Consider the following 57,671-nt stretch of genomic DNA (forward strand, 5'->3'; position numbering starts at 1 on the left):
ACGGCCAAAGAACGGGTACTCTCAAAAAAAGGCTGATCCAGATTACCGCCCAGAGTGAATAGAACACCGTTTCACGTTTTAAGAACTTAAACCCAACTAAAATCAAAATACCGTTTAAAACAATATTGGTTAATGCTGGCGGAATTCTAAACGTATAGTATCCAATAGCTGTTAAACCAGTCACTCCGCCCTCACCGATCCGATTAGGAATCAAAAAATAGTTGATTGCCAAAGCATAGATCAACGCACCGAGAATAATTTGAATGCTGTTTTTAACGACCGATTTCAATTAAAACTCTCCCCACTCATCTTTACCATACACTCTACGCTATAAAGATTATTCAAATCAACCTTGTTTCAAAGATAATTATTTCTAAGCCGAAGAATGTTTCATGTGAAACAATTAAGTTGCCCGCACTAACTGAGAGGGTTGCAAACGAACGTGATACAATGGACTAGTAATCAAATTAAAGGGAGTGTTTGCATGACTAAACGAATCAAGGGTTCTTGCACCACAATGTTAGTGGGCAAAAAAGCCTCAATTGATGGTTCCACTATTATTGCAAGAAACGAGGATGGCGCTGGGCCATTAAACCCACAGAAGTTTGTCGTCGTTAACCCTGAAGACCAACCTCGGCATTACAAATCAGTTTTGAGCCAGGTTGAGATCGACTTGCCTGATGATCCACTGCGTTACACATCAACGCCTGATGCTACCGATGGCCATGGTACCTGGGCCGCGGCTGGTATCAACAGCGCTAACGTTGCCATGACGGCTACTGAAACCATCACCTCTAATTCACGAATTTTAGGTGTTGATCCATTAGTTGAAAACGGTATCGGTGAAGAAGACATCACCACACTGACCTTACCTTACAGCCACTCTGCTCGAGAAGGCGTTCAACGTTTAGGCAGCTTGCTGGAAAAGTATGGTACGTATGAAATGAACGCCATGGCTTTCTCTGATAAAGATGAAGTTTGGTACTTTGAATCCATTGGTGGCCATCACTGGGCAGCCATCCGCATCCCCGACGATGCCTATGTCATCGCGCCTAACCGGTTAAACATTGATCAATTTAATTTCAACTCCGATAGTACGTTATGTTCTAAAGACCTGTCTCACATGATCCAACAATATCACATGAATCCTGATAAAGACCAGGTCAATCTACGTCACATCTTCGGCAGTGCTACTATCAAAGACACTCGGTATAACAATCCACGTGCTTGGTATGGTCAAAAATACTTCAACCCAGAATTTGATACCACTCCAATCGATCAAGACCTACCGTTCATTTGCCACACGGATAAGAAGATCTCCATCGAAGATATGAAATTCGTACTCAGTTCACACTATCAAAATACGCCATACGATCCTTATGGTACTGGTACTGAAGCTCAGAAAAAGCAGTTCCGGCCAATTGGAATCAACCGGAATCAAGAACTGCATATTCTACAAATTCGGAATAATGTTCCGGACGAAATTGCTGGTATTCACTGGTTAGCATTCGGTCCAAATACCTTTAATTCTGTAGTACCCTTCTACGCGAATGTAACTGATACGCCAGAAGCCTACAAAAACACAACGGGTAACTGTGACCCAACCAATATGTACTGGTTGCCAAACGTTTTAGCTTTGATTGGTGATAATGACTTCGCACTTTATGAAGACCAAGAAAACTTATTTGAAGAACACACCGTTGCGCAATGCCGGAACCTTCAAATCAAGGCCGATCAAAAGGCGGTTGCTCAATCAAATCTTCCTGCTTATCTTGAAAAGGTTAATAACCAAATGGCTGACATTGCCAAAACGAATTCAAACACTCTACTTGGCCAAATGTTAGCACTTGGTGAACCACAAATGAAACTGAAATTTCAACTGAATGATTAAGCGAATGCGGTAATTAGAATTCGTTCAATCTAAAAATGAGGTTGTGCCATAAGTCTATATTGGTAAGTATCTCAATTAATTTTTAGCTAGAATTAGTGTTTACTGTACTTTGGAGCTATACGGAAATATAGCCTAATTACGCAACAAAACTCAGATTCCGGCCATTTAACGCAAATAATGCCTATTCCGTTTTTGCGGAATAGGCATTATTTGCGTTAAATTCTGGAATCTACCGAGTTTTGTCGCAGCTTCATTTTTTAGATTGCTTTTAGTACACCTAAATTCTTACCCGAGCTTCTTTGGGTGAAAAATGGCTGACTAAGAAGATAATGGAAACAATTCCTAAAACCATGCAGTACCAACTATACGGTACAATCGAGGCTGCCGATACTTGAGCAATTGCCCCTGCCATCAATAATTGACCTCCATAGGGAATCAGGCCCTGGCCAACACAGGAGAAAACGTCCAAAATACTGGCAGTATACGATTTAGAAATATGATACGTGTCTGACAGATCCTTCGATATCGGTCCGGCAATCATAATGGACACCGTATTATTAGTGGTAATTAAGTCTAACAACAGAATCAAGAAGGCAATGGCAAACTTACCGCCCAACGCACCATTGGCATGTTTAGTGATCTTATTCAGTAACCACTGAATACCGCCCATGTGTGTCATTAAAGCAGCTAGCCCACCAACGACAATGGAAATCAGGGAAATATCCGCCATGGATAGCATCCCCTTATGAATCGAATCTAGTGCACCAATAAAATCAAAGCTACCAGCGCCAATTCCAATCACTGTTGCCGTTACGATTCCCAGAAAAAGGACGATCAACACGTTAATGTTCATAAAGGATAGCGCAATCACCACAATGTACGGTAAAATATTAAGCCAGTGAATGGTCCCAAGACTGCCAACATCCGCATGACCAACGTGAACAGTCATTAGCAGTACGATAGTAATCAAAACTGCGGGAACAACCATGATCGCATTAGTTTTAAATTTATCAAAAATGGTAACGCCTTGCGTTTTAGCTGACACAATGGCGGAACCAGAAATTAATGATAGATCATCACCAAACATGGCGCCACTGACCACCACTCCAGCCATTAGCGGCATACTAATATGGGCCATCTGGGCAATACTAGCGGCAATCGGCATCAACGCTGCCACGGTTCCCATAGAAGTTCCCATGGCGAAACTAAGAATACAGCCAAGAATAAAAACACCGGGAACTAAAAATGATTTGGGTAAATACGTTAACCCAATATCAGTAATCGTTTCTACCGCGTGCATTGACTTCGTTACGTAGTAAAATGCGCCTGCCAACAGAAAAATAATGATCATCAGAATCATCGTTTCCTGTCCCGCACCTTTAAAAAACACGGTTAATTTATCACTAAAAGTATCTTTGCGATTATCGCCTTTCAGCAAAAAAGCCACGATACTCGCCAGCATCATAGCGACCAGTAGCGGCATATTATCAAAGCTGCCGGTGAGAATACCCGAACTAATATAGAGAACAAGGAAGAAAATCAATGGCAGCAAGCCAACGAAATTACCTTTTGGTGACGGTTCATTTGATTTCACAATCAATTCCTACTTTCAAAAAGTTTACTCAAACTATTATAACGGTCCGCTTTTTGAGAAAAATGGGAGATTACTGAGAGTTATCACATTGTTTAGCATAACAAAAGCAGGCTAATATCAGTAGTAACATCTCCTGATAATTAGTCTGCTTTTTATACTGTTGTAAACTTTACGCAGTTTCAGAAACATTAGTCGTAATTTTAGCACGGTTCAGTAACACCGAACTGGTAACAACGGATAATGAACTAAAGGCCATTGCCAAGCCAGCCAGTTCTGGACTGAGCGTTAACCCAATGGCGTAGAACGCACCTGCTGCCACCGGAATACCCAGTACGTTATAAACAAACGCCCAGAATAAATTGAGTTTAATTCTGTTAAAGGTTTTACGACTCATGGCCAAAGCCCGATCTACATCGCGTAAATCATTTTTAACCAGTACGATACCACCCGATTCAATGGCGATGTCCGTCCCAGAACCCATAGCAATACCAACATCCGCGACCGTTAAAGCTGGTGCGTCATTGATGCCGTCACCAACAAAGGCTACCTTGCCTGTCTGTTGCAACATCTTGACGTGATCTGCTTTATCTGCAGGCAAAACATCCGCGATGACAGAATCAATACCGACCTGATCCGCAATCGCTTTTGCCACTCGTTCATTGTCTCCAGTTAACATCACCGTCTTCAACCCTCTTTGTTTCAGAGCAGCGATGGCTTCTTTTGAGGTTGCCTTTGGTGCGTCCTGAATGGCAATCAAACCAATCACTTGATGATCCAAACCGACATAGACAACCGTCTTTGCCGCTGTCTGTAACTTGATAGCTGTCTGTTTTAGATCATCTATCATGTTGTGGTCTGCCAACAATTTATCATTACCAATGAAGGCGGTTTGACCATTTACCGTTGCGGCAACTCCCTTACCCTCAATGGCTTGAAAGTCGGCCGCTGGTGCAACTGTAATGCCCTCACCTTTAGCTTTAGCCAAAACTGCAGCAGCCAAGGGATGTTCCGAATTAGCTTCCAAACTGGCAGCTAATGGTAAAATCTGTGATTGATCACCGACAATGTCCGTTACTTCAGGTTTTCCCATGGTAATTGTGCCAGTCTTATCGAAAACCACCGTGGTAACGTCATTAACCGCTTCAAGGACTTCCCCGTTTTTGATGAGGATACCCATTTTAGCAGAGCGACCCGTCCCAACCATTAGAGCGGTTGGCGTTGCTAAACCTAACGCACATGGGCAGGCAATCACAACAACGGAAACAGCAAAAATCAAAGCGTTAGCAACACTTGCGCCAAGTAATACGTACCAAACCAAAAACGTCAGGATTGAAATAATCAGTACAATTGGCACAAAAATATTCGACACTTGATCCGTTAACTTTTGGATCGGTGCATGGCTATTCTGTGCCTTCCTAACTAATTCAACGATTTGAGACAACATAGTGTCACTGCCTACTTTTTCAGCCTTGAACATGAACGTTCCATTACTGTTCAGCGTTGAACCAATTACCCGGTCACCTGCATGTTTTTCAACGGGCATGCTTTCACCGGTAACCATGGATTCATCGATAGCGGAGCTGCCCTTGGTAATCACACCGTCTACGGCAATCTTTTCACCTGGTTTAACCCGAATCAAATCACCAACTGCCACTTCGCTTAATGGTACTTTAATCAGTTCACCATTTCTCAAAACCGAAGCTTCTTTAGCCTGTAAATTAACTAACTTATCAACGGCATTCGAGGCGTTATTTCGCATCCGCTCTTCGAAAACCTGGCCCAATAGAACAAAGGTAGTCACAAACGCTGCACTTTCAAAAAAGACCGCTTGATGGGTAATCATGGCGTATATGCTGTAAAAATACGCCGTTGCCGTCCCAATAGCTACCAATGTATCCATGTTAGAATGATGCTTTGTGAAAGACGCCCAGGCACTTTGCCAAAACGGACCTGCTGAAACAGCCATGATAATTGTCGTCAGTACTAACATCGTCCATTCACCACCCGGCAGCATCCAGCCAAACGGGTGAAAAATCATTTCTGCTAACATTGGTAACGACAGGATCAACGAGATCCAAAAACGACTTGTAATTGACATCCTTGTTCACCACTTTCCCCAAAACTTTGCGTTTGGTAACTAAGCCTCACTTAATATTGATAATCAATTTACTTAATAATCAATTTGCCATGAAACATATCCATTCCGCAAGCCCACTGGAATTCTCCGGGCTTGCTAGTATCGATGTCAATGGCTTGTTTTTCACCCTTTGGTAACTCGCGGTTGATACCAAAATCGGGGAAAACTACCCGATCCAAACACGTTGATGGATCCCGACGAGTGAAGTTCAAAACTGCAGGAACACCCTTCTTCAAAACCACTTTTTCGGGTGAGTAGCCGCCATTAACGTCCACATCAATCTCCTGGACATCATTAGTAACGTCAGCAGTTTCAGTAGCCACTGCATGCTTACCAAAGAACCACCAAGCGATAAAACCAATCAGTACAAGCCCAACTATTAAGACAAACATTTTAATCATGATAAAAACCTCCAGGATTTTTATTTTTACGTTTACATTTGTAAACCATAACTACATGATAAATGCTTCGTTTACAATTGTCAACCGCAAAAGCCGACCACTTTGCAAAATGCAAAATAGCCGGCTTTACAGTGAATATGTTTAACGATAGGCGCTGATCAATGCTCTAAAACGTGTGCTTTGACCTGATCAACAATCGTCATGATGTGCCTGTCAGATAACTCGTAATGAATGTTTTTACCGTTCCGAGTCCCTTTGACTAAATTTTGCTGTTTCAACAGACTTAATTGATGCGAAACCGTTGACTGATTCAAATCCAACACTTCGGTAAGTTCCGTTACGCTAAGGGTCGATTCAGCTAACGCCAAGATAATGCGTACTCGAGTCACATCGCCCAACGCTTTGAATAGTGCAACCATGTTTTCTAATTCCGATGAGACGGTTAAATGATCTTTTAAGTGTTCTACGATTTCTAAATGTTTAGGATTTTCCATTGAATATTTAACTTCCTTCATAATAGTCATGATTTGGTATTCGGTTAGCTACGAATGCGGTTGCATTTTAGCAGCAGCACGGGTACAATTCACATTAAGATATGCACATATGTTGATATGTATTGAGGTGATAACTATGAAATCAGCAACTGTTCCCACTCGCACCCACAACACGGTACGCGGCTTTCTAAATCATAAAAGCGACTTAATAATGATTGCCAGTTCAACCATTATATTATTAATTGCGGTCAGTTTACCAGCCTCAATCGAAAAAATTCTGCTCTATATTGCTTCTTATGCGATTATTGCTTATCCCGTTATCTGGGAATCACTGACCAATATCATCAGTGGCGAATTTTTCGACGAAAACTTTTTGATGACAGTTGCTACTGTTGGGGCAATTGCACTTGGCGATTACCCCGAAGCCATCGCAGTAATGTTATTCTATGAAGTTGGCGAACTATTTGAAGATATCGCTGTTCAGCAGTCTAAACAGTCCATCTCTGCCCTCTTAAAACTCAAACCAACGACAGCTACAATTTTAACTCCTACAGGTGAAAAAGTTATTACCCCTGAGCAGGTTATTCCCGGTCAAACTATCCGGGTAAGACCCGGCGAAAAGATTGCCCTAGACGGTGAATTAATTCGTGGTCATACCAGCTTAGACACCTCAGCGTTAACCGGCGAATCGCTACCTCGTGACATTCAAAAAGGTGAAACCGTTTTGAGCGGTGCCATTAATCTTACTGGTGTCATCGATATTCGTGTTACCAAACCCTATCAGGAATCAACGGTAGCTCGAATCCTAGACCTCGTCTCAAATGCCGCTCAGCAAAAAACAACAACCGAAAAATTTATCACTCGTTTTGCTAAAATCTATACGCCAATTGTTGTTGGCTTAGCGATTCTTTTAGCCCTTTTCCCGCCCTTACTTCACCTGGGTCCTTGGGCTACTTGGATCAACCGTGCTTTAGTTTTTCTAGTTATCAGTTGCCCCTGCGCACTGGTGATTTCCGTACCACTAAGTTTCTTCGGTGGCATTGGAGCAGCCTCACGACACGGTATTCTAGTTAAAGGCAGTAATTTTCTCGAAGCATTAACACACGTAAATACGATTGCATTTGATAAAACCGGAACTTTAACAAAAGGACATTTCACAGTTAGTGAGATCAACGCGGAAGCGCCTTTCACTAATCAGCAACTGTTAGGCATTGCTGCTGCCGCTGAACAGCACTCTAACCACCCTATCGCCCGTTCCATCATAGCAGCTTATGACGGTGATTTGACTCAATTTAAACTTCATGATATTCAGGAAACGGCAGGTCATGGTATTGAAGCGACAATCAATGATCAGATAGTTGTGGTTGGCAACGCAAAAGCAATATCATTAAATCACATTACCATGCCTGCAACTAACACCAACAGTACTACAGTCTACGTTGCGGTCAATCAAAAATTTGCCGGTAGTATTCAAGTTGCTGATCAGCCTAAACCAGACTCAAAAGCTGCCATTCTGCAGCTCAAACACTTGGGCGTTAAAAACACCGAGCTACTAACCGGTGATAATCAAGGTATTGCAAATCATATTGGTGAACAACTTGGTTTGGATCAGGTTGAGTCCGAGTTATTACCTGCACAAAAAGTTGCCAAAATGACCGCATTGACCCAAGCTGCGCATACATCTCATCACCAAGTTGCCTTCGTTGGCGATGGTATTAACGATACGCCTGTCTTAGCTCGGGCTGACGTGGGAATCGCAATGGGTGGTCTTGGTGCTGATGCCGCCATCGAGGCCGCGGATATTGTCATAATGGATGATAAGCCGTCAAAAGTTGCTACTATTATTCAAATTGCAAAAGCCACCAAGCGAATCGTTTGGGAAAATATTAGCTTTGCTTTGGCCGTTAAAATCATCTTTTTGATTTTGGGTGCATTTGGCATCATTGGCATGTGGGAAGCCGTCTTTGCTGATGTTGGGGTGACCATGATTGCCATCTTGAACGCACTACGTCTTCAAAAACAGTAGTAAAATAGCCTTGAATCAAGACCGATAACCATTATCGAGCCTGATTCAAGGCTATTTTTTACTAAAGGATTAATCGTGCAGCATTGATAAGCAAGGCGATTCCATAACCTAAAACAATTACCCCTGAAATAATATTGATCCACATCAAAATACGCTTAGGTAATCGATTCTTTAAAATACCAACAATAATCGTAATCGAGAAAAACCAAATTGCGGTGGCTAAAATAATACCGCCCAGAAAAGGTAACACCTCACTATTTGTCAGCGTTCCTCGCAGGGCTCCCATGGTGACCCCCGTATCGATAATTGCTTGTGGATTGGCAAAAGCCACGATCCAAGCACTAGCGAAAGCGTCTTTTAATGGTAATTGTGAATCGTCTTTTCCAAGTTCTATCTGGCTAGCAGAACGTAAGATACCAATCCCCATCCAAATCACGATTAAACCACCAAGCAACATAATGATAATTTTAAGCCACAAATAATGACTGATTAACGCACCCATTCCTAAAAAGGCGACGGTGGTTAAGGTTGTGTCCGCTATCCATACAAATAAGCAAATTAATAAAGCACGTCGCATTCGGTTACTCATAGCGCTATTAAAAACAAATAAGTTCTGCATTCCAATTGACGATACAAGCGCAAAACTAATCAACATGCCCCGTAAAACTACTGCCATCATGATTGACTTTCCTCCAATTCACATAGAAAAAGGCACCTATCCTAGCCTTCAACGTTCTGAGAACATTGTATCTGCGACTAGAAGAGCTGCCTATCATGATCACCCGACGATGATCAAGCTATTAGCGATTTAATTAACTTTAATAGCATACGTGACCCCAATTAAAATGTCAAGATTAGGCTATTTACCGAAGTAGGCCGTGTAGAACAGGTAGCCAGATAAGCAAAAAGCCGCAATCGTAATTAAATTTCGTAGTAATTTAACTGGCAGATGACGGATAACAACTGGTCCAACGTAGCCACCAGCAAACATCCCAATCGCGAGAGGAACCGCCATCAACCAATAAACTTTAATGGTAAATGCGTAGATCACAAGTGAAATCACATTGGTAAGCAGTGCCGAGAAGTTCTTAATGGCATTACTGACCACAAAAGGCTTAGTCAAGGTCACAGTGAGAATCGCTAGCATAAAAATACCAGCTGCTGCGCCAAAATAACCAATGTAAATGCCAACTAAAAAAATGGCACTATTTTTTAAAATCCGGACCCATAATTTTGTTGGTTGAGCCGTTTGACTGACCTGTTTCTTTTTACCTGAAACCATCATCATCACTGCAGCTAAGAATATTAAAAACGGCACCACATGCTCGAAACTAGAAGATGGTAAAAAAGCTAAAATCAAGCAACCGATAATACCCCCAGCTGCCGTTAAAAGACCAACATGCCACATAGTTGCATGATTACCTTTTAGCTCTTTAGATGACGATAAGGTAGAACCTAACCCAGTAAAAATCAATGCGGCAGTATTAGTCACATCAGCACTCACTGGTGGAACACCTACACTTAACAATACGGGATAAGATACCAAGGAGGCTAGACCAGCCACTGAACTTAAAAAGCCGGCAATCGCACCAGCTACTATCAGATAAATCGTAATTAAAATTACGTGCAGCATGTGACTTTCCTCCTTAAAAATATTCACTTATCCAGTATAGCGCAGAAACAGCGAGAACGTTGGGCATAAAAAAACGTGTCTCTCAACCTTCAGTGGTTAAGAAACACGCTTTCATCGCTAAATTGACAAAACCACACTTAATTGCGGTCGGATCAAATTTTTCATTTCATCAGTTAGTTGTCGGTTATTTTTAATCAACAATTCGTCATAGATAACTTTTTGAAAAATAGAAACGATTACTCGTGCCAATGGTCGATACTGACCTTTACTTATTGACTGAAGTACTGGTGCCGCTTTTAACTGTTGGGCAATCTCATCGACAAGCCCTTCTAAAATTTGCAACAGCCAGTCGGCCTGATCGTCAGACAACAACATGCGTTCATGAATTGTAATGACAAACGATTGGTAATTTTCTTTATCCTGGAAAACTTGCCAAATATTCTCGAAAATTAACATTAAACGCTGCTCAAGATCCGTCTTCGTAACACAATCGTTGAACGTCATCTGCAATTGATTAACTCGATTAATGATTCCTTGATGAACAATGGTATTCAGTATTTCGTGTTTCCCATGAGGAAAATAATAATACATTAACCCTTCAGCCGTTCCTGCAGCCTGATTAATCATCCGAGTAGTCGTTGCTTCATAGCCATTTTTGGCAAACATTTCCCGGGAAATTTTTAGAATTTTTTCCTTATGTTGGTCACTCTTGGTTTCACTTTTACTCATGATTCAGTCCCCACTTGGTTTTCTGGTATAAAAAAGAGACAGTCCTTTGATTTAACGTGAAAGCTGTCTCTACAATTTTAACTAAACATACCACCCAATTGCTGTCCAAGAAGATAAACATCCAATACGATTAGTACAGCGGTGACGATCCAGGCAACATATTTGATCCAGGCATGGTTAGCAAATTCACCCATGACCTTTTTACTACTAGTAAACATTACTAGTGGGATTACCGCGAATGGTAAAGCAATACTCAAGAATACTTGTGAGAAAGTCAGCAGATCTTCAATCTTAGCCTCATCACCATGATAGATAATGGCAAAAATCAAGACGGGAGTTACGGAAAGTAGACGTGTCACCAATCTTTGCGCCCAAAGTGGAATTCGAAGCCGAATGAAACCTTCCATAATAATCTGTCCAGCTAACGTACCCGTGATTGTGGAACTTTGACCTGACGCCAACAGTGCCACTGCAAACAACATACTTAGCATTGGGCTGGCAATTGCACCAACGATTTGGCTATTACTTAACGCATTGAATAAGTCAACGAAACGACCCAATGAACTGTTAGTACCATAAAACAGTGCCGCACCAAGAATTAATAGTAAACTATTAACGATAAAGGCGATGAATAATTGCAGATTAGAATCAATCGTTGAGAATTTAATGGCTTTAGCAATGTCATTACGATCTGAACGATCAAGTTTACGTGTTTGCGAAATTGACGATCCCAAATACAAATCATGGGGCATAACCGTTGCACCAACGATCCCTAATGACAGGTATAACATGGAATGATTGCTGATAATGTCAGTTGTTGGCACGTACCCACCAATAATGCCTGCAATACTTGGATTAGATAACGCAACCTCATAAGCAAACACTAATAAAATAACCGTCACAAGCGTTGCAACAATGGCTTCAATTTTTCTAAAGCCCAGCTTCATTAATAACAGTAAAATCAAAACATCGGCAGCCGTGATCAAAATACCAACGATCAGAGGGATCCGGAACAGTAGTTTTAATGCGATCCCAGAACCAATGATTTCAGCGATATCGGTTGCCATAATCGCTAATTCAGCGATGATCCATAGAATGATTCCCATACCTTTACTGGTACGTTCACGTGTCAGTTGAGCTAAATCCTTACCCGTAACGATCCCCAGTTTGGCTGACATCGCTTGAAGCAACATAGCAATCAAACTTGAAATCAGAATCACTGCCAGTAGTTTGTACTTGAACTGTGCACCACCAGCAATTGAAGTGATCCAGTTACCAGGATCCATATACCCAACTGCAATCAGAATTCCAGGCCCAGTATACGCCATTAATGTTTTCCAAAAGCCCCCGTTTTTAGGGACTTCAACCGTACCGTTTACTTCATCAAGACTCTTGCCTTCACCGTCAACGCCTTGTACGAAGTTGTGTTTTTCTGTATCCTTCATCATTAAAACCTCTTTTCTATTGACTTAGAAATTCGGTTGGTCAGTGAAATACAAATTTGATATAAAATTAAGCATCTGTGTTTAAGCCCATATCAAGTTATCATTTCTTCTGATCCAAACATTCAAAGTAATCATTTATTATGACTGAGCGCCCGCTCAATTACCAAAACTATATTACCACCATTAATAAAAATTACAAGTAAAAGTTAATCGAGTAAAAGAATTAATTCGGAACCCCTAAAATAAAAAACACCAAGCACAACTGTTTTTACAGTAATGCTTGGTGTTTTATTTTATTCTAAATAATGATGGGTCTTCAGGTATTCTCGTGCAACCACTGAAGCCTTCCGGTGCTTAACGGTCACTTGGTAATTCATATTCTGCATATCAGAAATTGAAATTTTACCACTTAACCGATCCAGCTGTTTAACAATAGCTGGATGCTGCTTGGCAAAGCTCGTTTTCATTAACGGTGCACCCTGATAAGTGGGGAAAAAGCCCTTATCATCTTTGAGCGCAATAAGATGATACTCTTTAATCTGCGGATCAGTCGTATAGCCATCCGTCACATCCACCCGTTTGTTCGCCAATGCTTCATAACGCAGTGACGGTTCCATGGTTTTAGCTGACTTCAGATTGAACCCATACGTTTTTCTGAGCCCGGGATAGCCATTGCTTTCCTGATAAAAATCAGGATCGAACGCACCTGAGAGCTGACCAGCAACTCGCGTCAAATCCGAAATGGTCTTCAAATGATACCGTGTTGCTGTATCCTGTCTAACTGTGACAGCATAGTTATTTTGATAAGCCATGGGTTTCAGATACGTCATCCCAAACTGCTTTTTAACATCATCACGGGCATTTTGGTAAGCAATCTGCGGATTACGATTAACATCTGGGTTGCCCTTGACCAGCGTTTGCAGAATCGTACCAGTAAACTCCGGATAAATGTCAATTTTACCGCTTTGAAGGCCCTTAAAAAGAAAACTCGTGCCGCCAAAGTTTGGCTTTAACGTTACTTTAACCTTCGAATCGTTTTGTTCAATCAAATCCTTATACATGTTGATCAACACTTCGGGTTCGCCACCCAATTTACCAGCAATCGTGACTCTTTCGGTCTGCGGCTTCAATAATTGATGCCCGATAGTGCCACCTAAACCGATGATCACTAACACTAAAGTGCCGATTCCCAGGCGTTTTAACGGCACCTTCGATAATACTTCAATCAACCAATTAGCCAATAAAGCCAAAATAGCTGACAGAACAGCACCCACTAATAGTGCCGTATTATTATTCGTTTGAATTCCCAGCAAAATATAGGTCCCTAAGCCCCCGCCACCGATTAAAGCAGCTAAGGTCGCTGTTCCAATAACTAACACTGTGGCAATTCGGATACCCGATAGAATCATAGGCATCGCCAAAGGCAGTTCAACCTTGAAGAGCTTAAACCTTGGTGTTACCCCAAGGGCATCCGCCGCCTCCAAGAGAACCGGGTCAATGTTTGTGAGTCCTGCATAGGTATTTTGGAAAACGGGCATAATAGCATACAAAACTAGTGCGATAATTGCTGGTACTGTCCCAATTCCAACGAACGGAATTAGGATACCTAAAACCGCCAAACTGGGAATGGTCTGAATGACACCAGTCACTTGTAGAAAGAATTCACCGATTCGACGATGGTTGATCAGCGCTATCGCAAGTGGTATTGCAATCAGAATTGTGATCAACATACTGATCAAGGAAATCGAAATATGTTGCCACAAAGCCTGTAATAAGTCACTGTGGTTCTTATTGATATAACTTATTAATTGACTAATGACTGTCACCCTCCGTTTCAAGCGATGCTAAGTAATCAATTAAATCATGATCAGTTAGCACTTTATCATCCACGATCACCTGATCCATCTGCGATTTTTGAAGGGCGGTTGCCCACTCAAAAATACTTTGACCTTTGACCATTTTAGTACCTGGTTCGTCAGCTTTAGCTGTTCGGCCAAAACCAGCGGCCAAGACCTGTCCTAATAACTGATCAGTTTGCTGTTCATCCGCAAAGAAATTGCTGACAAAAGCGTTGGCTGGTTCTGACAAAATCTCAGTTGGTGTACCTACTTGCTGCAGTTTACCATTATGCACAACCCCAATTCGGTCAGCTAACCGCAACGCTTCATGCATATCGTGGGTTACAAATACAATCGTGCTATCCAAATCCCGGTGAAGATTGATCACAATTTGCTGTAATTGACGCCTCGAAACCGGATCTAAAGCACTGAAAGGCTCATCCATAAGAACTAACCCCGGTTCACAGGCTAAAGCGCGTACAATGCCCACTCGTTGTGCCTCGCCACCGGAAAGTTCACTAGGCATCCGGTCAAGAAAATGATCCGGATCAAGGCCCACTTCAGTCATGAGTTCGGCAATTCTAGTGCGTTTCTTGTCCGCTGGCCACTTTAAATTATCCAGTTGTACACTTGCATTTTCTGCTACGGTCATATTAGGAAATAGCGCACCTGTCTGCAACACATACCCAATTTGGCGTCGCAATTCTTGCACGTTTGCATCTGCCACATCTCTACCATCAATTTTAACCTGACCAGAAGTTGGCACGACTAGCCGGTTAATGGTTTTTAACAGTGTCGTTTTCCCGCTACCAGAAGGCCCGACCAACACAAATAATTCACCATCATTAATGGTGAGATTTAAGTGATCAAGTGCGTGCTGATCTTGATATTCCTTATTTACATTAAGCAGTTCAATCACTAGTATCACCTCGGTTTAACTGTCCATTATTACAGTTACTAATCCTTTACTAGGGAACAAAAAAGAGTCGCCTTTATCAAGCGCCCTTTAAACTAATTTCCCAAACAATTTTTCCACGCCAGCTGGTATCTCTTCAGGAGAAGTTACCAGTGCCGTTGCATTCGAGGCTTTAAGTTCAGCAGTATCGCCAAAACCATACGTCACACCTAAAGTCTTGACCTGATTTTTTCTACCGCCAATCATGTCAGTGTAGCGGTCACCGACCATGACGCTACAAGTTGGTAAAGCGCCACTGGTTTCGATACCATAAGCTAGTATATCCACTTTCTTAATTCGAACTGGGTCCTCTATAGCAGCACCATAGATACCGCTAAAATAATCGTTTAACTGAAATTTATCAATAATTTGCCGTAAAATCGGCTCGGGCTTTGCTGAGGCTATATTTAACTGATAGCCCGCTGTTTTCAGCGTTGTTAACGCTGATTCAATACCAGGATAAATTTCTAAATCAAACAAGCCATGGGATTCATACTCTTCCCTGTATTTTGCGATACTGTCGCTAACCTGCTTCTCTGATAATGACGGGAAAAACTTTGTTAAACTATCAGCGAGTGTCGGCCCAATGAAAAGTCGATACTGCTCATCTGTCAAATGCGGTAGCTGCAATTCATCTACCATCTTTTTAACTGAGTGAATAATACCATGCTCAGAATTAGCAATGGTTCCATCAAAATCAAAGAAAACTTGATTATTCATAGCGTACTCCATTTCTAGTAATCCTGGCGTATAGACTACCGTAATTACGTTTAATCTTCAAGAGGATAGCCCCAAATACTTACTTTTAATTAATAAATTAAGCCGAATCTTCCTAATTCTTAAGCAATCGTCTAACTTGATTCTGTAATTCTGGCACAACTTCGTCTTCAAACCAAGGGTGCTGATGCATCCAGCCATAATTTAGCGGTGAAGGATGCACGATTGGAAAATATTCTGGTAGATAGTCTTTATAATGGGCTACCGTTTCAGTGAGCGTTTTTTGACGTTTTTTTTGCAGATAATACTTTTGTGCATATGCACCAATGAGTAACGTTAACGACACTTTAGGCATCAATTCGAGCACGGGTTGGTGCCATTTCTCAGCAAAACCTTTTCTCGGTGGTAGGTCACCTTGTTTACCTTTTCCCGGGAAATAAAAATCTAAGGGGACCACACCCAACTTTCCAGAATGGTAGAACTCGTCACGACTCATACCCATCCACGCTCTTAGCCGGTCGCCACTAGGATCATCCCAATATGTCATTGAAGCTTGGCCCTTTCGGCTTGGTGCCTGACTAATAATCAGAATCCTTGCTTCAGGTTCCACGTGATACAAAGGCTCAATGCCTTGTCGTGTAAAATCAGCGTTTTGCGGATCCGCCATAATCGCTTGATAAATATCTTCTGCTCGCCCCATCTTCTCACATCCTATTTCTTGATACCCTATTTTAACATGGTAAGCAAATGAGACTTTATATCAATTAATATTGAGAATAATTTACTTGGTTAGTTAATCATCATCCATTTAACCTCACTTTAGACAAAGCTAAATCCCCGTCCTGATAAGCACATACCATCAGAACGAGGATTATTTAGCTTAAATTCTAAAATCTACCAAGTTAATAAAAGTAACCTAAATCACTGGTAACACTCGGATATATAGGTGTCCAGTCAGTGGCTTGTTTAGCGGACGTTTTGTGAGTAATGATTTCCGAAAAGTCGTTAATGAGCTCTTCGGCATTCACTGCTAATACTACGGCACCCACTAACTTTCCAGAAGATTTATCAGTAATTGTCGTTACACGAGCAGTCTTATCTTGCAGACGATTGTAAGTATACCAAGAACCCACCGATTGATTACTAATTGCATACTGCTCTGAATGTTTTTCAGCTTCATCTAATGTAACCCCGACTTGTGCAAGTTCTGGCCCAGCAAACACGATGTGCGGAATGGCTGGGTAATGAATTGGTTCTTCGGTTTCTCCCGCAATCACCGAAACCACATAGCGCCCCTCAATCCCCGAAACGGGTGTTAACTTAGGCACTGATTTAGCAATTGCATCGCCAATCGCATAAATGGATGGAACGCTGGTTCTTAAATGGTCATCAACTTTTACACCTTGGGGTTCAACCGCAACACCAATACCCGGTAAATTAAGTTGATCTAAGTTCGGTCGCCGTCCTGCAGCCGCAAAAATGGCGTTTAGCGTGATAGATCCGCCATTATTAGTAATTACTTCAACCTGCTTATCATCGGCATTTAGCGCCGTAACGTTGGTATTCATGTGGAAATGAATTCCTTTATCAGTCAAAATAGCTTTCAACTGTTCAGTATATTTTTGCGGGAAATTACGGAGCAGCCGATCATTATGCTGGAAAATATGCACTTCGGCGCCCGCTTCTACCGCAATGTTCGCTAATTCAATTGCCACGTAGCCAGCGCCAACGAACCCGATTTTCTTGGGTAAATTGGATAAGTTCAAAAAATCAGTACTTGTCTTAAAGGCTTCTTTTCCAGGAATATCTGGAATTGTTGGCGTAGCGCCGGTAGCAATCACAATATGCGCCCCACTTACTTTTTGATCACCTACGCGCAATGTATGACCATCAATAAATTCCGCAACACCATGTAAATGATCGATGTGCGCATTCTTTAAACCTGCTTCAGTTCCAGTTGGAATTTTTTCCGTGTAACCGCGTTTAAACGCCATCATTTTTGCCCAGTCAACTTTTAGCTCAGCTGACAAACCGCTTCCCTGATAACGAATCACCTGTCTTCTGGCCTCAACTACTCCATAGAGCATCTTCTTGGGGTCACAGCCAAAGTTAGGACAGGTACCACCCCACAGATTACCCTCAATTACCAAAACCTTTTGACTCTTATTTAAGCCATACGCAACCGCCATGCCACCGGGGCCGCCACCAATCACAATCGTATCGTAATCAAACGCCATATTATTAAGCCTCCTGTTTGCGAGTTATCTTTCACTCTTCAACATACTACAAAGTCAGCCATGAAACCAAAAATCTGCCCCCTAATAACGGGTAATACCACTTCTGCACTTATTTACCAAACATTTACACGTTATCCATAAATCTTTACGAAGGATTTATGTTGTATTTACACTCACCCGTTAACATTAACTCTATCAAATAAGATAGGGGTTATTAATATGAGTATTTTTAAAACAAGTTTATTTGCTGCCGGAATCATAGGTCTATCACTTGCAGCTGCCGGCTGTAGTTCTTCAAACGCCACCGGTAGTCACCAAAACGCCAAAACACTGACGGTGGTTTTCCTACCTGGTGATTCAGCTAAAGAGGCTGGACCGGCTAGAACTGCACTAGCAAACGAGATCCACAAAGCAACCGGGAAAAAGGTTGAAGTTAAAACCACTACCGACTACAACGTTGCTATCCAGGCTATTTCATCTGGTAAAGCCCAAATTGCGCTGATGGGGCCGGACAGTTACATCCAGGCGCACAAGCAAAACGCCGCCGTTGAACCGATCCTCACTTACTCTGGTAAATCTGGCACTTTGAAAGATGCCCAATACCACAGTTACATTATGGTCCCTAAAGACAAGGCTAACCAGTACAAAGTAAACGGTAAGTTCAGCTTAGAAAAAATCAAGGGTCAGAAAATGTCATTTGTTTCTAACACATCAACATCTGGTTTTGCCATTCCAGCAGGCGCCATCCAAACCAATTTCAACCTGAAAAATAAGGATGACCTGCAACAAAGTGGTAAATTCTTCTCTAAAGTCCTGTTTGGCGGTTCACACCAAGGCTCAGCCGTTAACTTACTTAAAGGTGATGCTGACGTAGCTGCCTTTGATGATATGGATCTAGTTTCATACGGTAAATTCACAAATGATTCAACTAAAGCAGGTGCAGATTTCAAAATCAATGCCAACGCACCAGCGCCATTTAACAGTGTCCGTGGCAAGGAAAGTATTGCTTTAGCAGCATACCCTGTACAAAACGAACCCATTGCCGTGAACTCAAAAATGCTTAGCAAATCAGATACCAAGAAAATCATCAGTACGTTAACTTCGTCCCGAATTGCTAAGGATAAAAAATTCTTTGCACCATCTAACGCTAAGGTACACAGTTTATTGCCAAAGGATGGTGATACCCAATTCATCGCTATTTCTGACAAATGGTACGCCCCTACTCATAAAGTACTCGGTGAATAGATTACTGGTAAAAGGAGGTTCTAATGTTAACCGTAAAACACTTAGCTAAGAGCTACGATGGCGAAAAGAAGTCATTAACCGATGTTTCATTTAGCGTTCAACCTGGTGAAGTAACCGTCATTATTGGGCCTTCTGGTGCCGGTAAAACAACGATTTTGCGTAGTATTAACCAGCTTATCCGGGACGATGACGGTGAAATCCTGTTTGATAATACTGACATTCGTCAATTGAATAGGGCACAGTTACGCCAAGCTCGTTGCCGAATTGGTATGATTTTTCAGAACTACAACCTGATCGAACCGCTAACGGCGATTGAAAACGTCTTACACGGTTGTTTAGGCACTAAATCTAATCTAGCGGGTATCTTTTCGATTTACCGTAATCGGGAAAAAGAAGAAGCTTTAAAACTATTGGAGAAGGTTGGCCTTGCCGAGTTTGCCTATCAGCAATGCCGTAACCTTAGTGGTGGTCAAAAACAACGGGTCGGCATCGCTCGAGCGTTAATGCAACAGCCAAAAATCATTCTGTGTGATGAACCGATTGCATCCCTAGATCCTAAATCAACTATCACTGTCATGGATATTCTTAGAGATCTGGCGACTAACGATGGCATCTCAGTTTTAATCAACCTCCACCAAGTTGATATCGCCCGAAGTTACGCGGATCACGTCATTGGCATCAATAATGGTCAAGTCGTATTCGACGATCGGATTCAAGCACTTTCAGATACTGCTATTGCTAGCATATACCAAAAGGATGCTAACTCTGAAGGGAGTGTCGTTCATGAATTCTGATGTACAGCAAGTTACCAATTTCTTCAACACCAAGCGTTTACGGCTGTCCATCATACTGGTTATTTTTGGACTTGCTTACATTGGTGCCTCGATTGGCCTTGGCTTTCAAACACAATCGTTATTAAACGTTCAAGCTGGCATTGCTTGGTTAATTCACAACTTTATCCCCAACGAAGCCTCACAGGGTTACTGGAATGAGATTATCCAACAGCTATTTCGAACGTTTATAGTAGCAGTCGCTTCAACGACCTGTGCCGCCGTGGTATCCCTATTTTTAGCGATTATCGGTGCCCAGACACTGACACCAGCAATTACCGTTAGCTGGGTCATTCGGTGCCTCTCATCGCTGCTACGAAATATCCCCATTGTTGCTTGGGCGATGATTTTACTCTTTTCGTTTAAGCAAAATGATCTCACTGGCTTTTTGGCCCTATTTTTCATGACTTTGGGGTTTCTGACCCGTGCTTTTATGGAAACCATCGAAGATTTTGGGACTGAAAAGATTCAGGCGTTACAGGCAACTGGTGCCACTTATCTGCAAGTGATTTTTCAAGGGCTCTTACCAGAAATCGCCGTTGCGCTTATGACTTGGATCCTTTATATGATTGAAAACAACGTTCGAGACGCTACGCTAGTTGGCTTGCTTACGGGAACTGGCATTGGCTTCATCTTCAACCTTTACTTCAAAAGTCTAAGGTACGGGGCTGCTGGATTAGTTGTCCTCTCAGTCATTATTTTAGTCGTTGCAGTTGAGCTAATCTCCAATTTAATCGGGAGGTTGTTATCGTGATTAAACCGGAAAATCAAATTTCAATACCAACACGGCAACCAGCCGGACCAAGACTGTCAATTCCCTTACGTTTTCGAGACCGACGCCGAGTAACAATTCTGATGACGCTAATTGTGTTGGCGTATATCACATTGGCGACATTGCCAACTATGATTCCTAGCCACTTCAAATTAGGTACCGCACTAACAAGTTTTGCTGAAAATATCAAAATCATGTTTTGGCAACCACACCTTGCTAATACCACCTTTATCACGCTTTTAGGCGCACTGGGTCAAAGTATCCTATTGGCATTCTTAACCACGTTAATTGGCTCGGTGCTGGCTTTTTTCTTTGCTCTTGCCAGTACTAGACGGTTAGCTCCCACCTACTTAGTCTTAGGTATTCAAAGTCTGATGGCCGTTATTCGTGCCATTCCAACTGTCCTTTGGGTCTTGATCTATAGCGTTGTCTTTGGTCTAGGAGCCAACGCAGCAGTCGTAGGTATTACCTTTCACAGCGTTGCTTATCTGACAAAAGTCTACGCGGATAGCATGGACGAACTTTCTCCTGGCATTATCGAAACCATGCAAGCAATGGGACTTAAAAAGAGCGCTATTATCCGTCAAGCAATTATCCCCTACATGATGCCAAGTTACCTTAGCTGGACGTTTATCCGCTTTGAAATCAACTTTGCTGACGCTATTGCTGTTGGGGCAGCAGCGGGTGCTGGCGGGATTGGTTATCAGCTTTTCATGTCAAGCAGCTTCTATTTTAATTTCCATGAAGTGGGTGTCATGGTTTATATGATTTTGGCCTTTGCATTAGTACTTGAAATTATTTCCTACCGCTTGCGTACCGCCACTAATTAGTAACTATTCAACCCTAATTCAAACTGGAGGATTTCCTTATGATTGAAGCCATCGTATTAGATTGGGCCGGGACGACTGTCGATTATGGCAGTCGCGCCCCCATCATTGCCTTTAAAAACGCCTTCGCTCACTTCGGCATTGGCCTGAGCGAAGAAACTATCCGCCAAGATGTTGGTCTGGATAAACTGACCCATGTCCGTAAAATTCTGCAGATTCCTGAAATCGCAAACTCTTGGGAAACTCGTCAGCCAACCATCCCACTAACAAAAGCAACGGCAGAAATTTACGCTCAGTTTCAAATTGAAATTAACAAAGTACTGGCGGAAACTGCACAATTGAAGCCTGGAATGACGGACTTGATTAAGTTTGCCAACACTCACCATATTCAACTAGCGACAACGACCGGCTATACACAAGTAATGCTGAACCAAATTTTACCTTTAGCCGCACAACAGGGGTACACACCCACATATAACATCACTTCTGAGCAAACCAATCACGTCGGCCGCCCTAAACCTGACATGGTGGCACTCGCTATGCAGAAGATGCACATCTCTGACCCCTCTCACGTCATTAAAGTTGGTGATACTGTCAATGATATTTTAGAGGGCAAAAACGCGGGAACAATTTCAATTGGGGTTGTTGACGGTGGTAATTTAATTGGCTTACCAAAACAAGCATTTGACCAGCTAAACATTGAACAGCGTGACCGTTACCGTGCTAAAGCCGCTGCAATTCTTAAAGAGGCGGGTGCTGACGAAATCATTAATAACATCGCTGATTTAATTCCTCTGATTGAATCGATTGATGATCAACAGCACGAGATGCCATTACTACTAACACCCGGCCCACTCACAACTAGCTTTACAGTGAAAGAAACCATGTTAGTTGACCATGGGACTTGGGATGATGACTACAAGGAACTGACACAATGGGTTCGTCGTGAGTTAGTCACTCTCGGTCATGCTTCAAACGAGGAATACACAGCCGTCCTGATGCAAGGCAGCGGTAGCTTTGGTGTCGAGGCCGCTATTGGTACAGCGATTCCGAAAAGGGATGCCACGTTACTTATCGCTGCCAATGGCGCATATGGCGAACGAATGATTGAGATTGCTGATTATTTAGCAATTCCACACGTCGATCTCCACGTACCTGAGGATCAGGCAGTGACCCTGGGCGCAGTGGAAAAAGCGTTAACAGCACACCCAGAAGTGACCCACTTTGCAATGGTTCATTGCGAAACGACTACGGGCATTTTAAACCCGATCGAAACCATCATCCCGGCATTAACCGATAACGGCATCATCACCCTAGTTGATGCCATGTCTAGTTTTGGCGGTGTCCCAATCGACCTTGCACAGCTTCAAGTCGATTACCTGATCACCAGTTCAAATAAATGTGTTCAAGGTGTCCCCGGCTTCAGTGTAGTATTGGCCAAGAAAAACACTTTACAGGCTACTAAAGACAATGCTCGCTCGCTAGCACTAGATCTCTACGCACAATACCAGACCTTTGAAGAGCATGACGGTAAGTGGCGCTTTACTTCCCCAACCCACGTTGTCTACGCCTTTGCCGAAGCACTCCGTGAACTTGAACAAGAAGGCGGTGTTACTGCTCGAACTCACCGCTACCAAGCCAACGAGACCTTGCTACGTGAAGGTATGCAGGATCTTGGTTATGAATTAGTCATTGATGAAACCGTTCAGTCACCAATTATCACATCGTTTAAGTACCCAACAGTTGATTTTAACTTCCAAGCATTTTATGAATATTTAAAAAACCGTGGCTTTATTATTTATCCCGGTAAGGTTTCAAAGTGCGATAGTTTTAGAATCGGTAATATTGGTGAAGTTTCGGCTGATGATATTAATCGACTGTTGAATCTGATTAAAACTTACACTAAAAAAGAATTACAATTATCAGTTAATGATTAATACCATGTAGCTAATATGGGTTAAGAATATCCGAATTCAACAGGTATGCCTAATTGATAAAAACACCACCAATCTTAATTGAAAATTGGTGGTGTTTTTGAGTTTATTCAGACTTCTGACAGCTTAAGCGCACAATGCCGATGATTGATTTTTGTGAAATTAACTCAGACAAAATAAATGATAATTCTTTTAACTTGGAAAAAAATTCAAAAAAATATTGTGGGGTATACCAATTTGCTAATTTCTAACTTATAGTAACCATACCAAAAATACTAAACGTTGACTTGTGAACGTGACTTGTTTGGTGACGCTTTATGTGACTAAATTAACATGATTTTACTCATCTCCAAGTAACTATAATTGCTATCCTATCCAAATTATGAAATCGCTTTAAAAACTAATTTACAGGCAATGTAAACGTTTGTGTTTTTTTGATAAACGTATACAATTGGGATTGTCAAAAAGCTATTATTAATACGTTAGGAGAGATTATTGTGCGTGTACGTCATTTAAGTACTTTCTTTATTTTCACATTCGGCGCACTGGGTGGACTCTTATTTGGCTTTGATACTGGTATTATTTCAGGTGCTTCATCCCTGATTGAAGCCAATTTCAGCCTAAACATTGAACAGACTGGTTTTATTACTTCATCCGTTCTAATTGGTTCCTCAGTAGGTGCTTTGTCAATTGGTTCTTTATCAGATAAGTTTGGCCGGAAACGGCTCTTACTTTTTGCTTCTATCCTCTTCTTACTTGGTTCAGGATTATCAATGACCGCTTCAGGATTTGTTTCAATGGTTGTTGCCCGGATCATCTTAGGGTTTGCCGTTGGTTCTGCCTCAGCATTAACACCAGCTTACTTAGCTGAACTTGCCGATGCACCTCACCGTGGTTCACTTGGGACTATGTTCCAATTGATGGTTACGGCTGGTATCCTGTTAGCTTACGTCTCAAACTTAGGTTTCTTGGGACATAACTTGTTAGGTATCCGTGACTGGCGGTGGATGTTAGGATCAGCTTTGATTCCCGCACTTTGTTTGTTCTTCGGTTCAATCATCCTACCAGAATCGCCAAGATATTTGGTTGAAAAAGGTAAGATCGATGAAGCTCGCGAAGTCTTACACGACTTACGTGCTAAGACCAACGAAGATCCCGACAAGGAATTAGCTGACATTCAAGCCGTTGCTAATCAGCCTAAAGGCGGCATTAAGGAATTATTCACCTTTGCCCGTCCAGCTGTTGGTGTTGCCATTGGTTTAATGCTCCTACAACAATTAGTCGGTATTAACTCAGTTATTTACTTCTTACCACAAGTCTTTATTAAAGGATTTGGTTTCCCCGATGGTGACGCGATTTGGGTTTCCGTTGGTATTGGGATCGTCAACTTCGTCTTCACGGTTGTCGCATATAAGATCATGGACAAGTTTAACCGGAAGACTATCTTGCTTTTCGGTTCAATCGTCATGACAATTTCAATTTTCATCTTAGCATTCATGAACTTCACTATGAGCGTTAAGGCTGTCGCCGTACCAACAATGATTTTAATTGCCCTCTATATTATCGGTTTCGCGATTTCATGGGGCCCTGTTTGCTGGTTGATGCTAGGCGAAATCTTCCCATTGAACGTTCGTGGAATTGGTAATTCAATCGGTTCAGCTGCTAACTGGATTGGTAACTTCATCGTTTCACAATTCTTCTTGGTATTGTTGAACTACTTCCACAACAACGTTGGTGGCCCATTCTTAGTCTTTGGTTTCTTCGCCATCGTTTCAATCTTCTTCGTTATCTACGCGGTTCCAGAAACCCGTGGTAAGACACTTGAAGAGATCGAAATGGAAATGCGTCATAAAGAAGCCGATAAACAAGCTAAAAAAGCTGCAAAGGACGCTACAAACTAGCTATCCATCAACTTGAACTAAAAATGCGAGTGTGTGACAAAACTCGGTAGATTCTAGAATTTAACGTAAATGACCCCCATTCCGATGTACTTTGTCGGGATGGGGGTTATTTGCGCTAAATGGCAAGAATCTGAGTTTTGGCGCATGATTAGGCTATATCGACGCATTGAATCAAAGTACCATCATGACTAATCTCAGCTAAAAATTAGATTGAAATACTTACCAACATAAACTTATGGCACAACCTCGTATTTTTTTGACTCATAAATAAATTGCCCATTCACATCTCTTAGATGGAAACTGCGCTATAAATCTGATACTATATAGGAACTGATTCTCATTTCCCGATTTCGACAACAAAAAAGTGAGGTACTAACTTGTTAACTGTAACCAATGTGTCCATGAGTTTCTCGGACCGCAAACTGTATGATGACGTTAATTTAAAGTTTACTCCCGGCAACTGTTACGGCATTATTGGTGCTAACGGAGCCGGCAAGTCAACTTTTCTTAAAATTTTGGAGGGTCAACTAGCTCCCACTACTGGGAATGTTTCATTGGGCCCTAACGAACGAATGAGTAGTTTAAAACAAGATCACTTTGCTTTTGACGATCAAACGGTGTTAAACACCGTCCTTCAAGGTCATGAACATCTCTATCAAGTGATGACCGAAAAAGACGCTCTGTATGCTAAACCCGATTTTAGCGATGCAGACGGCATCAAAGCCGCCGAACTTGAAGGCGAATTTGCTGAAATGGACGGCTGGAACGCTGAAAGTGATGCCAGTCAATTACTGCAATCAATGGGCATCCCAGAGGACCAACATCAAACGTTAATGAAAGATTTGCCAGAGAGCGAAAAAATCAAAGTTTTACTGGCTCAAGCCCTGTTTGGTAAACCAGATGTGCTGCTATTAGACGAACCTACTAACGGTTTGGATCCCATGACAATTAGCTGGCTGGAAAACTTTCTTGCTGACTATGAAAACACCGTCTTAGTCGTCAGCCATGACCGTCACTTCTTAAACAGTGTATGTACACATATGTGCGACGTTGATTTTGGCAAAATTCAGCTCTTCGTTGGTAACTATGATTTCTGGCTGCAAAGTTCAGAACTTGCCTTAAAACTGCGTAATCAAGCTAACTCTAAAAAAGAAGAACAAATCAAACAACTACAAGACTTTATTGCTCGTTTCTCAGCCAATGCTTCAAAGTCTAAACAAGCCACTTCCCGGAAAAAGCAACTCGATAAGATCACGCTGGATGATATCAAACCCAGCTCGCGTAAGTACCCGTTCATCAAATTTACACCTGAACGCGAACTTGGCAATGATTTTCTGCGAGTTGAAAACGTCAGTAAGACTATCGACGGCCACCAAATCTTAGAGAACGTCAACTTTCTTCTCCGTCCTGGTGATAAGGCAGCCTTGATTTCCCGTTCTGACGTGACAACCAGCGTGCTGATGCAATTACTAGCAGGCACCTTAGAACCTGATACTGGTTCAATTACATGGGGTGTTACAACTAATCGTGCTTATATGCCAAAGGACTTGAACCCAGAGTTTAGTAACGATAAGCTAAATATCTTAGAATGGCTTCGTCAATACGCCAGCAAAGAAGAAAGCGACAACACCTTCTTACGTGGCTTCCTTGGCCAAATGCTGTTCAAAGGTGACGAAGTTCTGAAAGAAGTCCCCGTTCTTTCTGGGGGCGAAAAAGTCCGTAGTTACCTCTCTAAATTGATGCTGAGTAAGGCAAACGTCCTCTTATTGGACGATCCCACTAACCACTTGGACCTTGAAAGCATCACAAGTTTAAACGACGCTCTGATTGATTTTAGCGGTTCTATGGTCTTCACCAGCCATGATCACGAATTCATTCAAACCATTGCCAACCATATTATCGAAGTAGGTCCTAAAGGCGTTGTTGACCGCGCCGACACCACCTATGATGATTTTATGGCTCACGAAGTTGCTCAAGCACAAGTCGCAAAAATTTATTAAACAGAAACACTAAATAAAGCTGGTAGCATAAGTTTATATTGATAAAAGTTTCATTTGGCTTCTTGACTGAAACACCATTAATAATTTGCTTTTGTTCAACACTTTCATCTAGTCTAAACCTGCGCCACAACTAAGATTCCGGCCATTTAGCACAAAAAAGCGTATTCCGAAAAAGTTCGGAATACGCTTTTTGTGGTTAAATTCTGGAATCTACCGAGTTATGTCACACTCTTATTTTTTTAGTGTTCCTGTTTAATCTTAAAATAACTCCCCCGGATAGTACCGGCTAGCTTAGATTTTTGACGCGCGAATTTAAATTTATCAGCTAATTCTGCTGGGACTTCCATACCGTCAGATAGTTTAAACCCAACTGCTCGCTTACCCTCTGGATCTAACGCATACATCACGTTGATTGCTAAGCCGCTTTCATAGAAAACATAGGTCCACTTAGTCCCTTCAACTTCAAACTGAGAAACTTCCAGTGGTTTAGATTGGATTTTTAAATCTCTTTCTGATAACACGTCATCCACATAAGCCACTAACTCCGGACGTTCACTAGCAGGCTCCGTAACGTATTCATGCTTATATTTATTCCAAAAATAGCGTGCTTCATTAGCTCGTAACCCTGCTAATGCTGGTGCAACTGGCGATGATTCTAACCCCACCTGCTCAACGTTTTTAAAATCAACTTTATAGCTCATTATTTTACCCCATTTATCTCATTTTATAACCGGCTAATCGTACAAATAAAATCACTTCAAAGTATAGTGGTTCCACCTGAAAATTACTACGCTTTTATTTAACAAATGTTTCACATGAAACATTTTGCCATTAACAAACACCAAAAAAGTCACCCTTCAGGTATTTCACTGAAAGGTGGCTTCAATCGTACCAATTGTTCATTTAAAATTACCATTCCCCTACTCTAGGTAGATGGCTCGTAAGTGTTGAATGTCAGTATCGCTGAGTTGGACGATATCGCGTAAATACGCATTCATACCGCCAAACTCGTAGTTAATCAGAGTCATGGCCTGATCATAATAATCCTCCTGCACCGTGGATAAGTCATGAATCGAACTTATAAAGTTCTGGTTCAAATGAGCTTGCTTTGCATCGTTGATTCGCTGATGTAACCGATCGACAAGAAATTTATTTGTCAGCAAGTAATCTTGCTTCACGTCTTCTGGGGCAACGCCCAGCGCAAACAGAATCAGCCAACTCGTTAATCCTGTTCGATCTTTTCCTGCTGAGCAGTGAAAGAGAACAGTCTCCTCATTACCATGAGCAAGTAAATAAGCAAATACCTGACGCATCGCGGATTGCGAGTGTTTATTAATCACAAGTTTACGGTAAACGTACAGCATCCGCAGATAACCACTACGGGTACTGCTTGAGTAAAATTTGTTTAACTCATTCACCGTTTCAGTACTCTCTGTATCATCGTTATCCAAACACGGGAAGTGAACAAATTTGATCCCAGAAGGAATTAAATCAGGATACTTTTCAAGTTCTGCACTAGACCGTAAATCGATATCAACTGTAACACCATAGTCTAACAGTTGTTGTTGACCAATGGGTGTTAATTCGGACAAATGACCGGCTCTTATTAATTTATGATACTTGACAGTTCTGCCATCACAAGTGACGTGACCGCCGAGATCTCGACAGTTCAGTGCACCTGATATTGGAATTGCCTCATTGTATCGTGTCATTAATATCACCCTTCACCGTTACAGATTCAATGTTGTATATGGAATCACAGTTCCAGTGACAGTGGATTCCGGCTGGATACCTGGATTACGCATCTGACCGGGCCAGTTGGGTTGCTTTAAGAACTTTGTCCCGACGGCAAACATGTCACCGGAAGCCCGTTCAAACGCAAACTGTGTCCCAAGATGACCCGATACAATAACAGGTAAATCACCAACCGCCTGCTTAACAATGTCAGCGATTCGTAAATCTGACAAAGCATCACAGGTAATCGAGGTCTGATCGTACTGGCGCAATGAAAGACTAAGATAGTCGATTCCAAGCTTACCAAGTACTTGCATTAAAACAAGGTCATCACCTAATTTTAATGCACCAGGTTCAAATTCTTCCGGAGAGATACGATAGCCAACAATGAACCCTGGCTTGTGCGCACGTGCCGTATCGAGAACACGCTTTGTTGTTTGGGCACAGAACCGAATCCGGTTTTCAAGTGAGCCGCCATATTCGTCGGTTCGAAGATTTGACAGCGGTGACATGAATTGCTGGAACAAAAAGGTATTTGCCCCGTGCAGTTCAACACCGTCAAACCCAGCTTGAATCGCGCGAACAGTAGCTGCTTCAAACTGATGAATCACCGTTTCAATATCTGTCTTTGTCATCGCTTTTGGTAGATCAACTTCACCGTGTGCAGCCCTAACTTCACTGGGTGCAAGTACCGGAGCGCCTTTTAAGACGTATTCATTGGTCATTCGACCAGCATGAACCAGCTGCAGAATTGCTTTACTGCCACCTTGGTGAATCACTGTCGCGAGCTTTTTCAGACCATCAATTTTACTGTCATCGGCAACGCTAATCGCCCCATACGCAGTGTTTGCTGAGTCTGAAATGTAAGCCGATCCGATAACATCTAGACCAACGTACTTTGCTCGCGCCTTATGAAACTTAAGGTCGTTAAGGCTAACAGATCCATCAAATAACGATGATTGCATGTTCAAGGGCGCCAAAACAAGGCGATTACGAAGCGTCACACGCTTGTTAAGTTCATATGGACTGAATATTTGATCAATTTTCATATAACCACTCCATACTTAAGTTCTTGTAATGTCAGGAATATCAAAGCCAAGTAACGTGTGCAATTTCTCAATCACCTGTGTTAACGCTGATTCAACCTCAGAAACTTCCCCAACCATCACAACAGAGCCACTAAAACGATCAATGAATCCTAATTGAACGTTGCTTGACTTGGTGGCAATATCGCCGGCAATAATGGAAGCTTCACTTGGCGTAATCGTTAAAATTCCTAACGCATTTTTGTGAATTTGAATACCAAGTTTCTCGTAAATGTCTTCGGTAGGATTTGCAACGATGTGAGCCAGCGTAACTTGTTTACCTGGGACGTATTCTTGAATCGTACGCTCAATATTCCTAGTCATTACTGAACCCCCTTCGTCACGACTGTTTTAACCAACAATCTTTTGCGTATCGCGAGCAATGATCAATTCCTCATCAGTTGGGATGACCATCACTTTAACACGGCTATCATCGGCTTCAATCTCTACTTCATTTGCTTGGTTCTTAGCATCGTCAATCTTAACGCCAAGGTAGCCAAGCCGTTCGCAAACACGTTGTCTGATTGGTGCAGAATGCTCACCAACACCAGCGGTAAAGACTAACGTTGTCAGACCTTCAAGATCAGTGGTGTAACTGCCAATGTATTCTTGAATCTGATGGACGTAAACTTCAAGCGCCAACTTAGCGCGGTCATTACCCTGACTCTCAGCATCAAGGACGTCACGAACGTCGTTAGAAACGTCAGACAAGCCCTTTAAGCCAGAATCATGATTCAACATGCTGCGGACATCTTCAGAATTCAGATGGTGTTTTTCTTCCAAGAATGGTAACACCTCAGGATCAACATCTCCTGAACGGGTCCCCATTACGAGACCAGCCAACGGCGTAAAGCCCATGGAGGTGTTAACTGATTTACCATCCTTAATGGCACAGATACTTGCCCCATTACCCAAATGACAAGAAATCAATTTACTTGTCGCTTGTTCACCCAATAAACGAGTTGCCTCGCCGTAAATATATTGGTGTGATTGACCATGGAACCCATAGCGCCGTACGCCATCTTCTGTGTAATATTTATAAGGAAGCGCGTACATAAATGCCTTACGTGGCATCGTGCTATGGAAGGAAGTATCAAAGACTGCAACCTCTTTGGCATCAGGTAATAATTTTTCAAAGGCCTGAATACCTAACAGGTTAACAGGGTTGTGCAATGGTGACAGAACAGACAATTCGTCGATTTTTTCGGCAACATCGTCATCGATCTCAACGGACTTGGTATAATAACGTCCACCGTGTGAAACCCGGTGACCAACACCGATAATTTCAGACTTGTCTTTAATGAGTCCACTTCCTAGAAGTGCGTCAATCACCAGTTGAACAGCGGCAGTGTGGTCTTTGACCGGTTGTACCGTTTCATGCTTATCATCGTGACCGCCAATCTTATAGGTAAAGACAGCGTCCTCATGACTGATACGATCAACCAATCCGCTTACTAGGACAACTTCTTCGGGCATATCATAGAGCTTAAACTTCAAAGAAGAACTCCCAGCATTGATGGCAAGGATTTTCTGTGACATAGGTGTGCTTCCTCTCTAAATCTTATTTAATAACTTGTTTATATAACGCAGCTAGGTCTTCGTCTGAAGGCACAACTGGGTTACCAGGGAAAGTCCCATCCTTCTTAGCACCATCGACAACGACATCGCACATTTTTTCTGCTTCAGCTGGATCAACACCAAATGACTTCAGCGTCTGTGGGCAATCCATTTCAACCATCATGTGTTGAATCTGGGCAGCTAAACGCTTAACTGCGATTCGATCACTCATACTGTTTGAAACTAAGCCAGACTTCTTAAAGGCTTCAGCGTACTTGTGCAAAGCAAATTCTGACTTGCTTGCGTTGTATAAAACAACGTGTGGCAACATCATAGCACATGCTAAGCCATGCGGCACGTGGAAGTTAGCCCCTAATTGGTGGGCAATGGAGTGCGCGATCCCGAGGCCGGCATTGGCAAAGGCCATACCAGCAGCACAGGAAGCTTCATGGACAACCTTACGTGCTTCTTCGTTATCACCATGACGATAGCATTCAACTAGGTTATGCAAGATAACACTAGCGGCTTTTTCAGCTAAGGCATCGGTGATCGTGTTTGAATCCTGAGCAACTAGTGATTCCAGTGAGTGGGTCAAGACATCAAGCCCTGAGAACGCACTGACACTCTTAGGTGCCGTCATCACAAGTTGTGGGTCCAACAAAGCAACGTCAGGGATAATACTGTCTTCCATGATTGGTGCTTTCTTATGATGTTCCGTATCGGTTAACACACTATGTTGTGTAACTTCGGAACCAGTCCCACTGGTCGTTGGTACAGCAACGAATAAATCGATGGTGTACTTATTGAGTTTTTCGCCAAAGAACCGAACCGCTTTCCCAGTATCAATAGCAGAACCGCCACCAATACCGATAACCACGTTAGGTTGTACTTTATTGAAGACCTCAACGCCAGCCATGATGTTTTCCAGAGGTGGATCTGGCTTCACATCAGAGAAGATGGTGACTTCATTTTTACCTTCGACATTCTTCTTGATTCGATCAAGTGTTGGTGTCCCAGGTAAGAAGGCGTCACACACCATTAAAATCTTTTTATTTGAAATGTTTTGCAGCCAAGTTAGACTGTCATTACCAGAGAAGACCTTGGTTGGAATTTTGAACTCTTCCATAAATTAAACCTCCCAAGAACGAAGTGAGAACCCTTGTGGACAGTTGAAACGACGACGACGGGTAAAGGTCTTAGTAGTGGTAGTTCCTTCACCAGTTGGGGTAGCAATTGTCAACGCAGCGGCACCACTGTAGTAGCCGTTATCACCGACACCAGTTGCAGCAAATGTTGGCCCATTTGCAACGAAGATCGAGGTGTTCATCCGGTGAGCAGCCTTGTTGATGTGTTCAATGTTGTTTGAGTGAATTGAAGCAGTATGGTGATTGCCACCTTCAACTTCAACGGCTGTGGCTAAGACAGAGTCAAAGTCTGGGCAGCCGACGATTGGCAAGATAGGCATTAACATTTCTGTCTTAACTAATGGGTTGTCTTTGTCAACATCCATCATGATCAACTTAGGATCGCCAGTGTATGAAATACCAGCAGCATCCAAAATGAATGTCGCATCTTTACCAACGTACTTCCGATCAGGAGCACCGTTGTCTTGGATGGTCATATCAGCCAAGTGCTTGATGTCTTTAGGATCAGTCAGTAGGCAAGCACCCTTAGCAACGATCTTTTGCAGAAGTTCATCTTTGATTGAGCTTTCAGCAATGATTTCCTTTTCAGAAGTACACAGGATTTCATTGTCAAACTTAGCTGAGGTGAACAGGTTGTGTGCTGCCAAATCGATATCAGCAGTAGCATCAACCATTGCAGGTGGGTTACCAGCACCGGCACCAACGGCCTTCTTGCCGCTCGTTAATGCTTGGTGTACAACGGCTGGACCACCAGTAACAGCCAGCATTGCAATATCTGGATGTTTCATCATTTCTTGAACGGATTCAATTGATGGCGTGTCCAGAGAAACCAGCACGTTCTTCAATCCGGTAGCTTTGTAGACAAATTCGTTCAATTTTTCAACAGCCCATCGTGTGATATTCTTAGCACCTGGGTGGGCACCAAAGAACACAGTGTTCCCGGCAGATATCATCATGATGGAGTTATTCAGAACCGTTTCGCAAGGGTTTGTACTTGGTCCAACGGCACCGATAACACCGAATGGCGTGTATTCATACATGACCATCCCACCGTCACCAGTTTCAACTTCTGGTTCCAGTACTTCAACACCTGGTGTGTTGTAGAGTGCGTTCTTTAACTTAGCAATCTTGGCTTCAACAGTCCCCATGCCAGTTTCTTCACGGGTCTGCTTTGCCATATATTCAATGTATGGACCGAAACCATCTTTGATTGCTTGAACGATCTTTTTACGGAAGGCAAGTGGCTTATCTTGTAAGATTTCCTGAGCTTGCTTAGCAGCTGCAATGGCGTCGTTCACGTTGGTGAAGATCCCGTTGCCTAACCCATCTGGTTGACTGGTCGTTGTACCAGTATCACTGGATGAAGCGTTACCGCTCAATTCTTCTTGTAAAATTCGTCTGATTTCTGCTTCAATATTTTGATCTGCCATACTCAGTTACTCTCCTTTAGAAATTCGCTTACGACAGCTTCACAGATAGCTTGATCTTCTTCAATCAAACCACCGCTTACACCAACGGCACCGAAGATCTCACCGTCGCAAGTCAATGGAATACCCCCTGGGAATGATACTAATTTACCATCCAGCATTGTTTCCATTTGGTATAAAGGTCCACCTGGTTGAATATCTTTACTGATATCCTTAGTAGGTTCCTTCATTGCAATAGCGGACCAAGCCTTTTTAGGTGCTAAAAATGTACCAACTAAATTTCCGTTGGGCATATGGTATGACATTTGAACCACTTGCTTGCAATCCATAATCGCAAATGTCACACCAACTTTAAGTTCGTTAGCTTTGGCGATCCCGGCATCGATAGCACGTTCCATCTTGTGCTTATCAAAAACGTTGCTCTTATCCTCTTTAGGGGCCTGAGCGCCATTATCAGCTAAGACTTCACTGATGATTTGACTAATTTGTTCTTTGTTCATAATTAGGATTCCTCCATTGCCTTTTTATACCGATCAACAACCATGTTGATGATCTTCTGATTCTCTGCCACATGGTCTTCAGAACGAGCCATGATGTAGAAGAAATCAGAAAGACGATTAACATACCGTTCTAGTTCAGGACGAACTTCATTTTCTGCCATGAACGAAACGAACTGTCTCTCGGCGCGACGGCAAACCGTCCGACAAACATGTAATTGTGCACCTGCACAACTGGAACCAGGTAAGATAAAGGACGTTACCTTTGGCAATTCAGCTGTGTATTTGTCAATTATTGATTCCAGATAATGAACATCTTCATCGGTGATGATCGTACTTTGCTGCCGGAACTTTTCTGGCTCTTCAGTGGCAATCTCGCCTTGGAGGAAGAACATCCGGTATTCGATCCGTTGCAGGATCTTCCGGTTTTCTGGGTCAAGACAAAACTTGTCAGCTAAACTCACATTGGCGTTTAGTTCATCGAAGGTACCATAGGTTTCAACTCGCAGGGAGTTCTTGGGAACACGTTTACCGTCGAACAAACTTGTGTTGCCTTTATCGCCACCCTTAGTATAAATGGCCATTAGCTTATCCCTTCTTTATCACTTATCAAATCGGTCTATAATGCCGACGATCGAGCAATCGTTGACATCCTTGGAAATTTCTTCTGGAGTCGCGCGTCTTGCACCGGCACCTCGAACGAGTAAAACATACTCGCCAATTCCGGCACCAACGCTGTCTGCAGCCACTTCTTCATGACGGACTGGTTTACCATCAGAGTTTACCGGCTGCACAATCATTAACTTTCTGCCGACCAGTGATCGATCTTTTTGCGTTGAGACAACGCTTCCAACTACTTTTGCCATATACAATCTTCATCAGTCCTAATCTGTATAGTAATCTGCTTTAACCGGCTGACTTCCTTGGCTTCGGTTGTTAAAGACTGTGCGTCGGTAACGACTAAGACCGCCTTATCAGGAAGTCCTGCAACATCACCCCGGCTGACAGTTTGTTTATTGAACGTAACCACGGGACGTTCTTTGTCAACAACAAATTTCACCGGCCAATCCAACAGCATCTTCTTAGGAATAAAGTTGACCATGTATTGACTAATGTTAAACGTGAAGTTTACTTGAAAACTAATCCCTTGCAAAATCCAGTGGATCCAAGAATTGGTCGTATTCACCCGATAAAGTTCAATTAACAGGTCGATTGTGACATCATTAATCGATACATTTGCAAAGTCGGTAAAAACTTTATCATCAGGTGGTAAAGTCCGATCAAGATAATCGACTTCGAAAGATTGGTGTTCGCGTTGCCTGATTTTCGTCAGTACTTGCTCAATTAGATGATCCATGTTGGCCACCAACCCTTATAAATTCATGTTATTTCTTATCCGGAACGATGATCCGGCCGTAAGTGGTGCTGCCCATGCCAACATTAGCGGCATTGGCTTCATCAGTGTCGATATGCATTTCAAGAACAAAGTCTTTACGAGGACGGGCAATCACGTCGTTAAACGTTGTCCGACGATCTTTAGACATGATCTCAACACAAACCGTATCACCGAGTTTAACACCCAAACGCTTTGCATCATCATCACTCATATGAATGTGACGCTTTGCAACAATCACACCCTGAACGTCAACTTGACCATCTGGGGTCACAAGTTTAACAGAAGGTGTGCCGTCCAAATGACCTGAAAGGCGAATCGGTGCATCAACACCAATAGCGATGGCTTCTGAACGGGCAATCTCAACTTGAGAATGCGAACGGCATGGGCCAAGGACCCGAACGTGTTCAATCTTACCAGCAGGGCCGACAATCGTTGCCACGTTAGCGGTAGCGTATTCACCAGGTTGTTTCAATGGCTTAAACGCTTCCATCTTGCCGTGTGGAAATAACGTCTTAAAATCTTCTTCAGTCAAGTGAATATGGTGGTTTGAAACGCTAACCTGAACGCGGTTAGGATCACATTCCTCCGCAATCACTTGTTTAATAACTTGTCTAAGTTTCTCATCAGTTAATTCCATAAATTAACAGCCACCCTTTTTTCAATTATTGATTATTTAGTTTCCTTTGGTTGAGGCAGGATGTTTTCAACTTCAGCGTGTGGACGAGGGATAACGAATGAAGTTAAGACTTCACCAATGTTTTCAGCGGCTTGAACACCGGCATCAACTGAAGCCTTAACGGCACCAACATCGCCACGAACCATAACAGTAACTAACCCGCTACCAATCTTTTCTTGACCAACCATGACAACATTGGCTGCTTTAACCATTGCATCGGCAGCTTCGATAGATGCAACGAGACCTTTAGTTTCAATCATTCCTAATGCGTTGTTCATTTCAATTCCTCCTATTTTTTGGTGCCTTTTAATTCTTCGTAGTGAATGCACTTCTTGTGAGGTTCACCCATCTTGCGTGGGCAAGCGGGATCTTCGCACAAATTGCACGTAAACTTCTTTGTTTCTTTTTTGTCGGAAGTCTTAGCCGAAGCTGACTTTCCTGACGTTGGTGCTTCCTTTTGCTTGGCATCTGGTGTTTTTGTCTTTGACAAAGCTAAAGGAGCAGCATTTGCTCCTCTAGCCTGATCGATTGTATTGGTCGATTCTTCCACCGGTGATGCCGCCAATGAATCATCTTTTGGCTTAGGGGTGTCCTTCGGGGCAGGACCATTATCTGGTCCCTTTGAATCATCTGGACCTTTAGGATCGTTTGGACCCTTTGGATCATCTGGTCCTTTAGGATCATCCGGTCCTTTGTCATCTAAATGATTGCCCTTAATTGCATCGTTCTTACCTAAGGTTTCAATACCAGGTGCGGGGTTGGCAATAACGTCTGAACAGTAAACATGATCGCCAAGTTCACCGATTCCGGCATCGATGGCTGCTTGTACAGCAGCAACATCGCCTGTAACAGAGACTGTAATCCAGCCACCGCCCTTAGTATTTTCAACGTATTTAAGATCAACATCGGCTGTTTTAAGCATTCTATCTGCCGCGACAATTGCGCCAGGAAGACCTTCTACTTCAAGGTATCCAATTGATTGCATAAAATAGTCACCTGTCTTTACTTCTTGAATGGAACTCCTTTGACCAGTCGAGCGGCGTTTGCGCCAACTTTACGAATCGATGCAGCATCTGTGATGGCAACATCGAACAGTGGATTTTCAGGCTTTAAGTTTTTGTAATGCACAATGATGTGCGCATCGTCGAACCCTACCCCCACTGATAATCGTGAAGCGACTGAAGCATTATAGGCGCGTTCAACTGCTGAATCGCCTTCCATATCGAGAATCTGAAAAGGAATCTGTTCCTCTTCAATACCATTAAGCATTGGTTCAAGAACTGCTGGAAGTTGGCCATTAGTACCCGTTGGTGTCGCCAAAATAATTGACGGACGTTCAGAATCAAAAGCCATACTATCCCCTCTTCTCGCTCGCATATGAAAGAATCAAACCAGTTGCCACGGCGTTTCGTGGGCCTTCAATCCCCCGAATATTACCACGACCTGCAACTAAATTATAATGTGATAATTCATCGGTGACCAATTGTGGAATTTCAAAGTCGAGGGCAGAACCACCGACGATGACCACGAATGGGATATCTCGGATATTACCTGTTGGACTAACGTGATGTAAGGCACGAATTGCATTCGTTACGAATACCCGTTTCTTAGCAGTTTGACGTACAAGCTTAACTTTCTCAATACTCAAATTACCTGGAAGGGGTTCATAACCATCTGGTTTAACAGCCACAACTCTGGCAAATAAATCAGCAGGTAATGGATCTTCAAAGAATTGAACGGCACCATCTTCATGCCGTAACTGGAAGAGATTATCAACCTTAGCTAACGGATACTTCTTAATATCTTCAGCCAAGTATGGATCTTCCAATCCAAGTTCAGAATTGATGATCATGGTAACCATATCACCGGCACCAGCCAAGTGAATGGCAACTTTTTCATCTTTCTGGTTGATAATTGAAGCATCGGTTGAACCAGCACCCAAGTCAAGGATGGCAATTGGTTTTGTTGTCCCAGGCGTCGTTAAGGCACCAAGGATAGCTGATTCAGCTTCAGCACCACCAATTTCAACTTGAACGTGAAATTCGTCTTTCATGAGGTCTGCAATCGCTTGCATTTGTAAGTGATCGGATTTAACCATGGCAGCAATTCCAACGGCTTGCTCCATTGAGAATTCACCAGCTAAGCCACCACGAACTGTCACTGGGACAGACGTGTTAACAGCCAATAAATCTTGGATCGCAATGTCTTTGTTTTGCTTATCGGTTAACTCAGCCATTGTTTGACGAACTTTTTCAAGCATGCCACCGATGTTAGTACCAGATTCCCCGGTAATATCATCGATGCTGTCGAATTCGTTCAGTTTTTTCATGATGGCATCGGCACCAGCCGCAACGTTGACCTCACCACGGCCATTTGGCTGACCTTTGATTAAGATCTTTCCGGCCGGGATCACGCGGGCTTTAACATCACCTGCAGGCGTTTTAATAACAACGGCTGAACGGTTTCCAATTAAGGCCCGGGCAACTGGAACAATGTTCTTGGTTTCTTCAGAAGAAAGCTTGAACAGTGTCGCAATGCCGTATGGGTTAGAAAGCTGAGCAATAACTTTGCCAGGCGGTGCAACTTCAACCGCAGCAAGCATGTTCAGCGGTACCTTGTCGATCTGCGAAACTTCATCCACGATTGGAATCTCGTGATCCAACCGGTTATTGATCAGCACACCATCATCACTTTGCAGAATGGCAGCGGTGATCTTATAACCAGAAGCAACATAAGCGTTGATTAGCTTTGCAGCATCTGCAAAATCAATCTCCTTTGAGATGATAACGACATAGGGACGTTCCTTATCCGTTTGGTTCAACAGGTCGAGCAAATTTACCGTGTAACCAGAACCGGTACCGACACCCCCAGGCGTACCTGGGTTGTGGCCGATCATCGTTGATTCAGTAATGACCGTTTCGGTAATGGTTTCCATCGCAACATCGCCAATAACGGGTGTTGCTTCATTGATCCGAATAAGATCAATATCGGAAATTTGCATATTCGACTTTTTCAAAACGATTTGGATAGATTTACGTACCCCAATCAAGTTTTGCTTGGTACCTTTAATGCCAGTTGTTTCAGAAATTCCAGAATTAATGAAATTTACTTCACCACTGTCAGACACATCAGCAAGTGCAACTTCTGTAGAGGAATTTCCGATATCAACACCAATTACACGTGTCATACTAAAAACCCCTAACTAGTTATCGCCCTTCAACTTCTTGTTAACTTCGTAGTTCTCGGCAGCTTCTTCAAACCAGCCGGCACAGATAGGTGCGTTGTACTTGTCACGAAGTTCCTTGGCGGTATCTAACAATTCTTGTTTCGTTGAACGGAATGGCCGTAATGAGTTGTATAAATCCAAAACGACATCATCAGGAACTGAAGTTAATTCAGAAGCCCGCTGGAAGTTCCGTTGAATTTGTGGACGCCCTGCGTTAGCAGCAATTTCACCTTGTAACTTTAAAGTTGCAGGTGTAATCCGCATATCCTTGGCATCTACCTTGCCGTTAACAACGTTTTCCAAGGTAATTTCATTAACATCTTTACCCGTTGGCGTCTTAATTTTATCTGGATGCTTTTGGTACAGTGGGTAATCATCTGGACCTAATTCCTTTTCGGAACCGGTTGAAGTACCAGCATTAGTTGAAGTACCAGAAGCGTTTCCACTTTTTTGTAGCTGAGCAGCAATTCTAGCTACTAAGTCATCTACTTCGCTCATATTAATAAATCCTCCTCAATTAAAAGGTTACCTTAATTTCTTCGGCAGGCTTCCCGACAACAACCTGTTTAGTTTCTTTAATGTGCATCAAAGCAGAAAGTGCTTGATATTGCACACGGGCCATTTGGTCGTTAATTGTTGGCACTGGATTTGGTGACATACCCTTTGCATATTGGGCAGCGTTCTTACCGATTTGACGATAAGCGTCCAATGTCAAAACTGGAGCTTGTGGGAACAATTCAAGGTTTGACAACGGTGCTTGATCCTTTTGGTGAATGATCGTTGTCCCCTTAGATTGAATGGCAACTGAAATACCAGATCCTGACAACTTGTCAACATCGGCAGATACGAAGGAAACGTCTGAAGTCCGATAAACCTTAACAACACGGGCCTTAAGACCTTCTTCTTCAATACCAGCGATAACTTGACGTAAGATGTCTTTATGCTGGATCTTCGTCATGGTTTGCGTTAACACTTCAGCAAATGCTGGGGCAACACCAATCACAACTTCATCCTTAGACAAACCTGGCTTAGCAAGACCAACGTGTTGGAACCAGTCCAACTTCTTTTCCGGTTCGGCACCTTTTTGGGCACCAGCAACTGGGGTTGTGGCTGTAGCTGTATCTTGACCACCAAAGGAAATTGGCGTATCAGAGTCTTGAACTTCCTTTAAAACGCCTTTGATAATATTTCTTAACAATGTTTCATCGATTTCTGAACTCACTGTGCTTACCTCCCTTCGACCTGACTGGTTAGAATTCCAACTTCTGAGGATCCAAAGCCCATGGAACGTTCTCTAGACGATCCCACTTGTCTTTGTCTTCCCATACACGGTAACCAGTACCTGGGCCTTTGTAATCGTTAGCGTTGTTAATAGCTGAAGTACACTTCCAACCATCCAAGAAGACAGCGGATGTTTGCAGGTAATCACCACAAACCTTTTGTTGCGCTAACTTAAGCACAGCCTCAGCAACGTCTTTGATATCATGGTCATATAAGGCCTTGATAACATCAACAACGGTAACACCACGGGTCATCAAGTCTTGAGCAGCTTTCATATCTTGCACCATGTCACGTTTAGGCATGTCGTTTGAATTACTGCCGTAAGTTGCAGCTTCAACTTCTTCATCCGTGATCTGTGGTAAGCCTAAGCCATCAAAGACAGCTTGAATGGCAACCGCAGCCTTGTGACGAATCTTAATAGATTCCTCTTCGGTAATTGGCATGATACCACCATTGATAGCCATATCACGTTCCAAAGTGATGTAATCATCGTAGTCCAAAACATCCATGTTTGAACCAGCGAAGGTGTTATCCATGTTTTCTTCGGCGGCATAACCTGATGACAGGTAATCAGTACCGGCGATGAATTGACCAATCATCCGGCCAGTCCGACGAATGTCAGAGTGAGAGAAGGCTTGGTCACAACCAGAAGCACATTCAACGTCAAGTGACATACATAGTAAGTTTTCACCTAAGACTTCACGGATCCCACCTACGACGGCACCTGGCATACCGATACAACTAACACCACCGTTTTGCAGGCCTTGAACACCTGAAGCTTTGGTAATGTAGATGCAACGTGCTTCAAGGTAAAGCATTGATTTACCTTCAGTGTAGCCCATCATAACTTCTGAACCGGCACCTGAAGTAAACCGCATCTTTAATCCACGTGAAGCGTAGCAAGAAGCTAAGAAACCTTTTGACCAAGGGGTATCATCACCATCAGTGAAGACCCGGTCAGTCCCATAAACTGAGATGGTTTCGGCATAGGCGGTAAACCCACGCATCCCCAAACTCAATTCATCAGCTTCCTCAACTGAACATTGGGTGATAACACCAGGACGACCTGATTGTGCACCAACCATGATTGAAATGGCGTTCATAGGTGCGTACCGAGCAATAGCAGTAGTGGTTTCTTCTTCAGGAACCCCACGAAGTGCAGCTTCGGCAGCATCGGCAGCAATTTCAACTGGGTTATCCAAAGTGTTAGTGGCGTGGACTTGAGTCATAGGTGTCCGACGTGGACGCATCTTTTGGGTAGCCATAATCATTTCAGCAAAGTTTAATTTACTGATAACTTCAGCAGCCTTTGCTGGTGTCATAGCAGTCGTATATTTAATAATTTCATCACGTGAAACATTAGGATCACACATCATGTTGGCGATCTTAACTGAATCAGTGTTTAAAGTCTTTTCAGCGTTATCTAGATTGATACCATATTCGGCGATGTACTTGTCGATAAGGTCGAAGTCTTCCTTCTTCTTACCATCCATTTCGGTAACAACACCGTTTTCAATCTTGATACTTGGCTTTGGGTCGTTCTTACCATTAAGAGCAACTAAACCTTCATCGTCCCAGTTCTTAACGAACCCATCTAGATGTACTGGACGTTTCTCTAACTTTTCAAATCTTTTTTGACGTTTCAATATTGTTCCTCCTCCCTGCTACTTAATGTATGATGGAAAATCATTTACTGGCTTTTCGCCAAGTTGTGCCAAAAGTTTCAGGCCAACTTCACGACCAGCCATAACAGCCTGGCGAACGGCACCTGAATCACCGCTAATGTGAACCATACCTTCGTTTGAGAAGCTTGTCCCATGTGCAGGAGAAGCAAAGGAAAGTACGTTTACGCCAGCAGTTTTAATAGCAGTATCGGCCATAACAACACCGATCCCAGAAGGGGCGCCACAAATCAAACCGTAAGCTTTGCCTTCAGGAGCACCAAATGCCATATGGCAGGCGCCTGAAGCACGGGCAGTAAATTGTAATTCCAAGTGACCAGCAGCAGAGTTATAAACGTCTCCGAATGTCCGGCTCAAGTTATCCAATGCTACATTGATAGCTGAACGAACATCTGAAGGATCATACCCACCAATAAGAATCAAAGAACCATGACCAGCGCCGCCCTTTGTATCACGTGGCAACTCGATATCGATAACTTCTGTATTGGTTGCCTTAACAGCTTCATCCATCGCCATAATATGTGGACCAGCACCTGAACGAGCACTAAGAATACCAAGTACAGAGTAACGCTTTGTAATGTGAAGTTGATCTAACAGAGTTGGGTCAACACTGGGAATACACATACCAATGGTGTCACCGATTTCACGAGTTCCAACAAACTCAGGGACAACACTAGTAGAGTTTAAAAAATCATTCATTTCGAATCCTCCCGATGCATTTGACTGATTTTTATCTTTAAGTGAGATTCCCTTTTTGAGAAGCTCACCCATTACCTGCTCAACTAACGCGTCTTTATCCTTACTCATAACCCTAATCTCCTATCGTAATCAGACGTTCTGACTATTCAGCAGAGAGTTTCTTAGGATCTGGAAGAATTTTTTCAACATCGTTATGTGGACGTGGAATGACGTAGTTAGATAGAACTTCACCAATATTTTCAGCAGCTTGAACACCTGCATCAACAGCTGCTTTTACGGCACCAACATCACCACGTACCATAACTGTAACTAACCCATGACCAATCTTTTCTTGGCCCACCAGGTCAACATTTGCGGCCTTGACCATTGCGTCGGCTGCTTCAATTGAAGCAACCAGACCTTTCGTTTCGATTAATCCTAAAGCTTCTTGGTTCATTAGAGCTTCCTCCTAAATTTTGGAACTGCAGTAATGATAGACAGTAACCGTTAAATATCGTTATTATCTAATTTCTACGCATTTCCAATTAGTTTTGAAAACACTTACATTATAGGTGATATTATTTGTGATATTTTAAGCAAGTGTAATTTCCCATGTCAAAAATAGTAAACGCTTTCAAAAGAATGTTGTATTAGTGTAAAATAATACAAATTTATTTAAAAATAATGTTGAATTACCATTACAATTATTTTAGAATCAAATATAGAGCACTTGATAGCGCTTACCGTTTTCATGAGATGCATGTGAAAGAACTATCATGCTCGTTAGGAGGATCCTTTATGATTGACTATCCACTAAAAAAAGAGGACTACCGCACGCTTGCCGGGGCAGTTGCAACGTTTTCAGGCATCACTCAGATTGATACTGTTTTCTACACATTAGATGAACAGCTCCTCAAAGATAACACTGTTTTTTCGGGTCTTAACGAAGTTCAACAAAACATTAATTTTGATGAATTCAAGGTTTACGCCATCTTTCCGGTGACCATTGAACACCGGTTGTGGGGCTTTATCATTTGTAACTCGGTCAACGTTTCTCAACAGCGTATTTACCTATCTCGTAGCTACCTAGAAAACATCTTCAACCAACTGCTGGAACCGGAATTTAACATTACAGTTTCGGTTTGGGACGCGCTGGACACGGAACAAATCTCTCAGATTCGCTACTTTGATACTTTCTTGCGGGCTACAACAGCTGAAGGTACTCAAATCACAACTCAGCCAGTCAAAACCGATCGGAACAAGTATCACAATACAGAAAATGATCCGAAAGCTTCATCTCAAGAGGAAGACGACGGCGTCAACCAAAGTATTGACGCTGCAATTCAGTACATTGAAAAGAACATTCGCCACACGATTTCCCTATCAACTGTGGCACAAGAAGTCTTTCTATCGCCCTCCTATCTCAGTCGAATCTTCAAGAAGATCTTGGATGTTAACTTTATCGACTACATTAACTACCGGAAAATTGCAATTGCAAGTGAAAAACTGGCACTTTCAAAGCTACCAATCAATTACATTGCTAATCAAACTGGCTTCCAGCAAACTAGCTACTTTACCAAGATTTTCAAGCAACGCACTGGCTTAACACCCTCGGAATACCGTCACCAAAACACGTCCATTCAAAAGGTCTTTACGATTCCACGTGATGTTTCTTGGCGGGACAGTGACACTGTTTTTGACGTGTCTAAGCGCTATTTTCAAAAGAACGATATTGCTTACTTTTCTCAACCAGTTAACGGTTACCCCTATTTTAATAACATTAGCAATTTAGCTGATTCCACTGGGTCTCGTGGATGGATCTATACCGTTGACTGTAAGCAGCCGACCGTTCCTTCTAGTGCAGTGAGTGTTAAAGGAAAATCCGTTGTTCAGTGGATCTATACCGCTTTTAATAACTAGCTTATTATTTCAATTATCCAAGAGTAAAAATGGTATTTTTTTGCACAACCACTAATTAACACGACGACAATTAAGTTATATTAATTTTTAGTGGATTTTCTCATTTATTTAACATGTGATAACTTTCTGAATGAATCATTATTTTAAAATAGCTGCTAATTTTCATCATTTTCAAAAAAATAATAATTCTAATTTAGCTATTTATTGAAACTGATGAAAACACAAATAAGCACTGGTCCCATCCGATTTGACGGGATCAGTGCTTATTTATGTTAAATCCTATAATCTACCAAGTTTTATCACACTCTTATTTTTCCGCAACATACTTGGCAGTCTTATCATCATACTTAAATATCATAACTTTATCATTCAACTGTACGTTAATCGTCTTGTATTGGCCATCATAACCATGATGAGCAAGATTAACACTGCAATCACCTGCAACACTTGTCTTTACAGTGTATTCGTTATATTCACCGTCTTGATACTTAAAATCAACACCATCATCTTGATAATGGGTATAAGTGGCGGCATCACCGAATAATCTGAAGGTCATGGTTGTGTCCGGTTGATCAGAAAGATGTTCAACCTCTTTTCCCCATGGCATCAGCGTATTCTTCTTGATGAAGATCGGTAGCTTATCGATTGGGACGTCAGCCAAAATCGTGGTTTTACCGTCATATTCAACGCCGGTATCCAAAGCGATCCACTGCCCTTCAGGTAAGTAAACTGCACGCGCGGTTTGCCCCTGCTGCACGATTGGTGCAACCAAAATATTGTCACCAACCATGTATTCGTCATTCATGTTGCGAACCGTTTTATCATCAGGATAATTCAGTACTAGCGCACGCATAACAGGTAGCCCGTCCTGTGTTTCGTTGTGGAAACAATCATACAGATACGGGATAAAGCGATACCGCAAGTTTAAGAATTTGCGATAAATGTCTAAGACTTGCTTACCAAAGACCCAAGGCTCCTGATTGCGAACCTGTAGCGCACTGTGGTTTCTAAACAGTGGACTGAATAAGGCTGCTTCGACCCAGCGAGTGAGCAGTTCTGCCGTCGTATCGGCACTAAACCCGCCAATATCGGTCCCAGTATAACTAAAACCACTCATTCCCAGGTTGCATAGTTGCGGAATCGACATCTGCAAGTGGTGCCAGAGACTCTGGTTATCACCCGTCCAGACCGTAGAATACTTCTGTGTTCCGGCATAGGCTGCCCGAGTGATCACATATGGCCGCTTACCTGTAGCGTCTTTAATTCCATTATAGGTAGCTTTAGCCATGTTATGACCGTAGACGTTATGCATCATTTTCGATGTTGAAGCCTGATTTTCATCCGACATCACCACATCATCCGGCATATCGCCATCAAAGGTTGCTGGCTCGTTCATATCCGTCCAAATACCAGCAGCACCCTTATCTAACAGGAACTTGCAGTGCTTACCCCACCATTGACGGACTTCTGGATTACCGAAATCTGGAAAGGCTGATTGACCAGGCCATACGCGGTTGATATAAACCGACCCATCTTTGTTCTTAGCGAAGTAACCTTTTTTAAGTCCTTCTTGATAGATGTCATAATCGTCATCCTGCTTAACACCGGGATCTAAGATTGGAATCACCCGGACACCGCGTTTCCGTAGTGAGGTTAAGAATGCTTTAGGATCAGCAAACTTGTCTGTATCCCAAGTAAATACCCGATAGCCCTTCATGTAATCAATATCAAAGTGAATGGCTTCAAGTGGTAAATGATACTGTTCAAACTTATCGACAATTTCTTCGACACGACTTTGATCCATGCTGTAACCCCAGCGAGATTGCTGATAACCTAACATCCAGCGTTGTGGTAGTGGTACAACTCCAGTGAGGTACGTGTAATTAGCAACAACATCCTTTAAGGTACGGCCACCAAGAATGTAATAATTCAAGTTACCATCATCAGCTGAGTATACGTAGTACTTATCGCTTTCTTTACCGAGATCAAAGTGACTGCGATACGTATTGTCAAAGAACAGCCCGTATGGATGGCCCTGCTTCAAACCAAATAGAACCGGAATCGACTTGTACAAGTGGGTAAAACTTTCAATGTGTGGCCGAGGTTCATCAGTATTCCAGTTATCGTATTCGTAACCGCGTTTGTTCAAGAAACCAGTCTTGCCACCTAAGCCGTAAAACTGTTCATCGTCGTCTAATTGGTTGAGCACTTCATAGTAAGTGTTACTTGCTTCATCAATCGCTGCGACTTCGTGACCCTCAGAACGAACGATCTTTTTATGTGCAGCATCAATATTTTGATTAATTGACTCACGCTGCCCATTATAGTGAATAACTAATGGCTGGTTATCTTGATCATACACATCTACGTGCAGCTGAGGATCAACCTTAACTGTCAACGCATCTGTTTTGATGGTAATCACATCGCCATCTTTAGCCACGGCATACTTCGTTGCAACGGTTTTATCACCTTCCACAGCGTATGAATGCGTGCTTTTACCATAATCCTGAAACACTTGAACAATCTCGGGTTTCACAACTGAGAAAGTCAGGCTTTTGTTAGCTGAAACCACCTGAACGCGTTGGTTGTTATCAGTAAAATCAAATGAATCTGTCGTCATGTCTATCTCATCCCTCTTATTAAATATTATGCCGTTTTCTTTTCAACTTTGATAATGTCCATTAAAGCAGCACCGATTAACCATGAAACACCACCAATAACGATCATTGTTGGCATTGAATCGCCGACCATTGGGAAAATCACGAAGCTGCTGATTGATGCAACAATTTGTGGCAAGCAAATAAAGACGTTAAACAATCCAATATAAGCACCATCGTTAGCACCATCTGTTGTCGTAGTAAAAATAGCAAATGGTTCAGTGTGCATGGTTAAGAAACAAATCCCAATCAAAACAAAGGCGATGATCAATACGTATTGGTTATGCGTAAAGGCAGTCCAGATCATGCCCAAACCACCACTGGCCAAACCAATTCGGTACCAGAACTTCCGCTTGTATTGACTGGTCCGTGAAAGAACTAAGAACCCGTAGAGAATCCCAACAACTGATTGGACAAAGGTTAAAACACCGTACCAGTTACCTGCGGATTGAAACCCTGCAGAAGTGGCATTAGCGGTGTGCCAAACGTTTTTAGCAATGGCACCGGTGGTATAAGTCCAAAGATATTGAATACCAAAGTAAGCAAAGAATTGAATAATAGCAACTTGCCAGAAAGTACTTGGTGCTTCCTTGATCAGTGTCCAATATGACTTCTTTTTCTTCTTTTCTTTAGGATCAAAATTATGGTAATTGGCATAAGTAATTGGATCGTATTCTTTAACTGATACAATGGTGTAAATTGACGTAGCGAGTAACACAATAGCGGCAATGTAGAATGACAACCGAACTGATAGCGGCACAACCCCACGTTTGGCGATGTTAGCGACCCCAATCCAGGTTAGGAAGAATGGGCATAGGTTAGCTAACACACCGCCAACGTTACTGAAGGCTTGTTGCCATGACCAAGCTTTATCCTTTTGATTTTCGTTGACCATGTCACCAATAATCATCCGGAATGGTTGCATACATGCGTTATTTGAAAGATCCATTAAAATAATTGCAATAGAACCGAATAACAACGCAGCCAGTGACCCAAACCCGAAACCAAACGATCCGGCATTCGGTAAGAGAACCAGCACGATGGCAGCAAGTGGTGCGGCCACCATTAAAATCGGCATCCGACGGCCAAATCGCGGTGACCAGAAACCATCTGAAAACTTACCTAAGATAGGTTGAACGATCATCCCAATCAGCGGTGGAAAAATGAAGAAGTATCCGAGTTTAGTTGGATCAGCACCAATCGTTTGAAAAATTCGACTCATTTGCGATGTTTGTAGTGAAAATGCCATGTTGACCCCACAAAAACCAAAGGTAATGGCGAACATCGTTTTTAAGTTAATATTTGGTAGGAAATGTGTTTGTTTCTTTTCGTTCTCTGCTTTAGTCTTACTTGTTACATGCGGCTTAACAGTACCTAAGCTTCCTTGTGAACTTTCCACAAGAAACACCTCCCAAAAAAGTTTATGTAAACGTTTACAGCAATAATTGTAGTTCCTTCTGTAAACGTTTACAATACCTTTAAACCAACTTTTTTTATTTTTTGAAACAAGAATTACACTAAACCCCTACTATTTCTAGGTCTGAAGGTCGATAATAAAATGAGAATCTTTTTTGAGGACTGATCACATGACATTACAAAACAGAGTCACAATTAAAGATATTGCCAAGGCCACTCAACTATCCGTGGCCACTGTTTCACGTATTTTACATAAAAAGGGGCAGCATAGCAGTGTGACCGTTAAACGGGTGACCGAAACTGCCAATAAAATGGGCTACGTGCGAAATACTTCAGCAGCCGATTTGGTCAATCAAAAAAGCCGCATCGTTGCCGTTATCGTTTCCAATACAAAGTCCAATTTCAGTGAACATATCATTGATGCCATTGAATCAAAAGCTGCTTCAGATGACCTTAACGTGTTCATCCTCCATGCCGGAAACCGCGATGAACAGTCTCAGCTTAAAGCCATTAAGACGGTGATCGAACGAGCTGTAATGGGCATCATTCTGGTCTCTCTGGAACTTGATGATAACGTACTGACGACGCTTAACAGCACCAGCATTCCTAGCATTTGCCTGTCTACTTCTGTGAAGGATACGGCCATCCCCTTCGTGACATCTGACAACTATCAGATGGGTTATGCGGCAACCCAGCTGATGATTGACAAAGGACACACTAAGATTGCGATTGCTGGTATTCCCACCGCCGGGTCCATTAATCAGCGAATTGCAGGTTATTTACAATGCATGTCGGATCATCATTTGAGAGTCGAACCTGATTGGATTCAGTACGGAACGTGTACGTATGATGACGGTGAAAAAACCTGGCAAGTATATGCTAAGAAACGAGAAATCACCTGCGCAATCTGCGCCAGTGATCTCACCGCAATCGGCATGTTAAATGCCATTACAGAAATGGGTCTTAAAGTCCCAGACGATATCAGCCTTGTCAGTTTTGACGGTACAGACATCGTGGACATGGTACGGCCACGGATTACCAGTATTAGTCAATCTTTTTACGAAATGGGACTAGCTGGCATCAAGTTTTTGACTGATGGTAGAACCATTCAAAAACAGTACTTACCCTTCAAAATCGTCGAACGAGAATCGACTCGCCGTTTAGAGAAATAATGGCTTATTATGAGTTGGCAAACCAATCTAATTGCCGTTATCTGGAAAAAATCACCGTTTTTAACTTGCCTCCGGGAACTTGCGTTGAACGTGTTAGTTTGGTTTCCGAAAAGCCCAACGTTAAGTAGAAAGTTTTAGCATCGTTATTACTACGCAGCACTTCGAGGTAAATGTGTCGGTACTTCGGGCCCATTATCTTTAAGGCCCTAGTCACCAGCTTTGAACCAATACCAAGATGCTGATAATCGGGCAAAACATAAATCGAATATATTTCTCCCCAACTAGAAAAAGAAGCCAAGCGAGCTGGTCCGTAAGTGCATACACCAACTATCTTGCCTTCATTATTAAACGCTAACTGCATGTCTTGCCATCGTTGTTCCGGATGCCATGTGGTTGGCGTTAACTTTTTTAAAATTGAATTTGGTAAATGAGTCCGATAAGTTGCTAGCCAAGTTTGATAATAAACCTGTCTAATAGCACCAAAATTTTCGTTCTTATGGGCGTGTCGAATTCTGATTGATTCCAATCTAAAGCCTCCAAAACACCACTCAACCTTGCTGCACAAACGCCAGCCGATGCTGTGTCATTTTCACGATCAGCTGTTCAGGCAACGGCTCACTATAACTAATGTGCCAACTCCCCTTTGTGGTTGTATACCCAGCTAATTCAGCTGCAAAAAAGGAAATTCCCTCACCGGTAGGATAGATGCCAATATGATGCTTATTGGCACTAAAATAAATAATCGGTTGAGATTGAATAAAGGCCGGCATACCATACGAAATTTTTTCTTTTGCATCTGGTAAAACACCCTTTAGTAATCGATATAAGCTGGTCAGCTGCGGTTGAAATTCAGCTGGCTGTTCTGCTATATACGCTGTAATAACACTCATACACGTGGCCCTATTCTAGTACTTAAGCACTAAATCAACATGAGGAATGCCATCCTCTAAGTAGACGTCAGAAACAGGTTTAAAACCAAAAGACTTGTAAAAATCTAGTAAGTAGCTTTGCCCCGCAATTTTAATATCATTTCCCGGGAAATCTTCTTTGATTTCCTCAATTGTGGCACTTACTATTTCCCGGCCTAAGTGCTGTTTCCGAAACTTTTTAACGACCAATACTCTACCAAAACTCACATAATTACTGCTAGAATTACGAATAATCCGTGTATAGGCAGCTAACTCACCATCAACACGTAAGATCATGTGGATAGCATCATCATCTTGATCATCAATCTCTTGATAAGGACACTCCTGTTCCACCACGAACACCTTGATACGGGCTTTCGTGATTTCCAGTAATTCAGGAACGGATAACTCCGAAGTTTTCTTCACGCTTAGTTTCATAATGATCCCTCCACTCTAACCTTATTTTATAGAACTGATGATATCAGTCCAAATGGTTGTCACTATAATTCTTGGTTTTAAATTTAAAGGCATTATAGCATATAACGTGTTTCTAGCTTATCACTAACCAGGTCGTATTACTTTAATTAAACTCCCTTTTAATCACCAAAAAACGTGTTATCAGTAATTTCACCCAACAACACGTTTCAAAAGTCTTTTTTGCTTATTTAAGGTTCCGATACTAACCAGCCGTCTTCTCTTTGAGGTTCTGACACCAGCCAGCCATTATCCAATAACTGGTGATATTTCCGACCAACTGGTACCCAAAGTTTAGCGTTTAAAATACTACGTAGTTCATCCCAAAATAAGGGATCTTCGATTTCTTTATCTGATAAATTGATATGGAGATAGTCACCGTTTTCAGTTTTTGCGACTACAAAGGGATAAAACACCTTGGTAATCTGTGCGGCAACAATGTTAATCATTTTAGAATCGTGGTCAAGTAGCATACGTGTCACACTCCTTATCTTTGAAACTACATTCAGTTTAGTTTTCAGAACTTAAAGGAAGCCAAAAAGAATGTTGAGAAAGCTTTAAGAAGGTTTGCGAATATCTTAAATCACGATAGCAAAAAGGACGGTTCTTTAAGAGCCGTCCTTTTCTAACACAGATTAAGCTTACTTAATTTCACGTTTCAAATACTCTTCAAAGGTAGTTGGTTCACGCCCAAGTAACGTCTTAAGAACGAACGGATTACCATCCAAACCCCACTTAGAATAAGTATCAGACAAGTGTTTAAATGCTTGGCGCATATAAAGATCATTAATATGATTCTCGTCTAAGAACTTCTCTAAATCAATGTGGGTGGCAACAGCGTGCTCACCAGTCAGCTTGTTGTAAGTATCGACCAAGTCTTGAGGAGTATAAGTCTTCTTGGTGCCGACTAATTCGAAGGTTGCCTTGTTGTAAGTCTCTGGATCCTTAGCAACTTTAGCAGCAACTTCACCGACATCCAAGGGATCAACATAGCACAACTTACCATCAGAAGCGTAGAAGTTTTCGTACTTCCCCGTGTCGTGGACCCGCTTAGGATCAAAGTTATGCATGTAGTGCATTGGCTGCAAGATCGTGTATGGCAATTGGGTTGACATACCAGCATAGATCAAGTGCTCTTCAGTATCACGCTTTTCAACGTGTTGCAGGAGCGTGGTTAAGATTGGGTGTGTCACAGAAATAAAGATGAACTGTGAAACATCATTCTTAATACTTGAATCGATCATTTGTTTACCGATCAAACCTTCCTCTGCGGAAAACAGCGGTGGAATGTAGGCAATCTTGTCGCTAGCTTTAGTGATTTCATCAATCACCGTAATGTCGGTTAAATCACCAACGAAAGCCTGCTTAATCCCTGGTAAATTCTTTACAGCGGGGTTAATATCAGCTGCACCAACTTCGAAACCGGCATCTACTAATGCTTTAACAACGTGGCTACCGGCATGTCCGGCAGCTGAAGTAACTGTAATCATAAACTGTGTTGCTCCTTCCAAATAACCTAATAATCTTTTATTACACCGTTAAATTACCACGGTACGATGCCGCCGTCTTCTGTGAAGCTACCATTTAGATCATTCTTAGGATCCAATGCTAATTCAATAGCACGATGAGCACCACTTTCAACGGGTTTGGCACCATTCTTTTCAAACTCTTCCTTATTAACCAGATCAGTAGCAGTCATACCTGGGTTAACTGAGTTAGCGGTAATATTAACTTTTGTGTCTCTAAATTCTTTACTATATGAAATAGTCATAGCATTCAAGGCTGTCTTAGAAGCTTGATATGGGAAGGCATTAATGTGTGAGAACATTGATGTTGAATCCGTTGCAAGCCCTAATGAACCCATGTCACTGGTAATGGTGATGATCTTACCATATGAAGCCTTCTTCAATAGCGGAACAGCAGCCTTAGTCATTGCAGCAGTCCCGAAGAAGTTCGTTTCAAAGACACCACGTAAATCTTTTTCTGACGTTTCTGATGGTAACCCACCTTCAGGGCCAGAAATACCAGCGTTGTTAATTAAAATATTGAGATAACCGAATTTATCATCAATCGTCTTGATGGTTTCATCAATCGTCTTTTGATCGGTAATGTTGCAGTGTACTAAAGCAACATCTAATCCTTGATCTTGTAATTCTTTAACCGACTTTTGACCAAGTTCCATATCATAAGCGCCAATGAAAACAAACTGACCATGTTGAGCTAAGGTCTTAGCTTCAACAAAACCCATACCTCTTTCAGCACCTGTAATTAACGTAACAACTTTTTTTGAATCAGCCATTATAAAACACTCCTTTTCTTATAAGCATTTAATAACTATTTCACATGAAAATTTAGATTAGAATAAATCGAAACTATTCGACGTCTTCTCGGTATCTTCAACTGAAACAGTAGGTTTGATATCATTAGCAACTAATTGACGGGCACACCAATTAGCGACACTACGAGGTTTGTGATCCAGTAATTCGATCAATTGCTTGTTGTTACCAGCCCAGCCCCACTTGTTGTAAGTCTTACGCAGTGCGTAGAAGGTCTCAGTTGCAAAACTGTCACTGCCTGCGAAGTAATCTGGCCAGTATTCAACTAGCTTATCTTCAGGAACGGAGATCGGTGTGATTTCTTTGCCAGAAACTTTGGTCATGATCGTCGCAACGTCTCTAGGTGTCATGGATTCGTTACTGCAAGTATAGATAGCGTACTTGTAGCCGTCTTCCGTAAGCATCTTGATGGCACAATCGGCAACGTCCAAGGGGTCAACCCATGAAACTAGCTTGTCGATGTCACACATACTTGGATACTCGCCCATATCATAGAACATCTTCATAAAGATATTTTGGTGATAGGTAGAAGGACGCAGGACACTCCAATCTAATCCGCTTTCGAACCCACGGTAAAGCAAGTATTGTTCATCCTTAGCCTTCATCCGGTGTTGCAAGAGCGTACTCATATTAGGATACATGCAGGATAAGTAAACATACTTGCTGACCTTAGCATCAATAGCTGCATCGATTGCGATACGTCCCATCTTAGCTTCTTAATAAGTAAACTGCGGTGGAATATATAGCACCTGATCCACACCCTTCATTGCTTGGGCAACGAATTTAGGATCGCGGCTATCACCAACAAGGGTTTCTTTAACCCCCTGCTGTTCAAGTTTCTTAATATCAGGGTTCATGTCAATGGCACGAATATCAAAACCCTTTTTGGCAAGGTAAGGGACGATTTGGCGCCCAACTTTACCGTAAGCACAGGTAATTAGTAACATATTTCACAACCTCCTTCATTGAACACAGTGTATCCCCTTTCATCAAACTCGTCAAGTATTACTTTATGAGTTTGTTTTAATTTAATTTCGTGTATAATGGCTTTAATAAAGAAGGGGGAGAATCGATATGACGGGGAAAAAGTCACAACGACAAGATCAATATAATCGCGGAAAACAGCTATTTATAGATACTGCAAAGGATCTTTTTAAATCGCAGGGGTACGATAAAACGAAGGTCGCAGATATTGTTAACGCCAGCGGACGCAACGTCAGCACGCTTTATCACTATTTTCCTGAAGGTAAAAAAGACATTGTGAAAATCCTGCTAATTACCGATATTAAGGACGAATTTGATAAGTTAGCCAAACTTATGACCGATAAAAGTGACGGTTCGCTCATTGATTCACTACATTTGTTCTATCATCAGTTTGTTGAAATTTTTTATCGTAACTGGTATTTGATGTCTATTATGCTATATTACAAAGATGACTTTGAAGCCGATGTCACCCCTATCACTCGTGAAGGAACGGATCATATGCGGGAGCTGTTGGCGGCCTTCTTACAGCAGCGTGTAAATAACAGAGAGTTATATATCACTGACTGTGAAGTGGCGGCCAAATTATTCTTTGCGCCCGGGATGGAAAACATTATCGTAAACTTCTCTGAACCTGAAAAAGACGTGTTTGAAACCAGTGAAATTGATCAGCTGATTGCGACTTGGCAACGGGAAACGATTTTCTTTGATTCAACTAACTAAAAATAGCTCAGGACTGCCATTCTTTGCAGTTTCCGAGCTATTTGTTTTATTAAGCATCAACAACGCTAAATCGTTGTTTGATATGCTTGGACGCTACCATTTCCTGCACGATTGCGGTAGCTAGATTGCCAGTTGACGTGGTGGGCTTACCTTCTTTATTAACCATTGGCTGATCACCGCCAATTTTGTAGTTGGTTTTTGGCCCATCATTTAATTCATCCTGTGGTGTGACCGCGATCCAATCAACGTTATCCACCCATTTTAGATATTCAAATTCATGACTTTGCTGAACCGGTGCCTCAATCCAAGGCTGTCCAGCGTACTTTTTCAAAACTTCATTAATCATTGGCTGCCCAGCATCATTCAACAGAGTGCTAGCACCAATAATAAAGATCAATTTTGTATCTGTCTTCTCTCGGAAGGCTGTGATCAAATTCGTAGCCAAATCTAAATGCTGATATGCCTTTAATGATGCAAAAGCGTCTACCACGTAATCAAAAGCCTTTAAATCAGCGTAAGTTAGCGTCAGTGCGTCCTTTTCAATGATTTTAGCATCGGTACCCAGTAACGACTGCGCCTTTTTTGCATCGCGCACGAACGCCGTTGCATCAATATTATTCGCAATGGCTTCCTTGTATACAGCTTGGCCAACGTGTCCAGTTGCGCCAATAATTGCAATTTTCATATGAGATCCTCCATTTAAGTTCAAAGATGAGTGTGGTCTCATTTTTACGTTGCCGACCACTGATAGAATATAACGCAAATCAGTTTACCCGTCAACTGTTAATTCGTTCATCATAAAAAAACACGCCTGCACTCTGCTGCAAACGTGTTTATCCTAATAAGCTTCATCCCAGCTACCCGCAAATTCCGCAAATAGGCCATCAATATTTCGTGCGTTAAACGCTCTGCCACGATCCCCCGTTGCTTCGATTCGTTCTGGCCCACGACCTGCTACCACCACTGGTAATTGATGATGTCCCGCCTGAACAAAAGCTTTCATCGTAATCATTTTCTCCAATTCAATCTGATGAGTCCAACTAGCACCGAAATCGTAAGTATATATCACATTACCTTTTTCCAGATCCGGGTAT

59 protein-coding genes and 1 pseudogene (2 of these 60 running past the window's edge) are annotated in these 57,671 nt (G+C 42.3%); 13 read left to right on the forward strand and 47 right to left on the reverse strand.

The window, feature by feature from the left end; all coding sequences use genetic code 11:
* A protein-coding gene (locus CES82_RS00850) for a YitT family protein (protein ID WP_098823427.1) crosses the window boundary here: on the reverse strand, positions 1–289 show its beginning. Its footprint begins 542 nt before the window's first position; only the first 289 of its 831 coding nucleotides appear in the window; it begins with the start codon at positions 287–289; its stop codon lies beyond the left edge, outside the window.
* A 195-nt stretch (positions 290–484) separates the two neighbouring features.
* On the opposite strand from CES82_RS00850, the gene CES82_RS00855 reads away from it, so the two are divergent.
* Positions 485–1,891 (forward strand): C69 family dipeptidase, encoded by a 1,407-nt coding sequence (locus CES82_RS00855; RefSeq protein WP_098823428.1) that lies wholly within the window; start codon positions 485–487, stop codon positions 1,889–1,891.
* Positions 1,892–2,168: 277 nt separating this feature from the next.
* Here CES82_RS00855 and CES82_RS00860 read toward each other — a convergent pair whose 3' ends face one another.
* From CES82_RS00860 to CES82_RS00875, 4 genes are all read right to left on the reverse strand, one after another.
* Positions 2,169–3,485, reverse strand: coding sequence for a Na+/H+ antiporter NhaC family protein (locus CES82_RS00860; RefSeq protein ID WP_225364799.1), 1,317 nt, complete (start codon positions 3,483–3,485; stop codon positions 2,169–2,171).
* 169 nt (positions 3,486–3,654) lie between these two features.
* Entirely contained in the window at positions 3,655–5,583 is a 1,929-nt protein-coding gene (locus CES82_RS00865; RefSeq protein ID WP_098823429.1) for a copper-translocating P-type ATPase, read from the reverse strand.
* 68 nt (positions 5,584–5,651) lie between these two features.
* Entirely contained in the window at positions 5,652–6,023 is a 372-nt protein-coding gene (locus tag CES82_RS00870; RefSeq protein WP_098823430.1) for a cupredoxin domain-containing protein, read from the reverse strand.
* A 158-nt stretch (positions 6,024–6,181) separates the two neighbouring features.
* Entirely contained in the window at positions 6,182–6,547 is a 366-nt protein-coding gene (locus CES82_RS00875) for an ArsR/SmtB family transcription factor (RefSeq protein ID WP_369689062.1), read from the reverse strand.
* A 106-nt stretch (positions 6,548–6,653) separates the two neighbouring features.
* On the opposite strand from CES82_RS00875, the gene CES82_RS00880 reads away from it, so the two are divergent.
* Positions 6,654–8,543 carry a heavy metal translocating P-type ATPase gene (locus CES82_RS00880; protein ID WP_225364800.1) on the forward strand — a complete coding sequence of 630 codons (1,890 nt, stop codon included), beginning with the start codon at positions 6,654–6,656 and terminating at the stop codon, positions 8,541–8,543.
* Positions 8,544–8,604: 61 nt separating this feature from the next.
* Here the strand turns inward: CES82_RS00880 and CES82_RS00885 are convergent, their stop codons facing one another.
* The 9 genes from CES82_RS00885 to CES82_RS00925 all read right to left on the reverse strand — a co-directional run bounded on the left by CES82_RS00885 (position 8,605) and on the right by CES82_RS00925 (position 18,097).
* Positions 8,605–9,222 carry a LysE/ArgO family amino acid transporter gene (locus tag CES82_RS00885; protein WP_225364801.1) on the reverse strand — a complete coding sequence of 206 codons (618 nt, stop codon included), beginning with the start codon at positions 9,220–9,222 and terminating at the stop codon, positions 8,605–8,607.
* A 180-nt stretch (positions 9,223–9,402) separates the two neighbouring features.
* Positions 9,403–10,176 (reverse strand): sulfite exporter TauE/SafE family protein, encoded by a 774-nt coding sequence (locus tag CES82_RS00890; protein WP_369689063.1) that lies wholly within the window; start codon positions 10,174–10,176, stop codon positions 9,403–9,405.
* Positions 10,177–10,293: 117 nt separating this feature from the next.
* Complete coding sequence (locus CES82_RS00895) at positions 10,294–10,905, reverse strand: TetR/AcrR family transcriptional regulator (protein ID WP_098823432.1); 612 nt, start codon at positions 10,903–10,905, stop codon at positions 10,294–10,296.
* Between the two features lie 77 nt (positions 10,906–10,982).
* On the reverse strand, positions 10,983–12,350 hold the full coding sequence (locus CES82_RS00900) for an Nramp family divalent metal transporter (RefSeq protein ID WP_098823433.1): 1,368 nt from the start codon (positions 12,348–12,350) through the stop codon (positions 10,983–10,985).
* Between the two features lie 293 nt (positions 12,351–12,643).
* On the reverse strand, positions 12,644–14,167 hold the full coding sequence (locus CES82_RS00905) for an ABC transporter permease/substrate-binding protein (protein WP_501193748.1): 1,524 nt from the start codon (positions 14,165–14,167) through the stop codon (positions 12,644–12,646).
* Positions 14,163–15,107, reverse strand: coding sequence for an ABC transporter ATP-binding protein (locus CES82_RS00910; RefSeq protein ID WP_098823434.1), 945 nt, complete (start codon positions 15,105–15,107; stop codon positions 14,163–14,165). The genes CES82_RS00905 and CES82_RS00910 overlap by 5 nt, the downstream gene beginning before the upstream one ends.
* A gap of 87 nt (positions 15,108–15,194) precedes the next feature.
* Positions 15,195–15,863 carry an HAD hydrolase-like protein gene (locus CES82_RS00915; protein ID WP_098823435.1) on the reverse strand — a complete coding sequence of 223 codons (669 nt, stop codon included), beginning with the start codon at positions 15,861–15,863 and terminating at the stop codon, positions 15,195–15,197.
* A 112-nt stretch (positions 15,864–15,975) separates the two neighbouring features.
* Complete coding sequence (locus tag CES82_RS00920; protein WP_098823436.1) at positions 15,976–16,560, reverse strand: uracil-DNA glycosylase family protein; 585 nt, start codon at positions 16,558–16,560, stop codon at positions 15,976–15,978.
* 202 nt (positions 16,561–16,762) lie between these two features.
* On the reverse strand, positions 16,763–18,097 hold the full coding sequence (locus CES82_RS00925) for a dihydrolipoyl dehydrogenase family protein (protein ID WP_098823437.1): 1,335 nt from the start codon (positions 18,095–18,097) through the stop codon (positions 16,763–16,765).
* Between the two features lie 219 nt (positions 18,098–18,316).
* Here CES82_RS00925 and CES82_RS00930 point away from each other — a divergent pair, with 219 nt between their 5' ends.
* The 8 genes and pseudogenes from CES82_RS00930 to CES82_RS00960 all read left to right on the forward strand — a co-directional run bounded on the left by CES82_RS00930 (position 18,317) and on the right by CES82_RS00960 (position 27,606).
* Positions 18,317–19,342 (forward strand): phosphate/phosphite/phosphonate ABC transporter substrate-binding protein, encoded by a 1,026-nt coding sequence (locus tag CES82_RS00930; protein WP_098823438.1) that lies wholly within the window; start codon positions 18,317–18,319, stop codon positions 19,340–19,342.
* A 23-nt stretch (positions 19,343–19,365) separates the two neighbouring features.
* Positions 19,366–20,136 carry a phosphonate ABC transporter ATP-binding protein gene (gene phnC / locus CES82_RS00935; protein ID WP_098823439.1) on the forward strand — a complete coding sequence of 257 codons (771 nt, stop codon included), beginning with the start codon at positions 19,366–19,368 and terminating at the stop codon, positions 20,134–20,136.
* Positions 20,126–20,926, forward strand: coding sequence for an ABC transporter permease subunit (locus tag CES82_RS00940; RefSeq protein WP_098823440.1), 801 nt, complete (start codon positions 20,126–20,128; stop codon positions 20,924–20,926). Before phnC ends, CES82_RS00940 begins: the two co-directional genes overlap by 11 nt.
* On the forward strand, positions 20,923–21,774 hold the full coding sequence (locus CES82_RS00945) for a PhnE/PtxC family ABC transporter permease (protein ID WP_225364802.1): 852 nt from the start codon (positions 20,923–20,925) through the stop codon (positions 21,772–21,774). Before CES82_RS00940 ends, CES82_RS00945 begins: the two co-directional genes overlap by 4 nt.
* A gap of 38 nt (positions 21,775–21,812) precedes the next feature.
* A pseudogene (gene phnX / locus CES82_RS12750) lies at positions 21,813–22,559 on the forward strand (phosphonoacetaldehyde hydrolase); the annotation flags it as partial.
* Positions 22,560–22,598: 39 nt separating this feature from the next.
* On the forward strand, positions 22,599–23,708 hold the full coding sequence (phnW, locus tag CES82_RS12755; protein WP_263850117.1) for a 2-aminoethylphosphonate--pyruvate transaminase: 1,110 nt from the start codon (positions 22,599–22,601) through the stop codon (positions 23,706–23,708).
* A 494-nt stretch (positions 23,709–24,202) separates the two neighbouring features.
* Entirely contained in the window at positions 24,203–25,606 is a 1,404-nt protein-coding gene (locus CES82_RS00955; protein ID WP_098823443.1) for a sugar porter family MFS transporter, read from the forward strand.
* Between the two features lie 377 nt (positions 25,607–25,983).
* Positions 25,984–27,606: an ABC-F family ATP-binding cassette domain-containing protein gene (locus tag CES82_RS00960; RefSeq protein ID WP_225364803.1), complete on the forward strand. Its 1,623-nt coding sequence runs from the start codon at positions 25,984–25,986 to the stop codon at positions 27,604–27,606.
* Positions 27,607–27,845: 239 nt separating this feature from the next.
* On the opposite strand, the gene CES82_RS00965 is transcribed toward CES82_RS00960, so the two are convergent.
* The 21 genes from CES82_RS00965 to CES82_RS01065 form a co-directional block, all read right to left on the reverse strand.
* Complete coding sequence (locus CES82_RS00965) at positions 27,846–28,307, reverse strand: DUF8821 family protein (protein ID WP_098823444.1); 462 nt, start codon at positions 28,305–28,307, stop codon at positions 27,846–27,848.
* 219 nt (positions 28,308–28,526) lie between these two features.
* Positions 28,527–29,318: a tyrosine-protein phosphatase gene (locus CES82_RS00970; protein ID WP_098823445.1), complete on the reverse strand. Its 792-nt coding sequence runs from the start codon at positions 29,316–29,318 to the stop codon at positions 28,527–28,529.
* Positions 29,319–29,336: 18 nt separating this feature from the next.
* Positions 29,337–30,389, reverse strand: a complete 1,053-nt coding sequence (locus CES82_RS00975) for an oxidoreductase (RefSeq protein ID WP_098823446.1) — start codon at positions 30,387–30,389, stop codon at positions 29,337–29,339.
* 15 nt (positions 30,390–30,404) lie between these two features.
* On the reverse strand, positions 30,405–30,749 hold the full coding sequence (locus tag CES82_RS00980; protein WP_098823447.1) for a BMC domain-containing protein: 345 nt from the start codon (positions 30,747–30,749) through the stop codon (positions 30,405–30,407).
* 27 nt (positions 30,750–30,776) lie between these two features.
* Positions 30,777–31,964 (reverse strand): acetate/propionate family kinase, encoded by a 1,188-nt coding sequence (locus CES82_RS00985; protein WP_098823448.1) that lies wholly within the window; start codon positions 31,962–31,964, stop codon positions 30,777–30,779.
* Between the two features lie 22 nt (positions 31,965–31,986).
* Entirely contained in the window at positions 31,987–33,108 is a 1,122-nt protein-coding gene (locus CES82_RS00990) for a 1-propanol dehydrogenase PduQ (protein ID WP_098823449.1), read from the reverse strand.
* 3 nt (positions 33,109–33,111) lie between these two features.
* On the reverse strand, positions 33,112–34,557 hold the full coding sequence (locus CES82_RS00995; protein WP_098823450.1) for an aldehyde dehydrogenase family protein: 1,446 nt from the start codon (positions 34,555–34,557) through the stop codon (positions 33,112–33,114).
* 2 nt (positions 34,558–34,559) lie between these two features.
* A complete protein-coding gene (locus CES82_RS01000) occupies positions 34,560–35,054 on the reverse strand; it encodes a GlcG/HbpS family heme-binding protein (RefSeq protein WP_098823451.1) in 495 nt (164 codons plus the stop codon).
* A gap of 2 nt (positions 35,055–35,056) precedes the next feature.
* Positions 35,057–35,635, reverse strand: coding sequence for a cob(I)yrinic acid a,c-diamide adenosyltransferase (locus tag CES82_RS01005; RefSeq protein WP_098823452.1), 579 nt, complete (start codon positions 35,633–35,635; stop codon positions 35,057–35,059).
* Positions 35,636–35,653: 18 nt separating this feature from the next.
* The gene (locus tag CES82_RS01010; protein WP_098823453.1) at positions 35,654–35,923 is read right to left on the reverse strand and encodes a EutN/CcmL family microcompartment protein; all 270 of its coding nucleotides are present in this window, start codon (positions 35,921–35,923) and stop codon (positions 35,654–35,656) included.
* On the reverse strand, positions 35,905–36,408 hold the full coding sequence (gene pduM, locus CES82_RS01015) for a PduM family microcompartment protein (protein ID WP_098823454.1): 504 nt from the start codon (positions 36,406–36,408) through the stop codon (positions 35,905–35,907). The genes CES82_RS01010 and pduM overlap by 19 nt, the downstream gene beginning before the upstream one ends.
* Before the next feature lie 28 nt (positions 36,409–36,436).
* On the reverse strand, positions 36,437–37,084 hold the full coding sequence (pduL, locus tag CES82_RS01020) for a phosphate propanoyltransferase (RefSeq protein WP_098823455.1): 648 nt from the start codon (positions 37,082–37,084) through the stop codon (positions 36,437–36,439).
* Positions 37,085–37,116: 32 nt separating this feature from the next.
* Positions 37,117–37,401, reverse strand: coding sequence for a BMC domain-containing protein (locus CES82_RS01025; protein WP_098823456.1), 285 nt, complete (start codon positions 37,399–37,401; stop codon positions 37,117–37,119).
* Positions 37,402–37,412: 11 nt separating this feature from the next.
* Complete coding sequence (locus tag CES82_RS12670) at positions 37,413–38,108, reverse strand: BMC domain-containing protein (RefSeq protein ID WP_225364804.1); 696 nt, start codon at positions 38,106–38,108, stop codon at positions 37,413–37,415.
* A 17-nt stretch (positions 38,109–38,125) separates the two neighbouring features.
* Positions 38,126–38,476, reverse strand: coding sequence for a glycerol dehydratase reactivase beta/small subunit family protein (locus CES82_RS01035; RefSeq protein ID WP_098823457.1), 351 nt, complete (start codon positions 38,474–38,476; stop codon positions 38,126–38,128).
* A 1-nt stretch (position 38,477) separates the two neighbouring features.
* Entirely contained in the window at positions 38,478–40,310 is a 1,833-nt protein-coding gene (locus tag CES82_RS01040) for a diol dehydratase reactivase subunit alpha (RefSeq protein WP_098823458.1), read from the reverse strand.
* 15 nt (positions 40,311–40,325) lie between these two features.
* A complete protein-coding gene (locus CES82_RS01045) occupies positions 40,326–40,847 on the reverse strand; it encodes a diol dehydratase small subunit (protein ID WP_098823459.1) in 522 nt (173 codons plus the stop codon).
* A gap of 19 nt (positions 40,848–40,866) precedes the next feature.
* On the reverse strand, positions 40,867–41,571 hold the full coding sequence (locus CES82_RS01050) for a propanediol/glycerol family dehydratase medium subunit (RefSeq protein WP_098823460.1): 705 nt from the start codon (positions 41,569–41,571) through the stop codon (positions 40,867–40,869).
* 28 nt (positions 41,572–41,599) lie between these two features.
* Positions 41,600–43,276, reverse strand: coding sequence for a propanediol/glycerol family dehydratase large subunit (locus CES82_RS01055; protein WP_098823461.1), 1,677 nt, complete (start codon positions 43,274–43,276; stop codon positions 41,600–41,602).
* 18 nt (positions 43,277–43,294) lie between these two features.
* Positions 43,295–44,119 carry a propanediol utilization microcompartment protein PduB gene (gene pduB / locus CES82_RS01060; protein ID WP_098823462.1) on the reverse strand — a complete coding sequence of 275 codons (825 nt, stop codon included), beginning with the start codon at positions 44,117–44,119 and terminating at the stop codon, positions 43,295–43,297.
* Positions 44,120–44,153: 34 nt separating this feature from the next.
* Positions 44,154–44,447: a BMC domain-containing protein gene (locus CES82_RS01065; protein ID WP_098823463.1), complete on the reverse strand. Its 294-nt coding sequence runs from the start codon at positions 44,445–44,447 to the stop codon at positions 44,154–44,156.
* A 341-nt stretch (positions 44,448–44,788) separates the two neighbouring features.
* Here CES82_RS01065 and CES82_RS01070 point away from each other — a divergent pair, with 341 nt between their 5' ends.
* Complete coding sequence (locus CES82_RS01070) at positions 44,789–45,910, forward strand: helix-turn-helix domain-containing protein (protein ID WP_180245619.1); 1,122 nt, start codon at positions 44,789–44,791, stop codon at positions 45,908–45,910.
* 307 nt (positions 45,911–46,217) lie between these two features.
* Here CES82_RS01070 and CES82_RS01075 read toward each other — a convergent pair whose 3' ends face one another.
* Both CES82_RS01075 and CES82_RS01080 read right to left on the reverse strand, forming a co-directional pair.
* Positions 46,218–48,530, reverse strand: coding sequence for a glycoside hydrolase family 31 protein (locus CES82_RS01075; protein ID WP_098823465.1), 2,313 nt, complete (start codon positions 48,528–48,530; stop codon positions 46,218–46,220).
* A gap of 26 nt (positions 48,531–48,556) precedes the next feature.
* Positions 48,557–49,852 carry an SLC45 family MFS transporter gene (locus tag CES82_RS01080; RefSeq protein WP_098823625.1) on the reverse strand — a complete coding sequence of 432 codons (1,296 nt, stop codon included), beginning with the start codon at positions 49,850–49,852 and terminating at the stop codon, positions 48,557–48,559.
* A gap of 301 nt (positions 49,853–50,153) precedes the next feature.
* Between CES82_RS01080 and CES82_RS01085 the strand changes: the two genes are divergently transcribed.
* Positions 50,154–51,155 (forward strand): LacI family DNA-binding transcriptional regulator, encoded by a 1,002-nt coding sequence (locus CES82_RS01085; protein ID WP_098823466.1) that lies wholly within the window; start codon positions 50,154–50,156, stop codon positions 51,153–51,155.
* A 37-nt stretch (positions 51,156–51,192) separates the two neighbouring features.
* Here CES82_RS01085 and CES82_RS01090 read toward each other — a convergent pair whose 3' ends face one another.
* From CES82_RS01090 to CES82_RS01125, 8 genes are all read right to left on the reverse strand, one after another.
* Positions 51,193–51,681: a GNAT family N-acetyltransferase gene (locus tag CES82_RS01090; protein ID WP_098823467.1), complete on the reverse strand. Its 489-nt coding sequence runs from the start codon at positions 51,679–51,681 to the stop codon at positions 51,193–51,195.
* Positions 51,682–51,703: 22 nt separating this feature from the next.
* Positions 51,704–52,045: an iron chaperone gene (locus CES82_RS01095; RefSeq protein WP_098823468.1), complete on the reverse strand. Its 342-nt coding sequence runs from the start codon at positions 52,043–52,045 to the stop codon at positions 51,704–51,706.
* A 15-nt stretch (positions 52,046–52,060) separates the two neighbouring features.
* Positions 52,061–52,501 (reverse strand): GNAT family N-acetyltransferase, encoded by a 441-nt coding sequence (locus tag CES82_RS01100; RefSeq protein ID WP_098823469.1) that lies wholly within the window; start codon positions 52,499–52,501, stop codon positions 52,061–52,063.
* Positions 52,502–52,728: 227 nt separating this feature from the next.
* Entirely contained in the window at positions 52,729–53,010 is a 282-nt protein-coding gene (locus CES82_RS01105; protein WP_098823470.1) for a hypothetical protein, read from the reverse strand.
* Positions 53,011–53,178: 168 nt separating this feature from the next.
* Positions 53,179–54,027 (reverse strand): SDR family oxidoreductase, encoded by an 849-nt coding sequence (locus CES82_RS01110; protein WP_098823471.1) that lies wholly within the window; start codon positions 54,025–54,027, stop codon positions 53,179–53,181.
* Positions 54,028–54,080: 53 nt separating this feature from the next.
* Positions 54,081–54,836: an SDR family NAD(P)-dependent oxidoreductase gene (locus CES82_RS01115; protein ID WP_098823472.1), complete on the reverse strand. Its 756-nt coding sequence runs from the start codon at positions 54,834–54,836 to the stop codon at positions 54,081–54,083.
* A 57-nt stretch (positions 54,837–54,893) separates the two neighbouring features.
* The gene (locus CES82_RS01120; RefSeq protein WP_098823473.1) at positions 54,894–55,580 is read right to left on the reverse strand and encodes a Rossmann-fold NAD(P)-binding domain-containing protein; all 687 of its coding nucleotides are present in this window, start codon (positions 55,578–55,580) and stop codon (positions 54,894–54,896) included.
* 9 nt (positions 55,581–55,589) lie between these two features.
* Positions 55,590–55,820 carry an SDR family oxidoreductase gene (locus tag CES82_RS01125; RefSeq protein ID WP_098823474.1) on the reverse strand — a complete coding sequence of 77 codons (231 nt, stop codon included), beginning with the start codon at positions 55,818–55,820 and terminating at the stop codon, positions 55,590–55,592.
* A gap of 127 nt (positions 55,821–55,947) precedes the next feature.
* Here CES82_RS01125 and CES82_RS01130 point away from each other — a divergent pair, with 127 nt between their 5' ends.
* Positions 55,948–56,577 carry a TetR/AcrR family transcriptional regulator gene (locus tag CES82_RS01130; RefSeq protein ID WP_098823475.1) on the forward strand — a complete coding sequence of 210 codons (630 nt, stop codon included), beginning with the start codon at positions 55,948–55,950 and terminating at the stop codon, positions 56,575–56,577.
* A gap of 49 nt (positions 56,578–56,626) precedes the next feature.
* Here the strand turns inward: CES82_RS01130 and CES82_RS01135 are convergent, their stop codons facing one another.
* Positions 56,627–57,262 carry an NAD(P)H-binding protein gene (locus tag CES82_RS01135; RefSeq protein ID WP_098823476.1) on the reverse strand — a complete coding sequence of 212 codons (636 nt, stop codon included), beginning with the start codon at positions 57,260–57,262 and terminating at the stop codon, positions 56,627–56,629.
* Positions 57,263–57,415: 153 nt separating this feature from the next.
* Positions 57,416–57,671 carry the 3' portion of a plasmid pRiA4b ORF-3 family protein gene (locus tag CES82_RS01140; RefSeq protein ID WP_098823477.1) on the reverse strand. The gene runs 251 nt beyond the window's last position, so 256 of the gene's 507 nt are visible here — the last part of the coding sequence; its start codon lies beyond the right edge, outside the window; its stop codon occupies positions 57,416–57,418.

The organism is Secundilactobacillus silagincola (assembly GCF_002583405.1).
In the GTDB taxonomy this organism is placed as follows: domain Bacteria; phylum Bacillota; class Bacilli; order Lactobacillales; family Lactobacillaceae; genus Secundilactobacillus; species Secundilactobacillus silagincola.

Bases quoted from the DNA above. Each gene is read 5' to 3' on its own strand.
- CES82_RS00855 (WP_098823428.1), top strand. From the start codon at position 485: ATGACTAAACGAATCAAGGGTTCTTGCACCACAATGTTAGTGGGCAAA.
- CES82_RS00865 (WP_098823429.1), bottom strand. From the start codon at position 5,583: ATGTCAATTACAAGTCGTTTTTGGATCTCGTTGATCCTGTCGTTACCA.
- CES82_RS00870 (WP_098823430.1), bottom strand. From the start codon at position 6,023: ATGATTAAAATGTTTGTCTTAATAGTTGGGCTTGTACTGATTGGTTTT.
- CES82_RS00875 (WP_369689062.1), bottom strand. From the start codon at position 6,547: ATGACTATTATGAAGGAAGTTAAATATTCAATGGAAAATCCTAAACAT.
- CES82_RS00880 (WP_225364800.1), top strand. From the start codon at position 6,654: ATGAAATCAGCAACTGTTCCCACTCGCACCCACAACACGGTACGCGGC.
- CES82_RS00885 (WP_225364801.1), bottom strand. From the start codon at position 9,222: ATGATGGCAGTAGTTTTACGGGGCATGTTGATTAGTTTTGCGCTTGTA.
- CES82_RS00890 (WP_369689063.1), bottom strand. From the start codon at position 10,176: ATGCTGCACGTAATTTTAATTACGATTTATCTGATAGTAGCTGGTGCG.
- CES82_RS00895 (WP_098823432.1), bottom strand. From the start codon at position 10,905: ATGAGTAAAAGTGAAACCAAGAGTGACCAACATAAGGAAAAAATTCTA.
- CES82_RS00900 (WP_098823433.1), bottom strand. From the start codon at position 12,350: ATGAAGGATACAGAAAAACACAACTTCGTACAAGGCGTTGACGGTGAA.
- CES82_RS00915 (WP_098823435.1), bottom strand. From the start codon at position 15,863: ATGAATAATCAAGTTTTCTTTGATTTTGATGGAACCATTGCTAATTCT.
- CES82_RS00920 (WP_098823436.1), bottom strand. From the start codon at position 16,560: ATGGGGCGAGCAGAAGATATTTATCAAGCGATTATGGCGGATCCGCAA.
- CES82_RS00925 (WP_098823437.1), bottom strand. From the start codon at position 18,097: ATGGCGTTTGATTACGATACGATTGTGATTGGTGGCGGCCCCGGTGGC.
- CES82_RS00930 (WP_098823438.1), top strand. From the start codon at position 18,317: ATGAGTATTTTTAAAACAAGTTTATTTGCTGCCGGAATCATAGGTCTA.
- phnC (WP_098823439.1), top strand. From the start codon at position 19,366: ATGTTAACCGTAAAACACTTAGCTAAGAGCTACGATGGCGAAAAGAAG.
- CES82_RS00940 (WP_098823440.1), top strand. From the start codon at position 20,126: ATGAATTCTGATGTACAGCAAGTTACCAATTTCTTCAACACCAAGCGT.
- phnW (WP_263850117.1), top strand. From the start codon at position 22,599: ATGCCATTACTACTAACACCCGGCCCACTCACAACTAGCTTTACAGTG.
- CES82_RS00965 (WP_098823444.1), bottom strand. From the start codon at position 28,307: ATGAGCTATAAAGTTGATTTTAAAAACGTTGAGCAGGTGGGGTTAGAA.
- CES82_RS00970 (WP_098823445.1), bottom strand. From the start codon at position 29,318: ATGACACGATACAATGAGGCAATTCCAATATCAGGTGCACTGAACTGT.
- CES82_RS00975 (WP_098823446.1), bottom strand. From the start codon at position 30,389: ATGAAAATTGATCAAATATTCAGTCCATATGAACTTAACAAGCGTGTG.
- CES82_RS00980 (WP_098823447.1), bottom strand. From the start codon at position 30,749: ATGACTAGGAATATTGAGCGTACGATTCAAGAATACGTCCCAGGTAAA.
- CES82_RS00985 (WP_098823448.1), bottom strand. From the start codon at position 31,964: ATGTCACAGAAAATCCTTGCCATCAATGCTGGGAGTTCTTCTTTGAAG.
- CES82_RS00990 (WP_098823449.1), bottom strand. From the start codon at position 33,108: ATGGAAGAGTTCAAAATTCCAACCAAGGTCTTCTCTGGTAATGACAGT.
- CES82_RS00995 (WP_098823450.1), bottom strand. From the start codon at position 34,557: ATGGCAGATCAAAATATTGAAGCAGAAATCAGACGAATTTTACAAGAA.
- CES82_RS01000 (WP_098823451.1), bottom strand. From the start codon at position 35,054: ATGAACAAAGAACAAATTAGTCAAATCATCAGTGAAGTCTTAGCTGAT.
- CES82_RS01005 (WP_098823452.1), bottom strand. From the start codon at position 35,635: ATGGCCATTTATACTAAGGGTGGCGATAAAGGCAACACAAGTTTGTTC.
- pduM (WP_098823454.1), bottom strand. From the start codon at position 36,408: ATGGATCATCTAATTGAGCAAGTACTGACGAAAATCAGGCAACGCGAA.
- pduL (WP_098823455.1), bottom strand. From the start codon at position 37,084: ATGGAATTAACTGATGAGAAACTTAGACAAGTTATTAAACAAGTGATT.
- CES82_RS01025 (WP_098823456.1), bottom strand. From the start codon at position 37,401: ATGAACAACGCATTAGGAATGATTGAAACTAAAGGTCTCGTTGCATCT.
- CES82_RS12670 (WP_225364804.1), bottom strand. From the start codon at position 38,108: ATGCAATCAATTGGATACCTTGAAGTAGAAGGTCTTCCTGGCGCAATT.
- CES82_RS01035 (WP_098823457.1), bottom strand. From the start codon at position 38,476: ATGGCTTTTGATTCTGAACGTCCGTCAATTATTTTGGCGACACCAACG.
- CES82_RS01040 (WP_098823458.1), bottom strand. From the start codon at position 40,310: ATGACACGTGTAATTGGTGTTGATATCGGAAATTCCTCTACAGAAGTT.
- CES82_RS01045 (WP_098823459.1), bottom strand. From the start codon at position 40,847: ATGAGCGAAGTAGATGACTTAGTAGCTAGAATTGCTGCTCAGCTACAA.
- pduB (WP_098823462.1), bottom strand. From the start codon at position 44,119: ATGAGTAAGGATAAAGACGCGTTAGTTGAGCAGGTAATGGGTGAGCTT.
- CES82_RS01065 (WP_098823463.1), bottom strand. From the start codon at position 44,447: ATGAACCAAGAAGCTTTAGGATTAATCGAAACGAAAGGTCTGGTTGCT.
- CES82_RS01070 (WP_180245619.1), top strand. From the start codon at position 44,789: ATGATTGACTATCCACTAAAAAAAGAGGACTACCGCACGCTTGCCGGG.
- CES82_RS01075 (WP_098823465.1), bottom strand. From the start codon at position 48,530: ATGACGACAGATTCATTTGATTTTACTGATAACAACCAACGCGTTCAG.
- CES82_RS01080 (WP_098823625.1), bottom strand. From the start codon at position 49,852: ATGTTCGCCATTACCTTTGGTTTTTGTGGGGTCAACATGGCATTTTCA.
- CES82_RS01085 (WP_098823466.1), top strand. From the start codon at position 50,154: ATGACATTACAAAACAGAGTCACAATTAAAGATATTGCCAAGGCCACT.
- CES82_RS01095 (WP_098823468.1), bottom strand. From the start codon at position 52,045: ATGAGTGTTATTACAGCGTATATAGCAGAACAGCCAGCTGAATTTCAA.
- CES82_RS01100 (WP_098823469.1), bottom strand. From the start codon at position 52,501: ATGAAACTAAGCGTGAAGAAAACTTCGGAGTTATCCGTTCCTGAATTA.
- CES82_RS01105 (WP_098823470.1), bottom strand. From the start codon at position 53,010: ATGCTACTTGACCACGATTCTAAAATGATTAACATTGTTGCCGCACAG.
- CES82_RS01110 (WP_098823471.1), bottom strand. From the start codon at position 54,027: ATGATTACAGTTACTTCAGCTGCCGGACATGCCGGTAGCCACGTTGTT.
- CES82_RS01115 (WP_098823472.1), bottom strand. From the start codon at position 54,836: ATGGCTGATTCAAAAAAAGTTGTTACGTTAATTACAGGTGCTGAAAGA.
- CES82_RS01120 (WP_098823473.1), bottom strand. From the start codon at position 55,580: ATGGGACGTATCGCAATCGATGCAGCTATTGATGCTAAGGTCAGCAAG.
- CES82_RS01125 (WP_098823474.1), bottom strand. From the start codon at position 55,820: ATGTTACTAATTACCTGTGCTTACGGTAAAGTTGGGCGCCAAATCGTC.
- CES82_RS01130 (WP_098823475.1), top strand. From the start codon at position 55,948: ATGACGGGGAAAAAGTCACAACGACAAGATCAATATAATCGCGGAAAA.
- CES82_RS01135 (WP_098823476.1), bottom strand. From the start codon at position 57,262: ATGAAAATTGCAATTATTGGCGCAACTGGACACGTTGGCCAAGCTGTA.